Origin of the sequence: Faecalibacterium sp. An192 (assembly GCF_002160175.1) — a bacterium.
GTDB lineage: Bacteria > Bacillota > Clostridia > Oscillospirales > Ruminococcaceae > Faecalibacterium.
Genome location: NZ_NFKB01000013.1, coordinates 1 through 56,349, shown reverse-complemented (window position 1 = coordinate 56,349; position 56,349 = coordinate 1). Strand labels below are relative to the sequence as shown.

Here is a 56,349-nt window from a genome sequence, read left to right as displayed (position 1 = left end):
AAGGAGCCCCTGCCCGACGCCGATTTTGTGATGCCCGCCATGGACATGGCCCGGATGGGCGCACTGCTGTCGGGTGAAGCCCAGCCGTAACACTTTCAGACAAAAAAGCTGCCCGGTGACCTGCATCGGGCAGCTTTTTCTTATGCGTTTTCCAGACGGAGGCAGTCTTTCAGATACTGACCGGTGCGGCTGGCCGGGTTTTGGGCCACCTGTTCGGGTGTGCCGGCAGCCACAATCCGCCCGCCGGCCTTTCCGCCGCCGGGGCCCATATCCACCACGTAGTCGGCGTTCAAAATCATATCCAGGTCGTGTTCAATGACAACCACCGTGGCCCCCGCCTCAATCAGCCGCTGGAACACCCCCAGCAGCACCCGCACATCCAGGGGATGCAGGCCGATGGTGGGTTCATCAAAGACAAACACGGCGTCGCCCTGGGCTTTGCCCATCTCGGCGGCCAGCTTGAGCCGCTGGGCTTCGCCGCCCGACAGGGCCGGCGTCGCTTCTCCCAGGGTCAGGTAGCCCAGGCCCAGATCGTCCAGCACCTGCAGCTTGTCCGTCACCTTTTTGTGGCCCGCCAGTCGTTCCAGGGCCTGCTTCACCGTCATTCCCATCAATTCGGGCAAAGAGACGCCGGGGTCGTCCCCGGCCGCCTTCTTGGGACGGCAGCGGACCGCAGAGGCGGCTTTTCCGTAGCGGCGGCCGCCGCAGTCGGGACAGACGATTTCCACATCCGGCAAAAACTGGACGTCCATGGTGATCTGGCCGGTGCCGTCGCAGCCGGGGCACCGGAGGGAGCCGGTGTTGTAGGAGAAATCCCCAGCCTTGTACCCTCTGGCCTTTGCCTCGGGCGCGGCGGCAAACAGACGGCGCAGATCATCCAGCACCCCGCTGTAGGTGGCCACGGTGGACCGCACATTCACCCCGATGGGGGTGGCGTCGATGAGGTCAATCCGTTGGACACCGGGGGCCTCTACGGCTTCCACATGACCGGGCAGAGGCTGGCCGGCAATCTTTGCTTTCAGGGCGGGGATCAGGCTCTCCAGAATCAGGGTGGTCTTACCCGAGCCGGACACCCCCGTCACCGCAATCAGCCGCCCTTTGGGCAGGTCCAGGTCCAGCGCCTGGACGGTGTGAAGGGGACGGGTGGACAGCCGGATATGCCCCTGATCGAACATTTCTTCCGCAGATGCCCGCACCCGGGCCGTGGATTTCTCCTGCCCGTTCAGAAAACCGGCAATCAGGGACCCCGGCGTGCTTCCCACCTGCTCCACAGTTCCCTGGGCCAGCACCCGGCCGCCGTATTCCCCGGCGCCGGGGCCCATTTCAATGACCCAGTCGGCGGCTTTCAGGACCCGGACGTCGTGGTCCACCAGAACCACCGAGTTTCCGTGGTCGATCAGGTCCTTCACCACCCCCAGCAGCCCGTCCACATTGGAGGGGTGCAGGCCGATGGAGGGCTCATCCAGCACATACAGCACCCCGGTGGTGCGGTTGCGCACCGCACGGGCCAGCTGGACCCGCTGCCGCTCGCCGGTGGACAGGGTGGCGCCCGCCCGGTCCAGGGACAGATACCCCAGCCCCAGCTCCATCAGCCGCTGGGCGGTGTGGAGGAACTGGCGGCAGATGCTCCCCGCCATCTCCTGCATGGACTGGGGCATGGCCGCCGGCACTGCCTCCACCCAGGGGATCAGCTCGTCCAGAGTCATGGCGGTGACCTCGGCCAAATTTTTGCCGCAGAGCAGGCTGGACCGGGCCTGTTCGCTCAGCCGGGTCCCGCCGCAGTCGGGACAGTCGGACTGTTTCAGAAACCGCTCCACCCGCTTCATGCCCTTGTCATCCTTCACCTTGGCCAGGGCGTTTTCCACCGTATAGACCGCGTTGAAATAGGTGAAGTCCAACTCCCCCGCCGATGCGCCGTTCTTGGGCCGGTAGAAGATGTGTTTTTTCTCCGCCGGGCCGTGAAACACAATCTCCCGCTCCTGCGCAGTCAGCTGGGAGAAAGGCACGTCGGTGCGGACCCCCATCTCCCGGCAGACGTCGGTCATCAGGGACCACATGAGGGAATTCCAGGGAGCCACCGCCCCCTCATCGATGGTGAGGGATTCGTCCGGCACCAGGGTGGACTCATCCACCGTACGCACCACGCCGGTTCCCCCGCACCGCTTGCAGGCGCCCTCGCTGTTGAAGGAAAAACTCTCGGCGCTGGGACCGTCAAAGGACACCCCGCACACCGGGCAGACCAGCGGCCGGCCCGCCGCCACATTCAGAGAGGGCGGCACCCGATGGCCGTTTGGGCAGCAATGGCTTCCCAGGCGGGAGAACATCAGCCGCAGCGGGTTGAGCAGCTCGGTGGATGTGCCGAAGGTACTCCGGATGCCCGGCACCGCGGGCCGCTGATGGAGGGCCAGCGCCGCCGGGATGGATTCAATGGAATCGATGTTGGCCTCCGCCGCCTGGACCAGTCTCCGCCGGGTATAGGCCGACAGGGCTTCCAGATAGCGGCGGGATCCCTCCGCATACAAAATCCCCAGCGCCAGCGAGGATTTGCCCGAGCCGGACACCCCCGCAATCCCCACCAGCTTGCCCAGAGGAATGTCCAGGTCGATGTTTTTCAGGTTGTGGACCCGCGCGCCCCGTATCTCAATATGATCTGCCATCTTCCAGCCTCCCTTATCCTGTATCGACCCTATTATAGCAGACTTTGCCCCATAAAAACAACACGGAAACCAGCCCGTGCAAAAGGCTCATTTCCGTGCTGTGCGGTTTTATGAAAGAAGGTTTCTCTGCAAAAATTCAGTCCGGGACCGGCGGGGCGGATCAGATGCCGCTGGTGGCGGCGATCCGGCCTGCCCGGCGGCCAAAGGTCACGGTGCGGCCGCAGGCAGCGCCGGTGGACAGGTTGGGATAGGTGCCCGAGAAGTAGGCGCCCGAGTCATTGCCCACCACGTACAGGCCGGGAATGGGCTGGTTGTTGGTATCCACAGCGTTCATGTTCTGGTCGATCTGGATGCCGTCCATGGTGCAGAGGATGTAGCCGGTGTTCTTTGCGCCGTAGAAGGGAGCCCTGCGGACGGCGCTCAGGCGGAAGGACTCCTTGCCGAAGTCCTCGTCCACGCCCTTGTCGTACAGCTCATTGTAGCGCTCCACGGTGGCTTCCAGGGTATCGGCGGGCAGGCCCAGCTTCTCGGCCAGCTCGGCGATGGTGTCACACTTGAACAGGAAGCCGTCCTCGATCAGGCCGGGCAGCATCCCTTCCACCACCTGATAGGTCATATTGGGGTCTGCGCCGTTGGGGAAGGCAAACATACGGCTGCAGCCGTGGGTCTTGAAGGACTGGATATAGGTTGTCCAGTCGGAGTCAAAAATGGTATAATGGCAGTGATCCTCGTTGAACTCGTCGGCGTGGAGGATGCCCTCATAGGTGCCCGACTCGTTGAAGAACCGCTCACCCTTGGAGTTGACCTTCAGGAAGGGCTGGCTGCCCATCCAGAAGAAGCCGCTCTCGCCGCCCTCGGTCTGGGCGCGGCCGGGCACAGCGTCCGGCTTGAGAGCTGCACGGTCAAACATCATCATGCTGTGGGTCTCGTCGAACTTGCCGCCGGCCCAGATGCAGGCCTTGATGCCGTCGCCGGTGCAGCCGGGAATGGAACCGTTGCGGCCCACAATGGCCAGGTTCTGGGGCTGCAGGGCATCCATCATCTCATAGTTCATGGAGTAGCCGCCGGTGCAGACGATGACGCCCTTGGATGCGTTGATGCGGACGTAGTCCCCGTCCTCATTCTGGGCGATGACGCCGGTGACCCGGCCATCCTCCTTGGTCAGCTTGACCATGGGGGTGTTGTAGCGGAATTCCACGCCCAGGGTCTTGGCGTAGTCGGTCAGGACTTTGGCGCCGTCCAGCTCATTGCCCTCGCCGTCGTCGCTGCCGGCCCAGCGGGGCGAGTGGCCGGTGGCAAAGTGAACGTACCGGGAACCCTCGTCGTCGCCGCCGGCCTCATGCCACAGCTCGACGCCGCGCTCGGCCAGACGGTCGCCGTACCAGTCGATGGCCTCGCCCGACTCCTCGGCCCACAGCTTGACCAGGCGCTGGTCCAGGCGGCCCGCTGCAATCTTGGTCATCTCGGTGATGTAATCAAACTTGTCGATCTTGGTGCCCCATTCCTTCTGGTAGCGGCTGTCGATGGCGCCCAGGTCGTCCCGGACGCCGCCCGAGGTCAGCTTGTCGATGACCAGGGTCTTGGCGCCGTTCTCCCCTGCGCTGCAGGCCGCGAACAGGCCGCCGGTGCCGCCGCCCACCACCAGGACCTCGGTGTCCAGGGTCTCGACGATGTCGCTGTCGGCGATCTCCGGCTCATGGCCCAGCCAGGCGGGAGTGCCGTCGTCCACCACCGGCGTTTCCTCTTCCTCGGTGGCCAGGCCCATGGCCTGCTCGATGCAGCTGGCGGCCGCCTTCTTGACGGCGTTGGAGGTGATGGTGGCGCCCGAGACGGTGTCGATCTCGGAGCTCTGGGCGGCCATCAGGGCCTCCTGGAACTGCTCGGCCGAATCCACCGCCAGCTGGATGGTCTCCTTGGAGGTATCCACCTTTACCTCGGTGATGGCGCTGTCGCTGAAGGTCATGGTCACCGTCACGGCGCTGGTGCCGGTCTCGGTGGCCGAGTAGGTGCCGGGGGTGTAGATGCCGGCATTGCCGGCGGCAGAGGAGGCCGTGCCCTTGTCATTGGTGCAGGCGGCCAGAGCGCCGACGGTGGCTGCGCTCATGGCGGCGGCAGCCGTCGCCCGCAGAAAGCCCTTGCGGGAAATCTTTTCCATAGTTGTTGCTCCTTCGTTTTTTCGTGTTTCCTGTTCGGCCTGTGATCCAGGCCCGGACGGTTTGTTACTTCCTTAACCATCCATTCGCCCATTATTGTACACTTAACAGCAACCCGCAGGTCAAGAGCCTTGTCACCTTTTGCGCGCAGTCAGGAGGAAAACATGCATTCTGAGTCACATTCTCCCAAATACCGGATCGGCGAATTCGCCAAACGGATGGGTGTGTCGCCCCACTTCCTGAAATATTATGAAGAAACCGGCATCTTAAAGCCCGACACCCAGGAAAACCACTACCGCTTTTACAATTTGTGGGACGCCAGCGTCATTCTGGAGTGCAAGCGGATGAAAAACATGGGTTTCTCTGTGAAGGAAAGTCACAAGATCGTCACCGACAGCACCGCCGCTGACCTGGAGCAGATGCTCCAGATCCACCAGCAGGCCCTGACCGACGAGCTGAAGCAAAAGCAGCTGATCCTGGAAGCCCTCCAAAACATGAGGGCAGACCTCAGGTTATGCCAGGCCGGGGAATGGCAGATCCGCACCGTGCCGCCTGTATGGTTTCTGCCCCACACCCTGGAACAGCAATTCGTCAGCGACGCCGGCACATACACCCAGCTGGACCGCTGGGTGGAGGCCATGCCGGTGGTGCATTCGGCTCAGCGGGTCACGCTGGACCAGCAAAATCACTGGCAGCCCGAGTGGGGATTCTCGATCCCGGCGGACAAAGTCGAGGCCGCGGGGCTTATGCCCGAGCCCCCCGCCGTCCTGCTGCCCGCCGGCCGGGTTTTTGAGCAGTATCTTTCCTATCCGGTCCACCGCGAAACGGCCCAGGAGGAGCACAATCAGCAGTACGCCCGGGCTCTGGAGCACATCCGCCGTCTGAACCTGATTCCCGGCCGCACCATCCTCAAGGAAATAGTCAGCTACACTTTGCAGAACCACATCCGCCAGTCCTATTGCATCCTCCGTGTCCCGGTGGAGGAGCCTTGACCTTTTATACAGCAAAACAAACGCCCCTGCGCCTTGTTGTCCAGCGCAGGGGCGATCTTTTTATAGAGATTCAGCTCCCTCAGATCATGGATGGAAAAATCCTGCCGGGACTCCTTCAGGGACTGATGCGCCCCGAGCGGCCTGGCTTAAAATCCCACCAGCGCCGCCGCCAGCTTCAAAACGCCCGCCAACACCATAACCGCAATGGCGTTCATCTTGCCCTTTTGGAGCAGGAAAACGCTGATGCCAAAGATAACCACCAAGACCCAGTTGGTGCTCGCCAGACGGATCACCGCTCCCGAGCCCCAAAAGGCAGAAATCAGAATCGAAATTCCCGCGGCGGCAATCATGGCCACCACCGCCGGGCGCAGAGAGGCCAGCACCCCCTGCAGCAGATCCAGACTGCGATATTTGAGGTACAGCCGGGCAATCAGGGTGACGATGATGCAGGAAGGCAGAATGCAGCCAAAGGTGGCTGCCAGCGCGCCGGGAATCCCGGCGATTTTGATGCCAACAAAGGTGGCCGCATTGATGGCGATGGGGCCGGGGGTCATCTGGGAAATGGTGATGAGGTCGGTGAACTCCGACATGGCCAGCCAGGCGTGCTGGTCCACAATCTGGCTTTGAATCAGCGGAACGGCGGCGTATCCTCCGCCAAAGCTGAAGGCCCCGATTTGCAGAAAGCTCCAAAACAGCTGCAGCAGAATCATTTGGACCCCTCCTTCCGGCTGAGCAACGTCCGCACCACGCCCAGCAGGGCGCAGACCAGAACCACAATCACCACATTCACTTCAAAGAAACAGGTGGCGGCAAAAGCGGCCATCATAATCAGGACGGAGGATGTATTTTTGCTCTTGACCACGTCGGCCCCCATCTCCCATACCACCGAGGCAATCACCGCGCCCACGCCGGCCTGCATTCCTTCCAGCATCTGGCCGATGATGAAATTGGTGCGAAACAGATCATAAAAGACCGACACCGCCGCGATAATGACAAAGGGTGGGATGATGGTGGCCACAATGGCCACCAGAGCTCCCAGCATACCGTCCAGCTTGTAGCCCACCACAATGGCGCCATTCACCGCAATGGGACCCGGGGCCGACTGGGCGATGGCCACCAGATCCAGCATTTCATCTTCCTCGATCCAGTGGTATTCATCCACAAACTTTTTCTTCATCAGGGTGACGATGACATACCCGCCCCCAAAGGTAAATGCGCTCAGGTAGAGGGTGGAAACAAACAGCTTGGTGAGCACTTTGACCCGATCCTTCATGCCGTCCTCCTTTTGACCACAGGTTTGTATTTCAGCAGACCCATTATAATCATCCCGGCCCGGACGGACAACCCCCAAAATGCGACGTTCTTTGCCCCCGGCGTTTTGGGGTGGATCCGTCGGCCGGCCCTTTCGCGTTGGGGCATCGTGCCAATATCCGCCCAAATTCCCACAGCGCCATGCTTTTTGACCCGAACCACCATCACCGGCCCCTCTGCCCCGCCCGGATAAAACAATACGGTTCAGTTCTGTATGTTCTGTATCGCCGCTCCGGGGGTGTGAACCACTCGTCCAGAGCCCCCTCCACCGGCGCCTCGCAGGCGGTGATGCCGGGCCCGGCTCACACCGGCCGGCGGATGGTTTTTTCACGATACCGGAGACTCGCTTTTCTGAACCGTGCGCACAAATTTGCAGCCGTCCCCTTCCCCCGCCCTTGCAGTCTGCTGCCTTCTGGGCTATAATGAAATTTAAGCGAAACCCCGCCCAAAACGTCCTTGTCCGGATTCACTCCGGCCCGGACCGTCTGCGGGCGGTACAGACCCAACGCATCCATCATCAACCAATCGAAAAGAGGGATTTTCTTTGGAATATTACGGCACCATCGGCCCGGCCTGCGCCGATTCCGACACCCTGCAGAATATGGTCGAAGCCGGCATGACCGGCATTCGGATGAACCTCTCCCACGGCTCTCTGGCCGAGCACGCCGACTGGCTGGAACTGATTCACCGGGCAGGCATCCCCGAGCTGCTGATTGATCTCCAGGGCCCTGAGCTGCGAATCGGCCGCCTGACCGAGCCGGTCTTTTTGAAGGCGGACGGTCCCCTTCTGCTGGGGGCGCAGGGAATTCCCTGTCCCGCCGCTCTGGTGGAGGCGGCCGGGCCGGGCCAGGAACTTCTGCTGGACGATGGCCGGCTGCTGGCCCGGGTGGACGCCGTATCCGGCGGCACTCTGCACTGTACCGTCCTGCGGGGCGGGCTGCTGGAAAGCCGCAAGAGCATTGCCGCGCCGGGTTTGGAAATCCACTCCCCCACCCTCACCGCCGAGGACCTCCAGAATCTGGACATGGCTGTCTCCTGCGGGGTGACGGGGGTGATGCTGCCCTTTGTCCGCGGCGCCGAGGATCTGCGCACCCTGCGCCAGGCTTTGAACCAGGCCGGCGGCGAAAAAATCCGCATCTTTGCCAAAATTGAAAACATGGCCGGCGTCCAGGCGCTGCCCGAGCTGCTGCCCCTGGCCGACCACATCGTGATTGCCCGCGGAGATCTGGGCAACGCCATGCCCCTCTGGGAGCTGCCCGCCTGTCAAAAGCAGCTGGCCGCTGCCTGCCGCCAGGCCGGAGTCCCCTTCATGGTGGTGACCCAGCTGCTGGACAGCATGTGCGCCCGGGCGGTGCCCACCCGCGCCGAGGTCTGCGACATCTACAACGCCGTTCTGGACGGGGCGTCCAGCCTGATGCTCACCGGCGAAACCGCAGCAGGCCGCTGCCCGGTGGAGGCCATGCAGTATCTGGTCCGGACCGCCCGCACCGCGCTCTGAGTTTTCCGGCGGACAAGCCGGAGAACACGGTGCGTTTTCTCCTCTGCTCTACAACATCAAACGGCCGGGACCAGAAATCTGTCCCGACCGTTTTTCTTTTGATTTTGACTTGATGCCGGGGCAGAAAGCGGTTTATTCGGCCTGCTCCATCTCCCTTTTCCGCCAAATGACAATCCAGGCCCCCGCATACACCGCCAGATACGCCATCGACAGTCCCATGATGAGGGTATATTTCCGCTGCAGGCCGGCGGTGTAGCTCTCTGCGGTCTGATCGGCTTCCACCGTGATGTAGGCGTCCTCCTCCGGGATGGACAGGACCCGCCGCTCCACCGGTCCCTCCTCATATTTCTGCTCTGCCAGCGTCCGGGCTGTACTGCCCTCCACCTGCCACCGGTAGCCGGAGCCGTCAGTGGTCTTATAGTAAACCATGTAAACAATTTTGGTGGGATGGGTCCGCCCATACCGCCCGGTGGCGTTGTTTTTCACCGAGACGGGGAGGATATCGTAGGGCACAAAGGTATGCACCCCTTCATCCACATAGCTGTCCGCCGGGCGGATGGAACCATAATCCCGGGCTCCGACATAGAGGCTGGCGGCCGCCAGAATCAGCAGCGGAATGCTGACCACTCTCCCAAGGTTTTTCGCCTTCTCCATCCAGGCAGCTGCCCGCTCCGGGCGAGCTGCGGGCACTTTCCCTTTCTCTTTAAGGGCGGCGCTGCGGCGCCGGAACAGCTTCACGCAGAGGAATCCCACTCCTACAACGGCCCACACCACCGCCAGAACCATAGTCAGCGGAACCAGAAAAACCAGGATAAAACCATTGGAGAGCAAAACCGGGAAACAGGCCATCAGCAGTCCCCAGCCCGCCAGTCCGCCCAGCAGGTTCATTCCCAGCCACAAGTGCCAGCAGTTCAGCTGCAGCCGCCGGGAAAACAGATTCCCCGCCAGAACAAAATAGGCCGCTGCCGCCGCAGGAAACCCATAGAGGAACCACCTCATATCGTTCCCTGCTGCGATCAGAAAACTCGCTAGCAGTGCGCCGGCATACAGCACAGCCGACCCCAAAACAGCCGCGGCTTTTTTCATCTTGTGTTCCTCCTTTTGTCCGCACCTTTTGCCCAAAATCTGCGCCCGTCATCCCGTGTCCGCCGGGGCGGACAAAAACCAATCCATGCGAAGCATGCACTACCAGGTCAAATAACTGCTCTTGCAGTTATTATACCATTGCTTTTCTGCATCGTCCATCCTGCGTTCCGTCCCCGGGCATGGGAACTGGCTTTTTCTGTTCTTGCAGGATGGCGCCCCGACCGGTATAATGAACCTGAACACACCGACCCAAGATGGAGGAACCCACTATGACCCCTGCCCGTCAAACCCAAATCGAAGCCTATGCCCAGGCCTGCCGTCAGGAACAGGCCGACCTGCTGCGCACTCTGGGCCGGATTCCTGCCCCCTCCCGCCGGGAGGACCGCCGCACCGCCTTCTGCCGGGACTGGCTGCTGGCCCAGGGCACACAGAATGTCACCATCGATTCGGCCAAAAACGTCATCTGCCGTCTGGGCCCCAGAGACTGCACCGCCTTTGTGGTCTTTGCCGCCCACACCGACATTGTTTTCCCTGACCTGGACCCCCTGCCCATGCAGGAGGAGGGCGGCAAACTCTTTGCCCCCGGCATCGGGGACGACACCGCCAACCTGGTCAATCTCCTGCTGGCCGCCCGGTATCTGATCCAACATCAGGTGCAGCTGCGCCAGGGCGTTCTGATTGTAGCCAACGCCTGCGAGGAAGGGCTGGGCAATCTGGACGGCACCAAAGCCCTGTTCGCCGCCTACGGCGACCGGATTCGGGCGTTCTATTCCTTTGACCTCTACATGCCTTTGTGCTGTGACACAGCCGTGGGTTCCTATCGCTACCGCATCACCTGCAAAACCCAGGGTGGGCATTCCTACGTCGATTTCGGGCGGCCCAGTGCCATTCAGCTGCTGTGCGGCCTGGTGGGAGAACTGTACCAGATTCATCCCCCTGCCCAGGCCAAAACCACCTTCAACGTGGGCCGCATCGAGGGCGGCACCACCGTGAACTCCATTGCACAGGAGGCCTCCATGCTGTACGAGTTCCGCTCCACCGACCAGAGCTGTCTGGACCAGATGGAGCAGAAGTTCCGTCAGGCGGTTGCCCACTGGGAGGGCCGCGGCGGCGACTTCGAGGTGGAATTGCTGGGGGTGCGTCCCGGCAACGGGCCCCTGGACCATGAGGCTCTGGCCCGGTTCACCCGGCAGAGCGACGAGATCATCCGCACTTTCACCGGGCGGGAGCCGGTCCACACCCCCAACTCCACCGACAGCAACGTTCCCCTTTCTCTGGGCATCCCGGCCAACACCATCGGCACCGTGGACGGCGGGCTGCCCCACACCCGCCAGGAATGGGTAAACCTGGACAGTCTGCCCACCGGTCTCAAAATCGTCCTGGCTCTGATGCTGGAATACGCGCAGGAATGAGACTTATCCCGGGCCAGGCGGGCTGTCCCCTTTTGAATCAAAAACGCGGAAGAATCGCGCTGCATCCAAGGGCAGCCGGTTCTTCCGCGCTTTGTTTTGGACGGGACGGCGGCAGACCGTCACCCGTGTTCCGGTTCTTTTTTCTGTTCCAGCAGGGCCGGAATGGTGGTCCGCCGCTCCTGCTCCAGCAGCTGGCTGGTATGCAGTTTCCGGTCCAGATTGGCCTCGTAATCCCGGGCAAAATAGCAGGAAAACAGGACATTCAAAATATAGAGAATCGAGTTTTCAGTGGCAAAGGTGGAAATCTTGCTGTACAGCCGCTCCCGGGAGGAGATGCTGAAGGTATACCGGGCCGCGCTGCGCAGCAGGTTTTCCCCCGCGCTGGTGATGGCGATGATCGGTACCCCAGTCCCCTGCAAGATGGGCAGGATGGCCCCTGTCTCCCGGACACCGCTGTTGCCCGAATAGGAAATGATGATGGCGCAGTCATCCTCCCCCAGCGAGCTGGCCAGCAGGCCAAAGGTTCCCTGGACCGGGATATCCACCACCCGGCCGATGCTCAGCATTTTGCGGGAAAACAACTCCCCCAGCAGGCTGTTGGGACTGATGCCGAACAGGCCGATCCGCCGGGAACGCTTCAACAGGTCCACCGCTTCGTCCAGCGGGGCATGATCCAGCAGGTCGGCTGTGTCCAGGACGCTTTCCACCTGCAAAGAGCAGATCTGGTTGATGATATCCTGGCGGCTCGACTGGGCGGTAAAGGGAAAGTTGGGGTCGATGTCGGTGTAGTGGGATTCCTGGTATTTTTGTTCCTCCACAAAGGCCTTGAGAAAGGCCCGCCAGCCCGAAAACCCCAACTCCTTGGCAAAGCGGACCAGGGCCGCCTTGGAGGTATAGGTGGCGTCCGCGATCTCCTGGATGGAATAGCGGTAGAGATGGGACTTCTCCTTTAAGATAAACTCGCCGATGTTCTTCCGGGTGCCGCCGCCATAGAGGACGGCTGCCTCCTCCACCCGCTGGATCAGATTCACACACAACACCTCCTGGCAGAAAGACCGCCCGTTCCGATACGCCTATTGTATCAGGTCCGGGCGGTCTTGTCGATTGGTTTTTCTCAGGCTTCTCCCAGGTCAGCCCCGTTGGTGGCAATCACCTGCTTGTACCAATAGAAGCTCTTTTTGGGGATGCGGCGCTTGGTGCCGCGGCCTGCGTCGTCCATGTCCACGTAGATAAAGCCATATCGCTTGCTCATCTCGCCGGTGGAGGCGGACACCAGGTCAATGCAGCCCCAGCTGGTATAACCTAGCAGCTCGACGCCGTCCTCATTCACCGCCTTCTCCATGGCCTGGATATGGCGGCGCAGGTAGTCGATCCGATAGTCGTCCTGAACGGTGCCGTCCGGCTCCAGGGTATCCCGAGCGCCCAGACCGTTTTCCACGATGAACAGCGGTTTCTGGTAGCGGTCGTAGAGGTTGTTCAGGACAATCCGCAGGCCGGTGGGGTCGATCTGCCAGCCCCATTCGCTGGACTGCAGATGGGGATTGCGGAGGGTGGTGGCGGCGTTGGTGGTGACGGCGGCCCCTGTCCTGGACAGGTCGGCCGCGGTGCACCGGCTGGAATAATAGCTGAAGGAGACAAAATCCACCGTTCCCGCCGCCAGGGTTTCCAGATCCCCCGGCTCCATCCGGGGCGTCACGCCCAGGCGCTCCATTTTCTTGAGGGCGTAGGGGGCGTACCGGCCCCGGACCTGCACGTCGCTGAAAAAGTAGTTGACGTGGTCCTGCTGGATGGCGGCCAGCACGTCCTCAGGGTCGCAGCTCCAGGGATAGTACGTGCCGCCGGCCAGCATGCAGCCGATCCTGGCCTCAGGGTCGATGGCGTGGCCCAGCTTCACCGCCCGGGCGCTGGCCACCAGTTCATGGTGGGCCACCTGGTATTTGACCCGGTCGGGGTCCTCCCCCGGCCCAAAGCAGACCCCTGCGCCTCCAAAGGGCAGGTGCATCAGCATATTGATCTCGTTGAAGGTGATCCAGTATTTCACCCGGCCCTTGAAGTGCCGGAACAGCACTTCGGCATACCGGACAAAGGCGTCGATGGTCTTGCGGCTGCGCCAGCCGCCGTACTGGTTCAGCAGGTGCACCGGCAGCTCAAAGTGACAGATGGTGATGAGGGGTTCGATGTCGTACTTCCGCAGCTCATCCACCACTTTGTCGTAGAAGGCCAGGCCGGCGGGGTTGGGCTCGGCCTCCTCCCCGGTGGGGAAAAGGCGGGTCCAGCTGATGGAAAAACGGTAGCATTTGAAGCCCATTTCTGCAAAGAGGGCGATGTCCTCTTTCCAGTGGTGATAAAAGTCGATGGCCTCATGGCTGGGGTAATACTGTCCGGCCGGCAGGGTGCGGGGGTCCAGCAGTCCCCTGGAGACGGCGGCGCGGTCCGGTCCCCAGGGCACCAGGTCAATGATGCTGGGACCCCGGCCATCGGCATCGTAGCCGCCCTCGCACTGGTTGGCGGCGGTGGCGCCGCCCCAGAGGAATCCATCCGGGAATCGGTTTGCCATCTCAGTTTTCCTCCGTCTTTTCAAATTTCAGGGACAGGATATAGGTGACAATCGCCGTGACCACCGCAGTGATCACCAGGGCAATGATGATGTTGTAGAAATACATCATGGTATCGTCGCCGATGTACAGCAGAATGGCGGGCAGACCGGAGGAACCGGTGGCGAAGCGGTGGGTGTGGGTCAGACCGGCGTAGAGGCCGCCGCAGGCGCCGCCGATCATAGCGGCGATCAGGGGGTACTTTTTGGGCAGGTTGACGCCGTAAAGCACCGGCTCGGTAATGCCCATCAGGGCGGTGATGCCGCCGGACGTGGCCACCTGGCGCTCCTTGGTGTTTTTGGTGCGCACACTGACCACCAGAGCCGCCACACCCTGGGCAATGTTGGAGCAGACGCAGCCGGGTCCAAAGATGCTGTCGTAGCCCAGCTCCGCCATCTGCATGACGCCCAGCGGGGCGACGCCGTTGTGGAGGCCAAACATGACCATCAGGGGCAGCAGGCCGCCGATCAGGACGGCAGGGGCCCAGCTGGCGTTTTCGGCCAGGAAGTTAAAGACCAGGGCCAGATACTCGCCCACCACGCTGCCGATGGGGCCCAGAACCGCCAGGGCCAGGGTGCCCATCACCAGGAAGGTGAGCATGGGGACAAAGACCAGGTTGACCGACTTGGGAATGATCCGGTTGAGGGCCTTTTCCACATAGGCCTGCACAAACACCACCAGAATGATGGGGATGACGGTGCCGGTGTAGCTCACCAGGTGGAAGGGAATCAGGTCAAAGAACCGCACCGGCTCCCCTGCCGCCACCATGGCACCCCAGTTGGGGTGCATCATGATGCCGGCCACAGCGGCGGCCAGAATCGGGTTGCACTTGAGCTTCTGGGCCTCGGTAAAGGCCAGCAGAATGGGCAGGAAGTAAAAGACCGCGTCGGCAAAGAAATTGAAGATGGCGTAGGTCTGGCTGGTGGAATCCACCAGCTTAAAGACCACCAGAAGAGCCAGCAGGGCTTTCAGCATGCCGGCGCCGGACAGGGCCGGGATGATGGGCTGGAACACCCCCGCCACAAAGTCGATCACCCGTTCAAAGGCGCTCTTTTTCTGGGCGGGGGCCGTGTCCGCCTGGGCAGCGGGCTGGTTGGGCAGCAGCGGCTGGATGGCGTCGAACACTTCGGCCACGTCGGTGCCGATGACCACCTGATAGACACCGCCGTTCAGAATCACCTTTTTGACGGCGTCCAGCTTTTCCAGGCCGTCCTTGTCCGCTTTGGATTCGTCCGCAAGGGTAAAGCGAAGGCGGGTCTGGCAGTGATAGAGATTCTTGATGTTTTCTGCGCCGCCGACGCCGGCCACGACGTCCTGGGCGATCTGCTTGTAATTTTTACTCATATGAAACTCCCTTCACATCTCGGTTGGCGGAAGGGATGCGCTCCGGATCGCTCCCTTGTTCTGGGAATATTATACCAAACAGCGCTTGATTTGAGCAACATTCAGACTTTCAGTCTGTTTCACGCCCTCCCCCGGCAGGCAGAAGGAACGGCGTTCTTTTTGAAACAAAGTTTCATTCCCCTGCAACTGCGCGCCCCGGGCGTTTGCTGTTTGCACCACGGCACAATAAAAGGGCGCGCCCGCCGGAAAACCGGTTGGGGCACGCCCTGTTTTATAAAGGATAGAGATTCAGTGTTTGCTGTCCAGGAAATAGCGGACGGCGCCCACCAGGCCTGCGTCGTTGGCCAGAGCCGCCGGACGGATCTCCAGGCCCTGGGCAAAGGCGGGCATCACCCGCGCCTTTACCTGCCGGGCCAGAGGCTCGATCAGGAGTTCCTGCTGGCTGCTGACGCCGCCGCCAATCAAAATCAGCTGGGGGTTGAACAGATGCACCAGGCCGGCCAGGCCCTCGGCAATCTCGCCAATCCAGTCGTCCAGCAGCTGCTGCACTGCAGCATTTCCCTGCTGTGCCGCCGCAAAGATAGCGCGGCCGCTGTCCAGGGCCGGGTCCATCTTCACCGCCCGGCGCACCAGGGCCGAGGTGGAAGCGTGGCGCTCCCAACAGCCCACTGCGCCGCAGGTGCAGGGTTCGCCGTGGGCCGCATGAATCCGCATATGGCCCAGTTCGCCGCCCAGGCCCCGGGCACCTTCCAGCAGGCGGCCGCCGGTGATGACGCCGCCGCCCAACCCGGTGCCGATGGTGACGCCCAGCACGTCGGTGCAGCCCTTGGCCGCACCCACCCAGGCCTCACCCAGGATCATGCAGTTGGCATCGTTGGCCACCGTCACCGGCAGGCCCAGATCGGCCTCCAGCGCCGCCCGGATGGGGGCGCCGGGCCAGCCGGGCAGGCTCCCGCAGGTGCCTGCCACCACACCCTGGCTGCTGTCAATCTGACCGGTGGCCGAAACACCCACGCCCGCCGGCTCATACCCTTCGGCGCGGCATTCCGCCAGCATCTGGGCGGCAGCTTTCCGCACCGTGTCCAGAATGGGGGTCTGGTAATTGTCAAAGCTGACGCTGGTTTCGGCCCGTTTCAGTACCTGGCCGTCCTCGGTCACCAGGCCCAGCTTGACCGCCGTGCCTCCAATATCGATTCCAAGATAGGTTTTCATGGTCACTTCAAATCCTCGATGGCCGCAGTAAAGCGGGCGGTGATCTCAGCGGGACGGGTGATGGCGCCGCCCACCACCAGAGCGAAGGCGCCGGCTTCCAGCGCCTTGCGGGCCTGCTCGGGGTAGTGGATATGTCCCTCAGCGATGACCTTGGCGGGGCAGTTTTTGGCCAGACGGGCGATGAAATCGAAGTCGGTCTCATTGATGCCCTGGGTCTCGGGGGTGTAGCCCCGCATGGTGGTGCCCACAAAGTCGGCCCCGGCCTCAGCGCAGGCCATGGCCTCCTCATCGGTGGCGATGTCCGCCATCACCAGCTGCTGGGGATACTTTGCCTTGATCTCACGGATGAACTCCGCCGAGGTTTTGCCGTCCGGGCGCAGGGCGCTGGTGCCCTGCACCGCCAGAATATCCACACCGCAGGCCACCAGCTCATCCACCTCTTTCATGGTGACGGTGATGTACATGGGGGTGCCGGGGTAATCCTTCTTGATGATGCCGATGACCGGCAGGTCCACCACCTCTTTGATCTGGGTGATGTCCCGCACCGTATTGGCCCGGATGCCCACGGCGCCGCTCATGGCGGCAGCCTTGGCCATCAGGGGCATGACGCCGCCTTCCTTGGTGTACAGGGGCTCATGCTCCAGCGCCTGGCAGGAAACGATCAGGCCGTGCTGAATCTGCTTCAAAATTGCTTCTTTTTCCATCTGGATTTCCTCCTTCTGTGGGGCGGTTCAGCCGCCCATCCGGATCTTGACAACCGCCTTGCGTACCGAGCGGGACACCGGGCTGATGCAGCTGGGCTTGTGGTATTCTCCCGGCAGGAACAGGGCGAACCGTCCCTCCCCCAGCAGGCCGCTGGACTGTTCGGGGCCGGCGGCAAAACCGCAGTCCGCCTTTTCATCAAAGGCCCCGGTGGGCTCGGCCCGGGTGGTCCAGGCCCAGTACTCGCTGCCGGTCAGGTCAATCTGCAAATCGGCATAGAGGTGATGGACCTCAAAGTCTGCCCCCTCCGCCGGGCGGAGGTCAGCGTCCATCACGTTGATGAACACGGTCTGGCCCTCCACCTCGGTGCGGCCGTTGGGCAGGCTGGCGAGGTCATGCTCCTCCAGCCAGCGGATGGCGATATCCAGCGCGGGGTGCAGGCCGCGGTAATGGCTCAGGCAGCTGAGGCTGTCGGTAATCATGGCGGGTCCTCCCTTTCGTTTCAGGCAGAACGCCCGGCGCTCCGTGCCCTTTGGGGCCGGCAGCCACCGGGCGTCTGGTTATGCAATGAAGGTATGCAGTTTTTACAGGGCAGCAGCCTTGGCGATGGCTTCGCGGATCATCCGCTCGGCCTCCACCACCACAGCCTCATCCTCGGGGATCAGGTTGGGCAGGGGTGCGCGGACACCACCCAGCTCCAGGCCGTACATCCGGCGCAGAATCTCCTTCTGGACGGCGTACAGGTTGCCGTGGGCCTCGCACATCTTATAAATGATGCGGTCGGCCTCATACTGGACTTTGCGGGCGGTGGGGATATCGCCCTTTTCGATCAGCTCGTTCATCTTGAGGAACAGCTCGGGCATAACGGCGTAGGTGCCGCCGATGCCGCCGTCGGCGCCCATGGCGCGGCCGGAGACAAACTGCTCATCGGGACCGTTGAACACCACGAAGCCGCCCTCGCCCCGCGCGGCAATGCCGGCGTCCTTGAACATCTGGATGTCCTGGGTGGGCATGGAGGAGTTCTTGACCGCCACCACGTTGGGGTTCTTCAGCATGGTTTTCAGCAGGCTCATGGTCAGAGCGGTGCCGGCCAGCTGGGGAATGTTGTAAATCACAAACTCGGTGTTGGGGGCCGCGGCGCTCATGGCGTTCCAGTACTCGGCGATGGCGTACTCGGGCAGGTGGAAGTAGATGGGCGGGATGGCGGCGATGGCGTCCACGCCGCACTTTTCAGCGTGTGCAGCCAGCTCCACCGAGTCGGCGGTGTTGTTGCAGGCCACATGGGCGATGACGGTGATCTTGCCGCGGGCCTCGCTCATGACGGCTTCCAGCACGGCCTTGCGCTCATCGGGATGCTGATAGATGCACTCGCCCGAAGAACCGCCCACATACAGGCCTTTGACGCCCTTGTCGATCAGGTGACGGGTCAGGGCCTTGACACCCTCGACCGAGATGGTGCCGTCCTGATTGTAGCAGGCATAAAAAGCCGGGATAACGCCCTGGTATTTGGTACAATCTTTCATGATGAAAACACTCCAATCTCGTAGTGGGAAGCCGCCGGGCTCAGCCCTTGACAGCGCCCATGGTAATGCCCTGGGTGAAGTACTTCTGGAACATGAGGAAGACCGCCACGATGGGCACTGCGGCCAGGGCAGCGCCGGCCATGATGAGGCCGAAGTCCGAGGAGACTTCGCCCTGCAGGCGGGCGATACCGGTGGAAATGGTCAGAACCTCACGGCGCTGCAGCATGATCAACTGCAGGAAGTAGTCGTTCCAGGTGTTGACGAAGGTGAAGATGGCCAGGGCGCCTACGCCGGGTTTGACCATCGGGAACACGATGGAGACAAAGGTGCGCACCTCGCTGGCGCCGTCGATGCGGGCGGCCTCCAGCATTTCGGTGGGTATGGTCTCCGAGAACTGCTTCATCAGGAAGATGCCGAAGGGCCAGCCAACGGTGGGCAGGATAACTGCCAGCAGGTTGTTATTCAGACCCAGGGCACTCATCTCCTGCAGCAGGGGGATGACGATAACCTGTTTGGGCAGAGCCATGGCGCAGACCAGCAGGCTGAACAGCACCGTCTGGCCGAAAAAGCGCTTTTTGGCCAGAGCGTAGCCGGCCAGCGCTGCCGTGATGCAGGTGAGCGCCATGGCGGCCACCGCGATGATGATGGTGTTGAGCAGCCACTGGATGGCGGGCTGCTTGAACAGCCGCACATAGTTGTCCAGGGTGGGGTTCAGGGGGAACCACTGGGGTTTCTGGGCGTTGATGGTGATGGCATCCTTCAGCGAACCGGTCAAAATCCAGTACAGGGGGAAGATGAAGAATACCGCCAGGAGCGCCAGCACGATGATTACAAAAATCTTATAACCGCGGGACTGGCCGTCCAGGCTTGATTTTGTCTTCTTGGACATCCCAATACCTCCCTTTTAACCGTTGTCCGTCTGCGCGACCTTGAACTGGATCGCGGAGAAGATGGCGATGAAGATGGCCAGCACGACGCCCATGGCGTTGGCGTAGCCGAACCGCTGATAGTTGTACGCCATATCGAAGATGTAGTACATCAGGGTGCTGGTGCTGCCCAGAGGGCCGCCGCGGGTCAGCAGCTGGATCAGTGCGAAGCACTGGAAGCTGTTGATGGTGGTGATGACCAGCACGTACAGGGTGGTGGGCATGATCTGGGCCCATTTGATCTTCCAGAAAATCTGCAGCCGGGTGGCGCCGTCGATGGCGGCGGCCTCTTCCAGGGAGCGGTCCACGTTGCCCAGGGCAGCCACGTACAGGACGATGGGCTGGCCGATGGAGGTGGTGAAGAGGATCATAATGATACACCAGATGGCGGTGCGGGTATCGCCCAGCCAGTCAAAGCCGACAGTACCGAAAATCTGGTTCAGCAGGCCGTTGTAGGGGTTGAACATCCACTTCCACACCACGGTGACGGCCACCGAGCCGGTAACCACCGGCAGGTAGAACACGCAGCGGAAGAAGGAGCGCATCTTGGAGCGCATGGGATAGATGGCAGAGCCAACCCACAGAGAGAAGGCGGTGACCAGGGGGACCGACACCACCACGATCAGGACGGTGTTCCAGAGCGAACGGATGAAGGTCTTATCCTGGAACATTTCGATATAGTTGCTCAAGCCGGCGAAGGTTGCGGCCGAGGTGTCGATGCCCATGTCCAAAAAGCTGTAGACCAGGCACATTCCCATCGGCACCAGCACGAATCCCACAAAGAAGATCAGACTGGGAAGCATGAACAGATAGGCGGAAATTGTCTCCCGCCGGGCCAGCACGCGGCTGGCGGGACGTCCCTTGGAACCATTTGCTTTTTGTTCCTTAACGGAAGTCTGAGCCACGTTGATTCCCTCCTTTCACAGTTTGCATAAGAGACGGCGATTCACATAAAACGCGCCTGCCCCTGTGGTGACCAGGCGGCAGGCGCGCCGTTTGTTCCTGTCAGGATCATCCGGCTGTCAGCGGCGCGCCGGGGGCGAGCCCTGTACAAGGCCGGGGATGTCCTTTACGGATTGCTTGCTGCGACGAAGGCGTCAGCGGCTTCCTGTGCGGGAGTGCCATTGACCATGATCTCCTGCAGCATGTTGAACCAGTTCTGGCGCTGAGCCGTCCAGTTGGGAGCCACGTTGTAGTAGTCGCCCAGGTACGGCATCAGAGATGCGAACTCGCCCATCTGCTCAGCCTGGTCGGTGCCCTCGTAGACATCGCCCAGAGACTCGCGGACCGGGAAGAAACCGGTCAGGCGGACGCTCTCAGCAGCCTGGCTGGCGTCGTCACAGACGAACTGGATGAAGGTCTTGGCGGCCTCGATGCGGGCGTCGTCGCCGCTGTTGAAGATGCCGAAGCCCCAGATGCCGCCGCACAGCTCGGGCACACCGTCATCGGAGGGGAATGCCATGGCGTACGGAGTAAAGGTGACCTGAGAGGCATACTGTGCCTTGTTGGAGGCGTTCCAGCAGAAGGTGACGGCGGCGGTGCCGTTGGCGAACTGCTGCAGCTCATCCGATGCCTGGAAGCCGGCGTTGGCGTTCAGGCTGCGGTTGTCCACCATGCTCTTGAGCAGCTCGAGAGCCTTGACGTTCTCGGGGCTGTTGGCGGTGTACTCGGTGTGGTCGGCGTTGGTGTATGTACCGGAGTAGAGGTTGTTCACCAGTGCGCGGGTGCCCTGGTCGCCGCCCTGGCCGCCGCAGTAGATGATGCCGGGCACAGCGGCCAGGCCGGAATCACGGATGGTCTCCATGGCCTTGACGAAATCGTCGGTGGTCCAGGTGCGGGTCTCCTCGTCCAGATACTGGAGAGCGCCGGCCTTCTCAAAGACTTCGTAGTTGATGGCCATGCAGTGGGTGGTCATGCACAGGGGGTACTCATAGTAAGCACCGTTCAGCTGGCAGGCGCTGACCACGGAATCGCTGACTGCGGCGATGTCGTCCTCGGTGTCGGCCCACAGGTCGCTCAGATCCACCATCAGGTTGTTGGCGCCCCAGTTGGAAACCAGACGCTCGGGGCCTTCCATGATGATATCGGGGGTCTCCTTGGCGGTGATGGCCGAAGTGACCAGGTTGTCGCCGTTCTGGTAGTCCAGAGTCTCGTAGGTGACGGTGATCTCAGGATGGACTTTGTTGAAGGCTGCGATGATGTCGTCCAGCTTGGACTCGGTGCCGCCCCAGGAACCGATGGGGTAGGTCCACAGCGAAATCGACACGCCATCGCCGGAAGCGGTGGAAGCAGCGGTGGAGCTGGCGGTGGAAGCAGCAGTGCTGCTGGAATCCGAGCCGCCGCAGGCAGCAAGCAGGCCGGCTGCGCCAACGGCACCCGTGACCTTCAGAAAGTCCCGACGTGAAATTGCTCTCTTCTTCATAGTGTTCTCCTTTTGTCGTGCCGGTTATCAAGCCGGTTGCCCTACCGGTCGGCCAGTGTGCGCCTCCGGTTCTCTTGAGTCCATTTTACAAAGAGAACAAAGAAAAGTCAATACATTTTGTGTATCTTTTTGAAAATTTTTTTCAGACAGATTTTTTTATGATTTATGATTTTCAAACAGAGCTTTCGCTTTCCTTTCAGAGGTGCTTGGCCGCCAGCAGGTCGGCCAGGTTGCTGCGGACGTCCTCCACCGTGTCTTCCTGGCGGCGGCAGACCTCGGTGAACAGGGCATCAATCAGGAACAGCTGGGCCATACGGGCCGGCACCGATCCCAGCTGCAGCGGGCCCTCGTTGGCGCCGCACTGCAGCACCACGTCGGCATAGGCGCAGGCCGGCGACTTGGGGAAATGGGTCACCAGCACCACCGGCACCTTCCGCCGGTGAGCCAGCTCCAGCAGTTCCACCGCCTCCCGGGTGGCGCCGGAGTAGGAGAAAAAGAGGATGGCGTCCTGTTCGGTGAGGGTGGCGGTGTAGACAATCTGGGTGTGGGAATCACTCATGGCAAAAAAACTTTTGCCTGCCGTCGAAAAAATGTGGGCCGCCTCCTCCGCCATAATCATGGAACCGCCCTGGCCCATGCAGAACACCTTGTCGGCCCGGGTCAGCAGATCCGCCGCCCGGCGGATGTTGTCGGGCCGGATGAGGGTCAGGGTCTGGGAGATGGCCTCCACCTCGGCGCCGTACAGCTTATGGCACATTTCCTGAATGTCGTCCTCGGGGGTCACTTCGCCGCTGAGGAAGGGCATCCCCCGGCGGCTGCCCACAACATTGGCCAGGGCCAGTTTGAAGGCATTGTATCCCTTATAGTCCAGCTTGCGGCAAAAGCGGGTGATGGTGGCCTCCGCCACCCCGCAGGCCTCCGCCAGCTCGGAAATGGACAAGTTCTGCGCCTCCTGCTGGTGGTCGTTGACGTAATCCGCCACCTTGCGCTCCGATGCGGTCAACTGGTAATATTCTGCACTGATCCGTTCCATCACGTTTCGCAGATTGGCAGGCATAGTGGTTTCCTCCTATCATCGCGTTAAAAATATCGGGTTCTGAGTGTATAGTATCATGTATAAAAAAAATTTTCAATCTTTGAAAAATCCCTCTGCTGCTTCCAAAAAAGGCCCCCGGCGGGCTGCGGGGGCAGATGACAACCGTCCCCGAATGTGCTATGATAACATCAGCCGAGGCGGACCTGCCCTGTAAGGGCAGACGCCGCCTGTCCGACCGTGTGAAAGGAGCCCTGTGCGATGTTTGGCAGCATATTCAACCCGGAAAACAAGTTCTGGCAGACGCTGGACCATCTGGCCGACCTCTTGATCCTGAGCCTGCTGTGGCTGCTGTGTTCCCTGCCGCTGGTGACGGCGGGCGCCGCCACCACCGCCCTCTACGACGCCGCGGCCCACTGTCTGCGTGGCCCCGAGCCCATGCCCTGGAAGCGGTTTGTGCAGACGTTCCGCCGGGAGCTGCTCCCCGCCAGTCTGGTGACGGTGGTGTGGGGCGCTGTGCTGCTGATGCTGGTGTACGCCCTGCAGATGACCGCCGCTGCGGCTTCCGCGGGGACCTCCGCCGCCTGGGCCGCCCTGATCTTCTGCCTGGTGGTGATGATTCTGCCGGTGGGGGCCGCCTGCTGGATGTTTCCCCTGCTGTCCCGGTTTGCGTTCCGGCCGGTGGACCTGATGCTCACCGCCCTGCGGCTGACGTTGGGCTGTCTGCCCCGCACCATCGGCCTGGTGGCCATTGTGGGGATTTCGGCCCTGCTGGTGCGGGTGCTGCTGATCCCCATTGTCATCCTGCCGGGGGCGGCGGCCTGGCTGTTCACCCTGCTGCTGGAGCCGGTATTCCGCCGCTACCAGCCCGACGACACCCCCGACGAACCCGTCTCCCCGGACGAGGAGGAGTCTGAAACCCAGGAGGAGGAAGTGTAATCCCCTCCCCCCGTATCTTTTATAAATAGGAAGGAGTCTTTCCCTATGGACGAATCGACACAGCTTTACCAGGCCCGCCTGGAGCGGGTCATCCAGCGGATGACCGCCATGGGCCTGACCCAGCTTCTGGTCACAGACCCGGACAGCGTCTGGTATCTGACCGGCTACGACAACGATCCCATCGAGCGGATGCAGGTCTTTTGTGTGCGGCAGGACGGCCGTCACTGCTTTTTCCTGAACCGGCTGTTCCCCGCCCCCGCCGCTCCCTGGGAGCAGGTGTGGTTCACCGACACCGACGACGCCGTGGGCCTTCTGGCCGCCCGGCTGGACCCCGCCGCACCGGTGGGCATCGACAAGACCTGGACCGCCCGCTTCCTGCTGCCCCTGATGGAGCGGCTGCCCGGCGCCCGGCCCGTCCTGGCCTCCGACTGTGTGGACCACTGCCGCGCCTGCAAGGACGAGGCCGAACAGGAACTGATGCGGGCCGCTTCCCGGATCAACGACCAGGTCATGGAGGAAGTGGCCGGCTTCTTCCACGAGGGAGTCACCGAGCGGGAGGCCGCCCGGTTCATTGAGAGCCGGTACACCGCCTTGGGCTGCAGCAGCCCCTCCTTCCCCACCATTGTCTCCTTTGGCGCCCACGGGGCCGACCCGCACCACGAGCCGGACGACACCCCGCTGGCTCCCGGCGACTCCATCGTCATCGACATGGGCTGCCGCAGGGACCGCTACTGTTCCGACATGACCCGCACCTTCTTCTGGCAGGAGGCCAGCGAGGAGGCCCGGGCTGTCCACGATCTGGTGCGGGAGGCCAACGAGCGGGCCGAGGCACTGGTCCGCCCCGGCGTCCCCCTCTGTGAACTGGACAAGGCTGCCCGGGACCACATTGCCGCGGCGGGCTACGGTGAATACTTCACCCACCGCCTGGGCCATTTCATCGGCCAGCGGGACCACGAGCAGGGAGATGTCAGCAGCGCCAACACCGCTCTGGCCGAGCCGGGGATGATTTTCTCCATCGAGCCGGGGGTGTATCTGCCGGGTAAGTTCGGCGTCCGGGTGGAGGACCTGGTGCTGGTGACCGAGGATGGCTGCGAAATCCTCAACCGCGTGGACAAGCACGGACGGATTCTGAAATAACCCTTTGGGCCGGGCCTCTCTGCAGGGGCCCGGCTCTTTCTGCGCCCGGCGGCCCGCGCCGGGGCAAAAGCGGTGGTTATGCGTGGATTTTATCCGGCGATGCCCGGGACAGCCCTTCCCGCAGGGCAGACGCCCCGCGGGGACGCAGGGTCCGCATTTCCATAAAATTTGGCCATTATTGCAATAAAATACAAAAAGTTTTCCAAATTCACTGGCAAAAAATTAGACGTCATGTTATAATAGTGTCAATTCGGGTTTAGGTATTCTGCCCGGTCTGCACCGGGAAATTGCAAATGAAGGAGGGCCCGTCATGGATTATCTTTTACCGCTGGCTGCCGGCGGCCTGACCTTGTTCGACGCCTCGCTGGTGTCCACCAGTCTGGTGCTGGTGTTCGGACTTCTGGTCGCCCTGTGCCTGATTATCACGCTGGAAGGCAAGCTGTTTGACTCGTTCAACGACAAGGACGGCGCCAAAAAGCGTGCCAAAGCAATGGACGAACTCAACAAGAGCGCCCAGAAAAAGCCGGCTGCACCTGCTGCGCGCGCCGCTGTTTCTGCGCCGGCCGCCCCGGCCCCTGTGGTCGAGACCGGCATCCCGGGCGAAGTTGTGGCTGTGATCTCCGCCGCCATCTACTCGATGGAAGGAGGCCACGCTGTGGTCCGTGAGATCCGCCGTATGCCGCAGGCAGGCGGTTCCCGCCGCGGCGCATGGGGCGACGCCGGTGTGGTACAGAGCACCCGGCCCTTTATGTAACTTCATCGGGGAAGGAAGCGTGATACAATGGGCGCAATTATCAACAATCTTCAGGAAATTTTTGCCAATTCCGGCTACGCACAGATTTTCACGGCGGTGGGCGGCTACCGCTATGCGGTCATGCTGCTGGTAGCCTGCATTCTGATTTATCTGGCCATCGTGCATCAGTTTGAACCCCTTCTGCTGCTGCCGATCGGCTTCGGCATGCTGATGGCCAACCTGCCGCTGGATGGCATCATCCACATGGACATCTTCATCAATGAGACCGGCCATATCAACTGGCAGATGCTGGGCAGCTCGGGCGGTCTGGCGGACTATCTGTACTTAGGCGTCAAGCTGGGCATTTATCCGCCGCTGATCTTCCTGGGCATCGGCACCATGACCGACTTTGAGCCGCTGATCGCCCGTCCCTCCAGCCTGCTGCTGGGTGCGGCTGCACAGCTGGGTATTTTCGTAGCTTACATCGGCGCCCGCATCCTGGGCTTCAGCCCCGCGGAAGCCGCTTCCATCGGCATCATCGGCGGCGCCGACGGCCCCACCGCGATTCTGACCACCTCCATCCTGGCTCCGGAACTGCTGGGCTCGGTTGCTGTGGCAGCCTACTGCTACATGGCTCTGGTGCCGGTCATTCAGCCCCCCATCATGCGGCTGCTCACCACTGAGAAAGAGCGCCAGATCATCATGGAGGCTCCCCGCAAGGTCAGCCACACCGAAAAGGTCCTGTTCCCCATCATTGTCACCATCCTGGTCAGCCTGCTGCTGCCGGATGCCGCCATCCTGATCGGCTGCCTGATGATGGGCAACCTGATGAAGGAGTGCGGCGTGGTGGAGCGCATCACCAAGACCGCCGGCAATGAGCTGATGAACATCATCACCATTTTCCTGGGCTTCTCGGTGGGCTGCACCACCAACGCAGAGACCTTCCTGAACATGCGGACCGTCATGGTCATCTTCCTGGGCGTCTTTGCCTTCGCCTTCGGCACCGCCGGCGGCGTCATCCTGGGCAAGATCATGTGCTTCGTCACCAAGGGCAAGATCAATCCTCTGATCGGCTCGGCCGGCGTCTCCGCCGTTCCCATGGCCGCCCGTGTCTCCCAGAAAGTGGGTCAGGAATTCAACCCCCGCAACTATCTGCTGATGCACGCCATGGGCCCCAACGTGGCCGGCGTTATCGGCAGCGCCGTGGCCGCTGGTATCCTCATCAACATGTGCCGCGGCCTGTAATCCCCAGCTTACCATAAAACGGCAGACGGCCGGGCTTTTGAAGCCCGGCCGTCTTTTTGCTTATATCGGGTTGGTTTTTACAGCAGGCCGAAGTGAACAAAGGCGTTGTACAGGCCGTCCTCCTCCACGGCGGTGGTCACATAGCCGGGCCGCCGCAGGGGAGCTTGTTTCTTTCAGTGCAGATTTTCCCGGGGAAATGCAGGGCCGCTCACAGCTCTGCGCTGCGGGCAATCTGCTCCTGTTTTTCGCACTCGTCCTCCAGCTGGGCTTTCAAAGCGGAGTCCATCCGGTCCAGCTTGTCCAGCAGGCGGTGAATCTGACTTTGGGTCTTTTGAACCTGTTCCTGGGCCTGGACGATGTGGTCCCGCACCGCCCAGTCGGTGAAGAAATTGTCGAAGAAGAAGTCCGCAAACCGCAAAAATCCATCCACTGTGACCTGCATCTCCGGGTTGATTTCCACATCCGCCAGCTCGGTCTTGAACCGCCGCAGCTCCATCTGGAGCCGTTCCGCCAGCTCCTGGGCCTGGTCCAGATGCTCATACTTGGCCAGGTCGCTGAGGACGCTCCCGCCCATCAGGTCTATGGTGCTCCATCCCTCGGCGTCGTCCAGGGATTCCTGCATCTGGCGGGCGGTTTCCAGCGCGGTGTGTCCCGCCTGGACCGCCTCCCGGATTTCCTTTTGGCGGAGTTTCATGGCCATGATGCGGGTCTCACTCTCCACCAGCTCCTGGGCGGCAGGGCTGTTGGTGGCCTTGATTTCCTGCATCCGGGCCACCAGCGCCTCCTGATAGCGGCGGTCGCAGCCCGACAGCTCTTTCAGCTGGGCTTCCATACGGCCCAGCTCCCGGTCCAGGGCGGACAGTTCCCGGGCGGCGGCATCGTAGCGGACCCGGGCCGCATAAGCCTCCTGCCGCTCTTTGTCCAGCTTTTCCTCCATCCGGCCCGCCATCTGGTAGAAAAACGCCGCCAGGCCGCCCTTTTCCAGGCGGTCCACATCGGCCTGTTCCTCTGCCTTTGTCTTTTCCAGCTCTTTCAGCCGGGAGGCTACTTCCCCCCGCTGGGACTGCAGCTCATGGTACTTGGCCTGCACAATTTTCTGCTGGGCCACCTGCTGCCAAAGCCTTTTCAATTCCTCCATCTGCGGCTCCTTTCGGCCGGGCTAACCGCCGGCGGTCAATCCATTAGACCATACTTCTTATACCAGGCAAAAATCTGGCTGTAGATCAGCTTGTTGCCAAAATACTGGCGATAAGTGGCGGATTTTTCTTTTCCGGCTGCCTTCAGCTGCTCCATCTGCTGTTTTTCCGCCTCAGCCTGGCGGGTCAGGTCGGCCAGCATGGCCTCGAACGCCTCCAAACGATCCATCTTCACCCCTCCGTCCCGTCACAGATTTCCTTCAGGCGCTGCTTCAAAAGCTGATACCGCAGACGTTTTTCCTCTTTGGCAAAGTGGACCTCCCGGAGCTGCCGGGGATTATCCTCATAACAGAGAGTTTCCCCGCCGAACTGTTCGCTGGTCAGGTCAAACACATGGCCATCCACCACGTTGTAGCAGTGGTAGTTCCCGCGGGGGCGGAGAACGCCATACACCTCCCCGCCGAAGATATCCTGCGCCAGGAACGCCGTGATGGAGCACTGACCCAGGGTCTTGTTTTCGGGGGTCCAGGCGGCCTGCAGCCGCGGCGCACAGGTCTCCCGGCACCACACCTGCGACAGCTTGTCGTACAAATCCAGCGGGGTGCGGATGCCCGGATAGCTTGTCTCCCGGGCCGGGACGTCCGCCTGTTCCCAGCCGTAAAAATGATATTGATCCATGGTGCGCCTCCTTTGTTTCATTGTAGCACACTTGCCCGGGGAAGAAAAGGACCAATCTCGCCCCGAACAAAAAGCGGCGAAGGGTCTCCCCTCGCCGCCGTTGGATTCAGATTTTGCCCTCAGCTGAGGAAATTGAAGGACAGGATAACCACGCCCAGGGTCACCAGAATCACGCCGGTGGCCCGGTTGAGGGTCACGGGGTCCGCCTTGTTGGCAAAGACGGCGGCCACCCGCGCCCACAGGAAGGTAAACACCACGCACAGGGCGAACACCACCCAGTCCGGCTGGCTGCCGATGATAAAGTGAGACACCGCCCCTGTCAGAGCGGTGAAGGTCATGATGAACACACTGGTGCCCACAGCGGTTTTCAGCTCATACCCCAGCATCGAGGTAAGGATCAACAGCATCATCATGCCGCCGCCTGCGCCCATAAAGCCGCAGATAAAACCGATGCCCACCCCGAACACCAGGGACTGCACCGCCCGCTTGCGGGGGGAGACCGAATCCATGGACTCCTTGGTGGTCATCACCGGCATCACGATGAATTTGACGCCCAGCAGAAAGGTCATGATGACCGAGAAGTTCCCCATGGCGGCCGCCGGCATCAGGCTGGACACATAGCTGCCCACCACCGTAAAGGCCAGCACGCTGACCATCATAATCAGGCCGTTGCGGACATCCAGATTTTTGTTTTTCCCGTAGGTGTAGGCCGAGACGGCGCTGGCCAGTACGTCGGAGGACAGGGCGATGCCCACCGCCATATAGGGGTCCACCCCCAGAAAGGTCACCAGCATGGGGGTGATGACGGCGGCGGCGCTCATACCGGCAAAGCCGGTGCCCAGCCCCGCCCCCATGCCGGCAAAAAAGGTCACCAGCAGGATGACAAGTCCATTCATTTTGCAATTCCTTCTTTCGGCATCCGGGCGAGATTCTCCCGGACCTTTTTCATAACCCGGACAAAGACCGCCCGGTCCTCTTCCGGCACGCCCCGGAACAGCTTTTCCAGAAATTCCTGTTGGAACCGGCGGCCCCGCTCGATCACCGGCCGGGCCGACTCGGTACAGACCAGAATGGTCCGCCGCCGGTCCTCCTGATCGGGGCGGCGTTCCAGCAGCCCTTCCCGCACCAGCTTGTCCACGTTGACCGAGACCAGATTGGCTTTCAGGCCGCGCACCGCCACGATATCCCGGGCGGATCGGTAAGCCGGATGATTCGCCAGGAACATCAGGATATCAAACGCCGTCTGGGGCATCTGGATCTCCCTGCACAGGGGCTTGCAGGCCTCGGTGTAGGACTCCAGCAGCGCATGGGCAAAATCCATGCTCATTCGTTCCACTTGGTTTCCCTCCCTGATTCTTCATTCTTGAATTTTACAAATTTGAACTATCTTACCACGCAGCCCCCTGAAAGTCAACCGCCCCGCCGGGGGTTTTCCCTTCCCCGCCCAAACAAAAACGCCAGCCCGAAGGCTGGCATTCAACCGGGCTGACGTCAGGAACAGGTTATGTTTTTGATCCGGTCGGCGGAATATTCCGCCAGAAGGCCGCTGTAGATTTCCCGGCTGCCCGAAAGTTCCAGCAGCTCCATGGGCTTGACAATCTCCCCGAAGCTGTCGGGCCGGGTGACATCGTAGCGCACCAGCACGTCCTTCACAAATTCCGAGCAGTAGTAGCAGTTTTTCCGGCGATAGGCCAGATTGAAAAAGGCCAGCACCAGCCCCAGATAATTGTAGTGGTAGCGCTGGCGGTCCTGATACATGTACTCCAGATGGCGCTTGATCTGCTCATACTGAGCCTGGGTCACCGGAACCCGCAGCACCTTGGCCCGGGTGCGGACAAACCGTCCGAAGGTCCCCGAGACGGGGCTTTCCTGGACAAAGCCGCCCCACACCGGGTTATAGGGGTGAAGCCGCCCAAAGGAATACAGGGTCTGGAGCGAAGCATCCACGCTGATGGATGCGTGATTATAGGCATCACCGGTCACCATGCGAAGAATCTGGGAGAGAATGGTGCCGGTCTGGGTAATGACAATAAAAACAGCTGGTCCGTTTTGGACAGTACGGGTCATGAGGGATGTTCCTTTCCTTCTTTGGGGTGAAGCCGCCCTCCGGCTGGCTCCGGAGGCCGCCCGGACTGGCGGGTAGGCCCCTGTCTTTTATACGAATCAGCGGGACCTTTCATCGCAAGGGAATCCCTGGCTGTGGGACGTTTCTTTTCCTCCGGGGGAGCTTTTTCCCATCCCCGCCGGCCGCCGGAGGCGCCCCCAGGGCGCCGCACACCCTGACCGGCTCCTCACAGAACCATGTCTTTCCACACATTTTTCCTCCTTCGCGCTGTTGGTAAACTCGATCTATTGTACCATGTTTCAGGTGTCAAAACTGTGACAGATTCGGGAAAGTTTGGCCCCGAAATCAGGCCGGAACGGGATTTCCGGGCAGAAAAACAGCAGGGCCCCCAAGAGGGAGCCCTGCTTTCGGCGGGATTCACTTCAGCTGATTGAGGCCGGCGCGGCGGATGATGGCGGGATAATCCTTATAGGCAATATCCAGATCCACATTGCCGTTGATCCCCGGAACGCTGCCGGTGCTGCTGTACTGCCACATCCCATAGGGCAGCGGCAGCTTGCCCGGCGTCTTGGTGTAGGACGTGATCCAGAGATCGTAGGCTTTCAGCTGGCTGCTGTCCAGGTTGTTGGTCAGCCAGTTGCGGCTGCAGTACAGCCCGGTGTAATATCCGGCCTTTTCCAGCGCCTCACAGAAGGTTTTGACGACATTGGTTCGCTGCTGGACGGTCATATTTTTGGTGGCGGGGTTATATTCCTGGTCAAACCAGACGGGATACTCCAGCTTCTTGCCCCGGATTGCCGCCAGGCAGGCCCGGGCCTCGGCCTGGGCCGAAGCCGTATCGGAGGCGTAGCTGTACCAGTAGGCTCCCACCGGCAGGCCCACCGACTGGCATCCGGCGTAATTGGTCCCGAAGGTGGGGTCCACCACGTCGCCGGAACGGCCCAGCCCTGCCCGCAGAATCACAAAGGACACCTGTCCTGAGGCTTTCACCTGCTGCCAGTTCACCCTCCCCTGCCATTTTGACACATCACAGCCCTTTTTGTTTGCCATAGGGCTCACCTCCTGATGGATTGGTGACGCAGTCTGCCCGGCAGACCGCACTTCTTTGCCCCATCCTATTCCGCCGGGCTGCCCCGCGCCACACAAAAAGCCCCGGCCTGCTCCATACAGGCCGGGAAAAAGATGCCGTCTTCGAATATGTCGTTTGTCCGCCGGTTTTCGGCGGGCGGATCTGCCGGAGCGCGGCGCGTCTTACGGCGCTTTATGGTTGTGGAAGGCGGAGCAGATGGCTTTCACGCATTCTTCCTCCCCCAGGGTGCCGCTGTTGAGGCACAAATCGTAGTTTTCGGCATCGCCGAAGCGCTTGCCGGTATAGTGTTTGTAGTAGGTACAGCGGTTTTTCTCCCGTTTTTCCAGGTCGCCGCCCGGCTCATGGTAGGTTCCCTCCACCCGCTTTCTGCGGGAATCGGCGTCGGCGTAGATATACACCCGGAGGGTCTGGTGATGGCCGTACAGGATGGCATCGGCACAGCGCCCCACCATCACGCAGCTGCCCTTGGCCGCCAGTTCCTCGATGATGCCCGCCTGCTGCAAAAACACCTTGTCCATGACAGGCTGGGCAAACTGCACCCCTGCGGTCAGGTCGCTGAGCAGGCCGGGAACATCCTTGGTCTCGCTGTTCTCAAACAAACGGATATCCATGGAGCTGTTTTGGGCCGCTCTCTCGATGATTTCCCGGTCGTAGAAGGGCAGGCCCAGCTGCTGGGCAACCTTTTTGCCGATTTCCCGGCCGCCGCTGCCATACTGCCGGCTGATGGTGACCACCAGCTGTTCCTGCTGCTCACCGGGCGCTTTGCCGCCGGAACCATTCATCTCGCCGGCCCACTCAAAGCCCTTTTTCGCCGCCAGGACTGCAATCAGCTCATTGATGACCGCGGCCGCCGCAATGGTGCCCTGGACAATCCGGGCGCATTCCGGCGCCGGTTTTGTCAGCACCGACACCGCAATTCCGGTGAACACCAGGGACACGCCCGAGTGGGGCAAAAGGGTCAGGCCCAGGTACTTTCTCACCGTTTCAGGGGATTTTGTGATGGCCGCACCCAGATAGGCGCCGCCGTATTTTCCGGCGGCACAGGCCAGGATATAGACGGCGGTGAACAGGCCGGCCCCCAGAATCAGGTGGTAATCCAGCGGCGCGCCCAGATTCAGGATCGTCACAATCATGGCCCCGCCCAGAAGGGGGCTGAAGCTCCCCATGATCTGTTCCAGCCGGGTTTCGGAGATCATATTGGAGAAGGTGGCCGAAAAGGACATGCCGATCAGCATAAAGTTCAAAACCGGCCGGGGCAGCATGGCATTGAACACAAAGCCCCCTGCGGCGGCCACCAGAATCATCCCGATCAAAAGCGCCAGGGTCTGGGGTTTGTCCCGCTCTTTTTTCAGCACCACGCCGGCCACCAGGCCGACGGCCACGCCGATCAGGATGGGGAGAACAATCACCAGGGCAATCATGGAGGCGGGCAGAGACCCGGCTGAGAGATTGCCCGCCACCAGGGCCATGACGATAAAGAACACCACGCAGCCCACAATATCGTCCAGGGCGGCCATGGGAATCAGGGTCTGGGTCACCGGTCCGCTGGTCTTGAACTCCCGGACGATGGACAGCGCCGGCGCTGGCGCTGTGGCCAGGGCGATGCCGCCGAACACCAGAGCCAGATACACCGGCACATCCGTGAACCAGAACACCACGCCGAACACCAGCGAAACCACCGCAAAGGTGCCCAGCGACTGGGTGAGGGTGGTGATGATGATGGCTTTGCCCGAGCGCTTGATTTTATTCCAGACCAGCTCGGTGCCAATCATCAGGCCCACGCTGCACTCCAAAACATGGACCAGCGTCTCATACCATGCAGCGTCCAGCATCTCCTGGCTGACCAGGGACAGGGCGTGGGGGCCCAGAATCATGCCGGTGAGCAGCCAGCCCAGAATGGCCGGCAGTTTGATCCGGGCCACCAGCTTGCCCATAAAATAGGCGGTTCCTATGGTAAGTCCAAACCGCAGCAGCGTTAAAATCATTGCATTTCACCTGACCTTATAAGGCAGCCTCCAGGGGCTGTACCGACATTTTTCGCGGGGAATCCGGGGCTTTTCAGGTGCGGCGGCCTCCCGGCGGCTCCTTTGCAATGCCGTAGAGCATGATATCGAATATGGACGACAGTCTGCCCTCATGGTCCTGGATCAGCTCGCGGAAATCTCCGCCCTGCTCGGCCTTTTTCTGAAAATAGCCGTTGAACATTTCGCTGGTCATCAGGAAATATTCCAGCGCGGCCTCTTTGGTGATGCCGTCCCGCAGGGTCAGGCAGTCCAGCACGTCCAGGCAGCACTGGCTGAAGTAATCGTCCAGCCCTTTGCGCATCTGGGCCAGCTCCCGCACCAGGTGCCGGGGAGGCTGGATGACGGTATTGAAAAAGATATTGGCGTAACAGGGATTCTCGGCCAGAAATTTCTGCCGCGCCATCAGAATCTGCTGCATCCCCTCTTTGGCGTCCTGAAATGCCAGGGCCTGGCTTTTCAGGGAATCGGTCATGGCGTCGTAACAGATTTTCACGCAGTTCAGGTACAGGTCGTCCTTGCCCTTGAAATTGTGGTAGAGCAGGCCTTTGGGGATCTGCCCGGCCTCGCAGATGCTGTTGACCGAGGCGGCATCGTAGCTCTTGCTGCCAAATTCCGCCAGGGCCGCGTGAAGAATCCGCTCCCGTGTCTTTTGGGTTTTCTCCTGCTGTTTCATGGTCCAGCCTCCTTAATATAGACTGTTTGGTCTATTATACGAAAAGTAGACCAATCAGTCAACAATAAAGTGTAAACTTTTTCTGAACAAGGCCGGGCCCTTCCGGCACAAAAAAGACCCCCTGCGGCAGAGCCTTCGCTCTGCTGCGGGAGGTCGGTGGAAGATTTGTTTTTGTGGGAACGGCTTTACCAGATGCCGATGACCTGCTGCATTCCCAGGCTGACCACGGCAATGGCCACCCAGCAGCACAGGCCCATCAGAATGGGCTTGCCGCCGGTGCGGACCAGCTTGACCAGGTCGGTATTGAGGCCGATGGCCCCCATGGCCATGATGATGAAGAACTTGGACAGCTCCTTAAAGGGCTGGAACACCGAGGCATCCACCCCGGCAGTGGTGGCGACGGTGGTAATCACCGAGGCCAGCACAAAGAACAGGATGAAGAAGGGGAACACCTTTTTCAGGGAGAAGCTGCTGCCCTGATTGCCGCCGGCCCGCTTGGCCTTGGCGGTGCGCCAGACGGCCAGCGCCAGGGTGATGGGGATGATGGCCAGGGTGCGGGTCAGTTTGACGATGGTGGCCTGGTCCAGGGTGTTGGCGCCGGGATGCATTCCGTCCCAGGCGGCGGCGGTGGCGGTGACCGACGAGGTATCGTTGACGGCGGTGCCGGCAAACAGGCCGAATCCCTCGTTGGACAGGCCCAGCACGCTGCCCAAAGTGGGGAAGGTCAGGGCCGCAATGATATTGAACAGGAAAATCACCGAGATGGCCTGGGCGATTTCATCGTCGTCGGCGTCGATGACGGGGGCGGTGGCAGCGATGGCCGAGCCGCCGCAGATGGAGGAGCCCACGCCCACCAGGGTGGAGATATTGGTGGGAATGTGCATCAGTTTGTGCAGGACAAACGAGACAATCAGGGAGGTGGAGATGGTAGCCAGGATGACGGGCAGCGAGGTGGCGCCCACCCGGGCAATCTCGGACAGGTTCAGGCCGAAGCCCAGCAAAATCACCGCATACTGCAAAATTTTCTTGGATGTATAGGCAATGCCCGCCTGAGTGGCCGCCTTGTTGCGGTAAAACAGGGCGATGACCATGCCCAGCAGGATGGCGAACACCGAGCCGCCCACCACCGGGAACGCTTTGCCCAGCAGCCAGCAGGGCACCGCCAGGGCCAGGCAGAGAAGTACGCCGGGGGCTAGTTCTTTCGTTTTTGTCATAAGATTCCTTCCTTTCCAATCAATCACACAACAGCACCAATATACTCCCAATTTAGCATTATGTAAAATGATGCTTCTTTATTTTTCGATAACATTTTGTTATAATTGATTCAAAGGAGGCTGTACCATGCTGGATTTCCGCGTCGAGACCTTTCTGACGGTCTGCGAAACCATGAACTTCACCCGGGCCGCCCAGCTGCTCCACATCACCCAGCCGGCGGTATCCCAACACATCCACGCCCTGGAAACGCAGTACGGCACCCGGCTGTTTCTCTACGAGGGCAAGCAGCTGCGGCTGACCGAGGCGGGACAGCTGTTTTTGCAGACCGCCGCCACCATGCGCCACGATGTCCGCCGCCTGCAGGAAGCCCTGCACCAGATGGATTCCCGGCGGCATCTGCGGTTCGGGGCCACCCTCAGCATCGGGGAATACCTGCTGCCCTCTCCCCTGCTGCGGCTGCTGACCGACGATCCCACCCTGCAGCTGCGGATGATTACCGCCAACACCCAGGAACTGCTCCGGCTGATGGACCAGGGCGAGCTGGATTTCGCCATTGTGGAGGGCAGCTTTGACCAGCAGGTCTACGAGGGCCTGGTTTACTGCGCCCAGCGGTTCATCCCGGTGGCGGCGCCGGACTATCCGTTCCCGGGGCCGGTGCGCCGGATGGCCGATCTGCTGGACGCCCGGCTTCTGGTGCGGGAGCCAGGCTCCGGCACCCGCGGCGTCCTGGAACAGGCTCTGGAAGCCCGCAACCTCACGGTGCACAGCTTCCGCTATCTCACCGAGCTGGGCAGCCTCAATCTCATCAAATCCCTGGTCTGCGCCGGGGCAGGCATCTCCTTCTTTTACCAGCCGGTGGTCCAGGCCGAGCTGGACCGGGGCGATCTGGTGGAAATCCCCCTGGAGGACGGGGAAATCCGCCACGACTTCACCTTTCTGTGGCGGCGGGGCAGCGCCTTCGCCCCCTATTACCGGGAGGTATTCCGTCTGCTGCACCAGGACTGAAACAAAACAATCCCCCATCTCTGCCAAGCGCAGGGACGGGGGATTTTTTTCAGGATCTATCAGCCCAGCAGCCGGACCTGAATTTTGCCGTTGTCCACCGAGAAATCAATGGATTTCTGGGCAGTGGTGTTGCCGTTGGTCTTTAAGTTGGTGTATTCATCCCGGGCAGACACTTTGATGTTGTACTCGTCGTTCCGCCCAATCAAAACGCCCTCTATGGAGCCATTGTGCAGATCGCACGCATAGGCGCTGGCCTGGGTCTGGTCAAAGTGCACCACGCTGTTGTCGGCTTCAATTTCAATCTTTTTCGCCGTCATTTTGGACAGCTCGATGGCCGCATTGTCTGCGTTGACCGACAGCTCACCCGCGGTGCTCTCCTCCATTTTCAGGCTGAGGTTTTTGGCCTCCACCTCCAGGTTGCGGACGTCCAGGTCCTCCAGGGTGAGGCCCGCATTATCTGCGTTGATCTCAATGTTCTCATAGGCTCTGGCCGGCAGGGTGATGACGGTGGCAGGCGTGGAACTCATATTCTCCAGCCTGCCCAGTTTCCGAATCTTCAGGGTAGAGCCATGCACCTCAAAGGCATAGAGGGTTTGCGCCGACGGTTCGATATAGGTCACACGGACTTCATCGGTGTCTGCGGTTTTGATGGTCAGGTTGGCGCCCACCTCCTCGATTTCCACCTTGGTGATATTCTGGCTGGTGGTATAGGTCCGGCGGGTCAGGTCGGAGGTCTGAACCTCCTGGACTGCCTGGGCGGAGGCTGCCTCCAGCTCCTGCTCGAGGGCATCTGCCAGGTCGCTCTCATCCAGCACCTTGCTGGCAATCTGGAAGGGCGCGCAGCTGCACAGCAGCGCCGCCGCCAAAGCCGCCGAGACGACCGACAACAGGATTTGTTTCATAGGAATTCCCCTCCTTTTCATCAGCTGAGATTGAGGCGGTGTTCGAGGAAATAGACGGTGATGCCATAATAGATGGCTCCCACCACGGCGGTGCAGCCCGAAATCACCCAGAGGGCCAGATGAAAGGTCGCCACCCAGTTGCGGTGGAACTCCACCTCGGGAACAGGCATGGCCTCGGTCAAAACGGTGGTGGCCATGCTGAGGAGCACAAAGCAAACCACCGACAGGGCCATCTTATGGCTGCTGAAGCTGTGGCCCGCGGCCAGGGCGGCGTAAAACTGGAGGCAGAGGGTGCAGCCCGCCACAAACCCCAGCACGGCCAGTTCCAGCAGGAACAGTCCATTGTCCGGGAAGGACACCGCCACCCCGTGGACACTCACCAGATGAAACCCCACCTGGATTCCACCGGCCCCGATGGTAAAGTCGGTGCTGTCCGCCAGAATGCACAGGGATACCAGGCTCATGGCCAGGGTCCCGGCGAACCATGCCACCGCCGCCACCAGCTTGGCCCACAGGTGCTGATGCACCGTCACCGGCAGGGTGAGCATCAGGTAGCCCTCGTCTCCCAGCAGGTTCTGCTTGAACCGCAAAATCATGGCCGCCACATTCACCAGGATGCAGGCCACCACCGCCAGGGCGCACAGGGCTGTCAGCAGGTCGCCCAGGTCGCCCAGGTCATCGAAGAAAAACCGGGCTCCCACGGCCAGGGCCAGCATCACCAGATACATGGGAATCATCATCCGGGCGGTGGCCCGGAACTCCTGTTTCATCAGTTTGATCAGCATTTGAACACCTCCCGGAACAGCCCGTCCACGCTCATGCCATGTTCTTCCCGCAGCTGGTCCACCTCCGACTGGAGGGCCACCTGTCCGTTTTTCAGAAAAATCACCTGATCCAGCAGTTTCTCCACGTCGGCGATGAGGTGGGTGGAGATAATCACCGCCGCCTCGGGGTTATAGTTGCCGATGATGGTGGAGAGGATGTAGTCCCGGGTGGCGGGGTCCACCCCGCCGATGGGCTCGTCCAGCAGATACAGCATGGCCGCCCGGCTCATCACCAGAATCAGCTGGACTTTTTCCCGGTTGCCCTTGCTCATCTCCCGCACCCGCAGGGCCGGGTCAATGTGCAGGTCGGACAGCATCTGCAGGGCGGCATCCTGGCGGAAGTCTGCATAAAAGTCCTGATAAAACTGCAGAAGATCCCGCACCGACATCCAGGCCGGCACCGCCATCCGCTCGGGCAGATAACTGATCTGGGCATGGCTGGCAGGCTGGCCCGGCTTCAGCCCGCAGGTCTGAATTTCCCCCGAGGTGGGGGTCAGCAGGCCGCAGGCCAGCTTGATGAGGGTGGTTTTGCCGCTGCCGTTGGGCCCCAAAAGCCCCACAATCCGCCCCGGCTCCACCGTCAGGCTGACATCCTCCAGGGCCACCACCCCGCCGTATCGTTTGGTCACATTGGTACACTCCAAAACAGCCATTCAGCTCTCTCCTTTCGTTTCCTGCTCCACCAGCCGGAGGATTTCCTCCCGGCTGTAGCCCAGCTGCTCCATCCCCTCCACAAAGGTCTGGATCTGCCGCCGGGCGCATTGATGGCGCGCCTGTTCGATCCGGGCGCGGTCCTCGGTCACAAACCGACCCGCCGTCCGCTGACTGTACACCAGGCCCTCCCGCTCCAGCTCGGTCATGGCCCGCTGCATGGTATTGGGGTTGACCCCGGCCTCGGCGGCCAGGTCCCGCACCGAGGGCAATCGCTCCCCCGGCGGCAGGCCCCCCGACACAATCGACGTCTGAATCTGCGCGATCAGCTGCGCATAAATCGGCGCGTCACTGGAAAACTGCCATTTCATATGCCGCCTCCCTTTCGCTTCGTGTTGTTGTATTAATATAATAATACAGTTTTCGTCCTTTGTCAACAGGCAAAACAGGCTTTTTTCACCCCGCGAAAAGCAGCTTGCATACGTGGTTTTTGCATCCATTGCAGGCAGGCTATGCGGCCGGCGGCTTTTCCGGGTGTATGCGCCGGATCATACAGACCGCACACCTCATACAGGAGTGATACGCTGTTTGCCGGGCCGGCCGGTTTGGGCTGTGCCCTTGATTTTTCCCGCCCGATGGCCTATCATGGGAGCAAACCGGCGGGCGCTGCCCCCACACCACAGAAAAGAGGTACCTGCACATGGAATACCGCAAATTCGACAACACCTATTTTCTCCGCATCGACCGCGGGGAGGAAATTCTGGCCAGCCTGGCCGCCCTCTGCGAAAAGGAACAGATCACCCTGGGCACCATCACCGGCATCGGTGCGGTGGGCGAGGTGACCCTGGGGGTCTTTGACCGCCAGCAGTTCGCCTATCAGTCCCAGACCTACACCGGCGACTTTGAAATCGCCTCCTGCACCGGCACCGTCACCACCATGGAGGGCAAACCTTATTTCCACCTCCACATGGTGGTGGGCAACCCCACCCTGGACGTCTGCCACGGCGGCCATCTGAACCGGGGCGTCATCAGCCTCACGGGAGAATTCGTCCTGACGGCTCTGTCCGGCCAGGTGGAGCGGAAATACAGCCCTGAAGTGGGCCTGAATCTGTTCCAGTTCGTGGACTGAGGCCCCTGCCTTCCCCATCACCGCCGCCGGCTTCTTCCGCCGGGCGGCGGCTTTTTTCGTCTGGACCCAAAAAGAGGGCGGCAGCCTTTCCGGCTGCCGCCCTGCGCTCCCTCCAGACCCGCTGGTTCTCAATACAGCATTTTCAGCACCTCTACACAGGCATCGATCCCCAGCAGGCCGCTGTCCAGCGAAATCTGATCGTTTTTTGCATAGCCCCATTTCATATCGGTATAAAAGCGGTGATAGGCAGCCCGTCGCTTGTCTTTATCCCGGATACGCTGCTCCGGGGAGTCCTCCCGCTCTCCATAGACCTGCACAATCCGCTGGGCCCGAAACGCCAGGTCAGCGTGGATAAAAACAGTCAGGCAGTCTGCCTGATCCCGCAGAATGAAGTCCGCACACCGCCCCACAATCACGCAGGGGCCCTGCTCGGCCAATTCCAGAATGACCTTGCGCTGAATATTCCAGAGATAGTCCTCGTTGGTCTGGCCAAACGTCCGGTTGGAAAATGCCGAGGCCAGAAACCCTCCCGGAGCGGTCTCATCCAGCGATTTAATATATCCCTCGGCAAAGCCGCTTTTCCCGGCGATTTTCTGGATCAGCTCCCGGTCATAGCAGGGGATGCCCAGCTGTTCGGCGGTCCGTTTGCCCACAGTTCGGCCCCCGCTTCCAAATTCGCGGCTGATGGTAATGATACGATTTTTCATGCTTGAAGCCTTCCTTTCTCATTCAGCTCCCTGTACGTGCGGCGGATCAGCACCAGCGCGACAAGGAAGGTCAGCAGATCCGACACAGGCATGGACAACAGAACGCCGTCCAGCCCAAAAAACACCGGCAGCAGCAGGGCAAATCCCACGCCAAACACCACCTCACGGATCATGGACAGCACCGTAGATGCCACCGCCTTGCCCATCGCCTGCAAAAAGATAAAACACGCTTTATTGATACAGGCCAATACAATCAGGCACAGATACACCCGGAAAGCCCTGAGGGCAAAGTCGGTATAATAGGCGCTCTCGTTGGCTGCACCAAAAATGCAGATCAGCGGGCGGGGAAAGAATTCTGCCAAAACAAAGCCCACGGCCCCCACCATGGCTTCCCCTGCCAGGAGCTTTGTGAACAGGGCGCGGACCCGATCGTTTTTCTGGGCGCCGATGTTGAATCCCACCACGGGAATGCAGCCGGCAGCCATGCCCACCACCACCGAAATGACAATCTGGAAAAAGTGTCCTGATCCGCCCGGATTCCCCCGCTTGTCCCCTTCCGGCTTTCCCTCCGGCTGCGGTGTTCCAAATCAAAACGACGCTGTCATGCCGCAAAAACAGGCGCCGTCCCATTTTGTCCATTTCTGAATCATTCCGCCCCTCATTTCGTTTGACTTTTCGCGGGTTTCATTGTACCATATTCACTGACGTTTCCGTGGCGCAAAGCAGCCGCTGCGCGCCGGATGAAGGCCCCGTATTCCTTTGGGATACGGCGCCACGACCAAGCACATTGCGAGGCCCGCCGGGCCGGAAAGAGAGAGTTGGTATTCCCATGATCTACGCCCTGATCCTATTCGCCGTCACCTATGCGCTGATGCTGATGTTCAGCGCATACCGGCCCTATATTGCCGTGGGGTCGGCCGTCATTTTCATCGCCACCGGCATGCTGCCCTTCAATGAGATTGTGGGCGCCATCGACTTCAATGTCCTGCTGATGATCGCCGGCACCATGGGCCTGGTGCAGCTGTTCATTGACAGCAAGATGCCCGCCCTGCTGGCCGACCTCATTATGGAAAAGGTCCCCAACGTCCAGATGGCTGCCGTGGCGCTGGCTCTGTTCGCCGGCGTTATCTCGGCCTTTGTGGACAACGTGGCCACCGTCCTGATGGTGGCCCCCATCGCCATGGAGATCTGCAAGAAGCTCAAGACCAATCCCGTCCCCTTCATCATCGGCGTGGCGGTGTCCTCCAACCTGCAGGGTGCGGCCACCCTGGTGGGCGACACCACAGCCATCATGCTGGGCTCCTACGCCAACATGAACTTCCTGGACTTTTTCTTCTACCGCGGCCGTCCCAGCATCTTCTGGTCCGTGGAGCTGGGCGCCCTGGCCTCTGCCCTGATTCTGGCCTGGCTGTTCCGCAAGGAAAAGAACCCCATCCCCAAGGCTCCCACCCGCACCAAGGTCACCGACTTTGTCCCCACCTATCTGCTGGTGATCATGCTGGCTCTGCTGATCTCGGCCTCCTTCATCCCCAACAAGCCCGACATCACCAACGGCCTGATCTGCACCTCCCTGCTGGTGGTGGGCATGATCTACACCCTGTTCAAGACCCGGGACTTCTCGGTGGCCATCAGCCCCGTCAAGGCCATCGACTTTGAGACCATCGGCCTGCTGTTCGGCCTGTTCCTGGTCATCGGCGGCATCACCCACATGGGCGTGGTGGACGCTGTGGCCAACCTGCTGGCCCAGATGGGCGGCGGCAGCCTGTTCGTCATCTACACCGTCATTGTCTGGGCGTCGGTGCTGTTCTCGGCTTTCATCGACAACATCCCCTATGTGGCCACCATGCTGCCGGTGGTCACCGGCCTGGCCGCTGCCCTGAACGTGGACCCCACCGTCCTCTACTTCGGCCTGCTGTCGGGCGCTACGCTGGGCGGCAACTGCACCCCCATCGGCGCTTCCGCCAACATCACCGGCATCGGCATCCTGCGCCGCGCCGGCTACGAGGTCAAGAGCAGCGACTTCTTCCGCATCGGCATCCCCTTCACCCTGGCCGCTGTCATCCCCGCCTACATCTACATCTGGGTGATGTTCCACTGATTCATAGCCCAACGGCACAAAGAGCGCAGACCTTTTCAGGGCCTGCGCTCTTTTCTTATGCGTTGATTCGCCGGGACGCCCGGCCCCTTCCGGGGCGGGCCCATGGATGCTGTGCGCGTGCCGGCGGGCCCCGGCCGGAGGCGTCTGCACCCGGGCGGCCCCAGGCCATCCAGACCCCACAGAGGGGATCGCATCACCCGGCGGGCGCTTTTCCTCCGCTGGCACCCGGCAAAAAAGCGCAGGCCCCGCAAAAGGCCTGCGCTCTGGAAATACTCTTTAGTCCTCGGGGGTGTCGTCCTTGGGAATGATGATGTTCAGCACGAACACAATCAGGAAGGACACCACCAGGCTGCTGCCGAAGATGTTGCGCAGCAGCTGGGGCACAAACTGGAGGATATCGGGGGCGGCGTCAATGCCCAGACCCAGGGCCAGGGCGATGCCCACGATCATCCGGTTGCGGTAGTTCAGGGGCTGCTCATTCAGCAGCTGGATGCCCGACATGGTGATGGCGGCAAAGACGGTGACGGTGGCGCCGCCCAGAACCGGCTGGGGAATGGTAGCCATCAGGCCGCTGAACTTGGGGAAGATGCCGGCGGCCAGCATGATGACGCCGACCATGGCAAAGACCCGGCGGGCCACCACCTTGGTGGTGCAGATCAGGCCCACGTTCTGGCTGTACGGGTCGGTGGGCAGACCGCCGATGCAGGCGCCGATCATGCCGCAGATGCCCTGGCCTTTGATGGCGCCGCCCAGCTCCTGGTCGGTGCACTGACGGCCAAAGCCGCCGATGGCGGTGGAGGACACGTCGCCGATGGTCTGGACCGCCTGGACCATGTACATCAGAATCATCATGATGATGGCGTCCACGTGGAACTCCAGGCCAAAGTAGAAGGGACGGGGCAGTGCAAACCAGGATGCGGTCTGCAGGTCGGTGAAGCTGACCACGCCGCCCATGGCCAGAGCCGCAATGTAGCCCACCACAATGCCGATCAGCATGCCGGAAGCCTTGATGAGGCCCTTGCCGAAGAAGTTGCAGGCCAGGGTCACCACCAGAGTCAGGAGGGCCAGGAACCAGAACTTGCCCGAGCCGAAGGTGCCGTTGGCCTGGGCCGCGCTGCCGCCGCCAATGTAGCTGATGGCGGTCTTATACAGGGACAGGCCGATGCTCATAACCACCGTGCCGCTGACGATGGGCGGGAAGAAGCGCCGGATTTTGCCGATGAACGCGCCCACAAAGATGGACACGAAACCTGCCACCAGCTGGGAGCCGAAGATGGCCGCAATGCCGTACTGCTGGCCGATGATGGTCAGGATGGGCATATAGGCGAAGGCCACGCCCATGACGTTGGGCATCTTCATGCCGAAGCCGAACACCGGGAACAGCTGCAGCAGGGTGGTGATACCGCCGATGATCATGGCGGCCTGGGTCAGCATAATCTTCTCCTCGGCGGACAGCCCGCAGGTCCCTGCAATCAGCATGGGCGGGGTGATGTTGCCGATCAGCATGGCCAGCACATGCTGCATGGCCTGCGGGAACGCCGCACCCCAGGAGGGTTTGCCGTCGAATTTCATCAGTTCGGCGTTGGTTTGAGTGGAACTGCTCATTTGATATCCTCACTTTCCAAAGTTACTCCAAAAATACCAACAGTGGACAGTATATCCGAAAATACGCAGGAAAGCAAGGCCAAAATAGGTCATACCTATGAGTCATACTTTTCCAGATCCTGCCAATTCCCGCCTGCCGGGCCGGTTTTCCCCGGGGCGGCGGGGCCGGGATGTATCCCAGATTTTTTCAAAAAAGCCCCGTCCACAGGCCGGCACGGAAAAAACACGCTGCAAAATCAATTCCCTTCCGGCTGGGTTTTCAGCCAAAAAAATCCGCCCGTTCCGGCCGGAGACGGCACAGACAGGCGGACTCGTTTCAGATTGGGTCGGGTTCGGGGCGGCCCTTCCCCAAGGCCCGGAGCACCTCCAGATCCTCGGGACGGTCCACGTCGGCCAGTTCCTGCGGGCTGCGGGCCGGAACGGGCCGCACACGGTCAGGATACCTCTGGATCACCGCTCCGCCCCCCTTGCCCTGAGGCAGGTGCATCAGGTCCTCGAAGGCCCAGGCCGGGAACAAAACCGGAGCCCCTGGTTTCTCCTGCCAGGCGGCCCGCCAGATGGGGCCGGGGGCGCAGGCCCCGCAAAGGGCCAGGGAGAGCACCGTTTCCCGGGTGAGAAGGGGCTGGTCTCCCGGGCAGAACAGGCAGCCGTCCAGGCCGGAACCGGCGTTCAGGGCTTCCAGACCCAGGCGCACCGTGTCGCTGCGGTGGGGCTGGCTGTGCAGAACCACCGGGACCCCCTGGGCCCGGCAGAGGTCTGCCACATCGGCGTGGCGGGTCACCACCACCCGCCGGGCAAAGAGGCCGCCGGTGACGTCCAGGGCGTACTGGACCAGAGGTTTGCCCTCCAGATCGGCCAGCAGCTTGTTGCCGCCGAACCGCCGGCCCAATCCCGACGCCATGACCACGCAGCCCAGCTGCCCCAGAGGCTGGTCCAGGTCCAGGCAGAACACATCCGGCCGGCGGCAGAGCTCCTGCAGCAGGGGCAGATCCTGCCGGCGAACCACCGCCAGCACCCGCTTTTGATCCAGCAGAGCCCGCAGGGCGTCACAGTAGGCGGGGGACCCGGTTTCCAGATACCCCACCTCGTCCACCGAGACCCATTCCCCCGGCGCCTGTCCGGCCCGGGCCAGAGCCGCCGCCCCAAAGCCATTCAGAGCGTCCAGGTCAGGGCGCATCCCCTCCGGGGCAACGCGCCCGATCTGCACCGTTTCACCGGCGGCGTTTTCCTTTAAAAATACCCCCTGTCCCCGCTGGACCCAGGTGGTCACCCCCGGCAGCCCCTCCGGGGCCAGGGCGTGCAGCAGGGTGGTTTTGCCGATGCCCCGGCTGCCGGTGAGGATCAGGTGGCGTTTACCGCTGCTGCGGAAAGAATTCCAGATACAGCTGGCGGTTTGCACGGATGCAGGCATCCCGATACGCTTCATACTGGGTCAGCCACTCCTTTCCTTCGGGGGTCAGGCAGCTGCCGCCGCCTGCCCGGCCGCCCGCCGTCCGGGCCGTCAGGGCAAAACCCAAGGCCTTCTCGGCGTGCTGGATCAGTTTCAGGGCCTTGGTGTAGGCCATCCCCATGGACTGGGCCGCACCCCGCAGAGACCCCGTCTCCTCCACCGCGTGGAGCAGGCGGCAGGGCCCTTCCCCAAAGAATTTCTCTCCGTCCTCATCCAGAAACAGAATCCGCGTCACCGCTCGCATGGCTGCCTCCCTTTCGCCGGCCCGCCGCCCCAAAAAGCACCGCACAGGGTCAAAATCACCCCCGGGCCGCCGGCTTTGCCGGGGGATCGCCCTCCCTGCGGGAAGGGCGCAGGCCCCGCGCCGTTGTTGTTTCAAAACTACAGCGAAATTATAACAATATCCCTTTCCAAAAGCAAGGCTTACTGTTATAATAAATGAGTATGATCGCTGAAAAACGGCTGTTTTGTCGAAAAATCGTCAGCCGTCCGTGAAAGATAAGGGAAACTGCATCATGATGAACATTCAAAACTACGTCCAGGCCCAAAGCCTGGAGGAGGCCTATCAGCTCAACCAGAAGCGGAACGCCCGCATTCTGGGCGGGATGCTCTGGACCAAGATGGAGACCGGCAATGTGGGCACCGCCATCGACCTGTGCGGTCTGGGGCTGGATGCCATCCAGGAGACCGGGGACCAGTTTTCCATCGGGGCCATGGTCACCCTGCGGCAGATCGAGCAGCACCCCGGCCTGAACGCCTACACCCACGGCATGGCCGCCCGGGCTGTTCAGGACATTGTGGGGGTCCAGTTCCGCAATATGGCCACGGTGGGCGGCAGCGTCTGGGGCCGGTTCGGCTTTTCGGACGTGCTGACTTTGCTGCTGGCCATGGACACCTCGGTGGAGCTGTACAAGGGGGGCGTCGTCCCGCTGGAAACCTTTGCCGCCATGCCCTATGACCGGGATCTGCTGGTGCGGGTCATCATCCGGAAAGCGCCGCTGGCCCTGTCGTATCAGGCCATGCGGATACAGCGCACCGACCTGCCCGTTTTGAACTGCGCTGTGGCAAACGTGAACGGAGCATACCGGGCCGTCATCGGGGCCCGCCCCGGCAAGGCCATGGTCCTGCGGGATGAAACCGGTCTGCTGGCCGGGGGCATCACTGAGGACAGCGCCCGGGCCTTTGGGGCATGGGCCGCCGAACAGGTCCCCACCGGCAGCAATGCCCGGGGCAGCGCGGCCTATCGGACCCATCTTGTCAACGTATTGGTCCGGCGCGGGGCGCTGGAGCTGGGAGGTATGTAAGGCATGGAAATCAAACTGACCCTGAACGGCCGGCCCGTCACCGGCTCCATCGACCCCGACTGCCTGCTGATCGATTTTCTGCGGGATCACGGCTGTCTGAGCGTCAAGCGGGGGTGCGACACCTCCAACTGCGGCCTGTGCACCGTCCTGATGGACGGCAAGCCCATCCTCTCCTGCTCGATGCTGGCGGCCCGGGCCGCCGGCCACAGCGTCCAGACCCTGGAGGGCCTGCAGGAGGAGGCCGCCGATTTTGTGGGCTTCATCGCCGACCAGGGCGCCGACCAGTGCGGCTTTTGCAACCCGGGCCTGGTGATGAACACCATCGCCCTGCTGCGGGAAAACCCCGACCCCACCGACGACGAGATCCGCGCCTTTCTGGCCGGCAATCTCTGCCGCTGCTCCGGCTACGACGGGCAGCTGCGGGGCATCCGCAGTTATCTGGACAGCCGCAGGGAAAAAGGAGACAGCCGCCATGGAGCATAAAGAATATCATTCCATCCACCAGCCCGTCCGCAAAAAGGACGCCATGCAGCTTTTGCTGGGCAAGCCGGTCTACACCGACGACGTCACCCCCCGGGACGCCCTGGTGGTGAAAATCCTCCGCTCGCCCCACGCCAACGCCATCGTTCAGGAGATCGACACCGCCGCCGCCCTGAAAGTGCCCGGCGTGGTGGCCATCTACACCTGGCAGGATGTGCCCCACAACCGCTTTACCATCGCGGGCCAGACCTATCCCGAGCCCTCCCCCTATGACCGCCTGATTCTGGACCGGCACGTCCGGTTCGTAGGGGATGCGGTGGCCATCGTGGCCGCCGAGACCGAGAAGGCCGCCCTGCGGGCCATGAAGATCATCAAGGTGCAGTATGAGGTCCTGGAGGCGGTGCTGGACCCCCACACCGCCCTGGACAACCCCGTCCTGGTTCACCCCGAGGAGGACTGGGTGGCCCCCTGTCCGGTGGGCGGCGACAACCGCCGCAACCTGATCGCCAGCGACACCAACAGCTCGGGCGACATCGACGCGGTGCTGGCCGGCTGCGACATCGTGCTGGACCGCACCTATCACACCAAGGCCTACAGCCAGGCCATGATGGAGACCTTCCGCACCTACACCGAGATGGACGCCTACGGGCGGCTCCACGTGGTTTCCTCCACCCAGATCGTGTTCCATGTGCGCCGGATTCTCTCCCGGGCACTGGGCCTGCCCAAGAGCCGCATCCGGGTGGAAAAGCCCCGCATCGGCGGCGGCTTCGGCGCCAAGCAGACCGCCGTCTGTGAGGTCTACCCTGCCTTTGTCACCCTCAAGACCGGCCGGCCCGCCAAGCTGATCTATACCCGTGAGGAAGCCCAGATCGCCGGCAGCCCCCGGCACGAAATGGAGATCCACGTCCGGCTGGGCGCCGACAAGGACGGCCGCATCCGCGGCATCGACCTGTATACCCTGTCCAACTCAGGCGCCTACGGCGAGCACGGCCCCACCACCGTGGGCCTGTCGGGCCACAAGTCCATCCCCCTCTACACCGGCAGCCTGGAGGCCTACCGCTTCAGCTACGACGTGGTCTACACCAACCTGCAGGCCGCGGGCGCTTACCGCGGCTACGGCGCAACCCAGGGCATCTACGCCCTGGAAACCACCGTCAACGAGCTGGCCGAGCGGCTGGGCATCGACCCCACCGTCCTGCGGGACCGGAACATGGTGCGGGAAGGGATGCAGATGCCCGCCTACTACAACGAGACCGCCAGCGCCTGCGCCCTGGACCGCTGCATGGAGCATTGCCGCCAGATCTTCCACTGGGACGAAAAGTACCCGGTGCGGGATATGGGCAACGGCAAAGTCCGGGCGGCGGGCGTCGCCATGGCCATGCAGGGCTCCTGCATCTCCAACGTGGACGTGGGTTCCGCCACCCTCAAGCTGAGCGAGGACGGCACCTATAACCTGATCATCGGCGCGGCCGACATGGGCACCGGCTGCGACACCATTCTGGCCCAGATGGCCGCTGAGTGCATGGACTGCAGCGTGGACGACATCGCCGTCTTTGGCGCCGACACCGACGCATCCCCCTATGACTCGGGCTCCTACGCCTCCTCCACCACCTACATCACCGGCAAGGCCGTGGAACAGGCCTGCGCCCAGCTCAAAACCAAAATTTGCGCCATCGCCGCCGAAATGATGGGCTGCGACGCCGGCGAGATCGTCTTTGAGGGCAAACAGGTGCGCCGCCTCTCCACCGGCCAGACCCTGACTCTGGAGGAAATCGGCTATAAGTCCCAGGTGTTCAACACCCAGGCCGCCGAGGTCACCGCCACCCATTCCTCCCCCGTCTCGCCCCCACCCTATATGGTGGGCATGGTGGAGATCGAGCTGGACAAGGAGACCGGCCAGGTCACCATCCTGGACTACATGGCGGTGGTGGACTGCGGCATCCCCATCAACCCGGCCCTGGCCCGCATCCAGACCGAGGGCGGCATCGTCCAGAGCATCGGCCACACCCTGATGGAGGACGTCCAGTACGACCACAACGGCCGGCCCATCGGCTCCTCCTTCCTGCAGTACAAGGTGCCCACCCGTCTGGACATGGGCCATCTGCGGGTGGAGTTTGAGCACAGCTATGAGCCCACCGGCCCCTTCGGCGCCAAGTCCATCGGCGAAATCGTCATCAACACCCCCGCCCCTGCTCTGACCCACGCCATCTACCGGGCCACCGGGGTCTGGCACCGGGAAATCCCCATCAGCCCCGAGAAAATCGCTCTCGGACTGGAATAACCCACCCTCAGGCCGGAAGCCGGACGACGGTTTCCGGCCTTTCTGCGTCTGTTTTTTGTTTCTCCACTTTTTTCAAAAAAGTGCTTGACAAATCACCCCCATCTCTGCTATAATAACTGACGTCGCCGGTGCACAGCACCCAAGACCGTCAAGAATATGGGGGTATAGCTCAGCTGGGAGAGCGCTTGAATGGCATTCAAGAGGTCAGCGGTTCGATCCCGCTTATCTCCACCAAAAGAAATCCGTTTCCGAAAGGAAGCGGATTTTTTCTTTTACGCGGCTACTTCTATCATATCCAGCCCCAGATCAAACTGGGTGAAGTCGATGTTGAAATCAACATGCAGTTTGTAGCCCCGATAGACTTCGATCCGACGGATCAGGCAGTTGACAATCATTTTCTTTGTTTCCAGGTCAGCTGTGTCATATAGCTCCGCCCAGGAGATCACGTTGTTGTACTGATTTTCCAAAGATCGAAGAAGGCTCTGCCCTTCTTCATAAGCAGCCTGAGCATCCTCAAACTGTTTTTGCAGCTTGGCGCATTTTGCTTCAGACTCAGAGATCATTGTTCCCAGCAATTCTTTTGGAAAGGCGCTTTCTCCCCGCAGAGCCTTGATGATCTCTGCTTTCAGCATATCCAGCTCATTGGCGGCCTTGGTGTAATCCGCCCGGACACTTTGGAGCAAGTTTTTCCGCTCTGCCATCTTTTCCTGGTAACGAATGCCGACGATCTCGCTTCTGGGGATCTCCTTCATCTTTGCAAAGATCTGACGCACCAGTTTATCGATGATTCCGTCCAGAATGTGGGCCGTGTAGCCTGTCTGGCCATTGCAGTCCGTTTGCTTGCGGGTTTTGCCGTAACAGATATACCGTACCCTTTTGACCACACGGTGGGGATCTTCCTTACAGGGATAAGATTTACCGTTGGTGGTCAGGGACAGCCTTGCCCCACAGTGTCCACAGAATACATTGCCGGATAGAAGGGACTGTCCCCCGATGTTACGGGGAACGGTACGCTCTGCTTCATTGGCACGGTTGGTACGAATCCGTTGGGCGGCTTCAAACAGTTCCGGCTCAATGATTTGCAAATGGGGCAGCTCCTGGGAACGGCTTTCGCCGCACCGCAGGACCCCCGTATAAGTCAGATTACAGACGATGCCGCGGATACTGGCGTGGTGCCACATCTTCCCTGTTCTGGCCCGATAACCCAGATTGTTCAGGTAAGTAGCGATACGCTGTGCTCCATAGCCCGAATGGACATATTTGTCAAAGACAATCCGAACCACAGCGGCCTCGGCCTCATTGACCACCAGTTCGTACAGTTCATGCTTGCGCTTGTTGAAGTGGCCGCTTTTTACCAGGTCATAACCATACGGGGCAAGCCCGCCCTTGAATCCGCCCGCCTCGACGAGCTGTCCCAGGGCGGTCTTGGTACGGATCGAGGTCTTTTCGCTCTCTCCGTCCGCCTGCCAGAACCGTATGTAATTGGTAAGTTTATCTGTATGGCTGTCAAAGCGCTGCTCCCCTTCCTGGGTACTCCACACTTTGATTCCATTCTTGACGAACCATTCCACCACGAATGGTGTCTCATCTGCAATACGGCCAATCCGGTCAAACATGAAGACCAGCAGGATATCAAACTTCTTCTGCTTGGCCAGATTCTTGATGATTTGCAGCTTGTCCCGGTTTTCCGCCCGGACTTTGTGGCTAGAGACACCTTCCTCCTGCTCCTCATGAACGATTACCCAGCCCATCCTTTCACAGAAAGCATGGCAGGCTTTCCGCTGCATGGGAATGTCAGCCTGGTTTTTATCGTTGTGGTCCACCTGCTTATCGGTGGATACGCGATACAATGTGCAAACTCTGTTTTCCATGATCTTTCTTCCTTTCATTTGTTATACGGTCAAAAGGAAGATACATCAATACAAATCCTATGCAGTTTTCAAGGTGCACAGTGATAATCACCGTCTTGATTGTATCGCCGTTTTGAGACCGTTGCAAGGATGTCGCCAGAGGCAGTTCTGGAAGTGTTATTCACAAAGGACGCCATCAGAATCTGCTTCAGGTGATGGGTGATAGTTCTATTTGGTGTATCCGCAAAGGTGGCCAGGACTTCATATCCATCCACCCGAAGGGAAAGAGACTTTCCAGACATTTTCTCTGCACTCAAAATGGCTCTGTTTCCCAAATCATACCGAAAATCGGGAGACCATGCAAGCTATATCACATTTTTCTTATATCCTTATCATCGAATTCTGCTCGTGTGCCTATTCTACCGGAGATTTTCTTGAAGGGATCATTAGGAAATAGTATAATAAAACCATATTTACATCTGGTTTCTTATTTCCTATTAGGAGATGACACGATGACAGACGAAAAGAACGCCGTTTCCTCCCCACGCGGCTCATCCGATCTGGTGAGCGAAAAAATCCGTTTTATTCTTCGCCATTATAAAGATCATTTTGCTGAGCTTGATTTACAGGAACATTATAAATGGAAAGCCATTGACTGGTACCGGAAAAAATGGGATCTTAGCGTCCCTCTGTCCGAATTTCCAACAATGGTTGAAACTGCGCTGGGCGAATCCGGCAACCTGCTGGCAGCGCGGATGTACTATGCTTATCCCATGGCAACCGAATTTGCCCGAGACATGACAGAGAAGGCCCGCGAAGCCTTTCTGGTGTTGTACGATGAGAGCCGGCCTCTTGCTGAACGGTATGAAATTTTTCGCAGAGGATTCGACAGCTATGTAAAACCCCTAGGGAAAAACCACTACCAGGATCTTCATGCCATCTCCGTCTATCTTACATTTGAATATCCAAACCGGTATTTCTTTTACAAATACAGCGTTTACACTGCATTCTGCGCCCGGGTTGGCTATCATGAAGAAAAGCCGAAGCGCAGTTCTTCCGTCTGGAGACTGGAAGTAAACAACCGCCTTCACCAGCGCATTTTGGAAGAGGTTCAAAAAGACCCGGAACTCCTTGCGCTCAACCAGAAACGCGCCGCAGAATTTCATACCTACAACGATCCCGACCTGCACATTCTTGCCGCTGATATCGCATTTTATGGGGCGAACTATATGCAGGAGAGCGACTTTGCCTTATTTGCTGCTTCCGATGAATCGGAAGAACTTGCAGCTGCAGCTGTGCCTGAGAATTCTTTCGATGATACGTCCACATCCGGGACGGATATTCCCCTAAATACCATTCTGTACGGGCCGCCGGGTACCGGAAAAACCTATTATACAGTCATTTATGCTGTCGCAATCATTGAGGACAAGGAACTGGATACAGTTCGCTCCGAGCCTTACAGCGAGGTTATCAAGCGCTACAACCGCTACAAAGAAAATCATCAAATCGCCTTTACAACCTTCCATCAGTCCTATGGATATGAGGAATTTATCGAGGGAATCAAACCCGATGTTCTTGATGATGATTCCGATGGCAGCTCGTCAGAAATCCGCTACAAAGTGTCCTCCGGTATCTTTAAATCGTTTTGTGAGCGCGCCCGTCAGGCAACCGCCGCTTCAGCCGTCCAGGTGAAAGATTTTGGAATGAATTCCCTCCCCAACATCTGGAAGGTTTCGCTCGAAGGAACCGGGGATAACCCCACCCGAACCGAGTGTCTGAAAAATGGGCACATCCGAATCGGATGGGATGAGTATAAAGAAAAAATCACAGACCAAACCGACTTTTCCGCATATGGCGGAAAAAATCCTCTGAATGCCTTTATCAACCGAATGCAGATCGGCGACGTAGTTCTCTCTTGCTACAGCGCCTCTACCATTGACGCCATCGGCGTTATAACGGGCGACTATGAATGGCACAATGAATACAAACAATACAAGCGGCTGCGAAAGGTGAACTGGATCGTGAAAAACATCCAGGAAAACATTCTAGAGAGCAACGGCGGGGTATCCATGACCCTGTCCACCGTCTACCGTATGTCCAACATCACGCTGGCAGACGTATATCGGATGATTGAAAAATATTCTCCCAAGGCCGTCCATTCGGGCGGAACTTCCCACGCCTCGCCCGATGAAACCCGTTATGTGTTCATTATTGATGAAATCAACCGCGGAAATATTTCCAAGATTTTCGGCGAGTTGATCACCCTCATCGAGCCTTCCAAACGGGAGGGACAGCCAGAGGGCATCCTCGCTCTTCTTCCTTATTCTCAGAAACCTTTCGGCGTACCCAAAAATGTTTATTTGATCGGCACCATGAACACCGCAGATCGGTCTGTAACTGCTTTAGACACGGCGCTGCGCCGCCGTTTTTCCTTCCGGGAGATGCTTCCTGACCCAAAACTTCTTTCTGGTATCAGCGTAGAGGGAATGTCCATTCAGGAAATGCTGGCCACCATGAACCAGCGAATCGCCGTTCTGTACGACCGCGAGCACACCATCGGTCATTCCTATTTTATTCCTCTCAAAGACGACCCCAGTATGGATACCCTGGGGCGCATCTTTGAAGACAAAGTCTTTCCTCTACTGCAGGAATATTTCTTTGATGACTACCAAAAAATACGCCTGATTTTGGGCGACAACCGCAAGCCGGATTCTGCAAAACAATTTATCCAGGCCGAGCCTGTCAACTACACGGCCTTGTTTGGCAATGCGGAGATTGGCGCAGAAGAGGATTGCCTCTACCGCATCAATTCGGCCGCCTTCTACGACCCAGAAGCCTACCTCTCTATCTGTCTGTCCCAAGGGCAATCTGAGGACGAGCCATGAAAACAAGGGTTTATCAAATCTGTGAATTTGAATCTTTCTTCTCAGAAGGCTCCGGCAGAGAAATGCCCGGATACCATGCCCTGCCCCCTGCTGTGTTTTCTCAGCTTGAACATTTTCTTTTGGAGCGCAGCTCTTCCGGGTCAGAGGAAACTTTTTGGATGACCTTATCCATTCGCCGAGGGTTCGGCAAAGTCATTACGGTCCAGAATTACGTCGGCGTCATCTTAATGGAGGATGGCACTTTGATAGAGATCCTTCCCAAAATCCACTCGGCCATGGACTGTGACCCGGACGGGGCTCAGACCAAAAAACTCCTGATTGAGATGCTGAAGACTCTACGGGAGGCTCCCTTCAAGAATTTTCAAATTTCCTCTGTTGGCTCCGCCCAAATGAATCTCTTCGAGATTTTTGTGCGGATGTTCCTAGATGAAGTGTTTCCGCTGGTCAAACGGGGGCTCCCCTGTGGATATGAGGTTGCAGAGGAAAACTCCGCATTTTTTCGAGGAAAGCTAATGGTTTCCCAGCACATTCGACTCAATTTCGCCCATCAGGAGCGCAGTTACGTCCAGCATGACCAGTTCACCGCCAATCGCCCAGAAAACCGTATTCTCAAGGCCACCCTTTTGTATTTATATCGCTATTCCCGCTCTCTAAAAAATCGCGCCGATATCAAAGTTCTTCTTCAGTCCTTTCTGAACGTGTCCCCCTCCACTGATTTTATCTCCGACTTCGCCCTATGCAGTTCTGACCGGGCAGCTCGTGAATATCAAAATTCTCTGTTGTGGAGCCGCGTTTTTCTGGAGGGCAAGAGTTTTACTTTTTATTCGGGGTCTCACTTGGCATTAGCCCTTCTCTTCCCGATGGAAAAGCTTTTTGAAAGCTATATCGCCGTGCTTCTTCAGAAGCAACTCGCTGGAAAACCCTATTCCCTTTCCATACAAGACACGACCCACCATCTCTTTGACAGCCCCCAAAAAGCATTCCAATTACGGCCGGACCTTGTGATCCGAAGAAAAACGGACAATACCGTTTTTGTAGCAGATACCAAGTGGAAGCTGCTGGATGTAAGAAAACCGCACTATGGCGTCTCACAGTCCGATCTCTACCAGATGGCTGTCTATCAGTATAAGTACCACGCCCAAAATGTTACCCTTCTTTATCCAAGATCCAGTTCTGTTGACTTATCTAAGCCCGTCTCCTTCACGTCTAAGGATGGGCTGACCGTCCACCTGAGGTGGATTGATCTATTGGATGCGAAGCAGAGCATCGGTAAGCGCCTCACAAAACAGTGTACTTGACAATAGAAAAAGGACCAGCTAAAGCTGGTCCTTTTTTGTTATTCAAAACAACTGCGCATGTAGTCGCTCCAGGGCATCAG

The 56,349-nt window shown here is 60.2% G+C and carries 51 protein-coding genes, 1 tRNA gene and 2 pseudogenes (1 of these 54 only partly in view); 17 read left to right on the top strand and 37 right to left on the bottom strand.

Going from position 1 to position 56,349, the window contains the following annotated elements; all coding sequences use genetic code 11:
* Positions 1 to 90: the final stretch of an HAD family hydrolase gene (locus B5F27_RS06160; protein WP_087365482.1), read on the top strand. 666 nt of this gene lie to the left of the window's left edge; the window shows 90 of its 756 coding nt (coding positions 667–756); its start codon lies off the left edge, out of view; its stop codon occupies positions 88 to 90.
* Between the two features lie 50 nt (positions 91 to 140).
* On the opposite strand, the gene B5F27_RS06155 is transcribed toward B5F27_RS06160, so the two are convergent.
* Positions 141 to 2,657: an excinuclease ABC subunit UvrA gene (locus tag B5F27_RS06155; RefSeq protein ID WP_087365480.1), complete on the bottom strand. Its 2,517-nt coding sequence runs from the start codon at positions 2,655 to 2,657 to the stop codon at positions 141 to 143.
* Positions 2,658 to 2,817: 160 nt separating this feature from the next.
* A complete protein-coding gene (locus B5F27_RS06150; protein ID WP_087365478.1) occupies positions 2,818 to 4,812 on the bottom strand; it encodes an FAD-dependent oxidoreductase in 1,995 nt (664 codons plus the stop codon).
* A 162-nt stretch (positions 4,813 to 4,974) separates the two neighbouring features.
* On the opposite strand from B5F27_RS06150, the gene B5F27_RS06145 reads away from it, so the two are divergent.
* The gene (locus B5F27_RS06145) at positions 4,975 to 5,802 is read left to right on the top strand and encodes a MerR family transcriptional regulator (protein ID WP_087365476.1); all 828 of its coding nucleotides are present in this window, start codon (positions 4,975 to 4,977) and stop codon (positions 5,800 to 5,802) included.
* Positions 5,803 to 5,948: 146 nt separating this feature from the next.
* Here B5F27_RS06145 and B5F27_RS06140 read toward each other — a convergent pair whose 3' ends face one another.
* Positions 5,949 to 6,512 carry a chromate transporter gene (locus B5F27_RS06140; protein WP_087365475.1) on the bottom strand — a complete coding sequence of 188 codons (564 nt, stop codon included), beginning with the start codon at positions 6,510 to 6,512 and terminating at the stop codon, positions 5,949 to 5,951.
* Positions 6,509 to 7,075: a chromate transporter gene (locus B5F27_RS06135; protein ID WP_087365473.1), complete on the bottom strand. Its 567-nt coding sequence runs from the start codon at positions 7,073 to 7,075 to the stop codon at positions 6,509 to 6,511. Before B5F27_RS06135 ends, B5F27_RS06140 begins: the two co-directional genes overlap by 4 nt.
* Positions 7,076 to 7,657: 582 nt before the next feature.
* Between B5F27_RS06135 and B5F27_RS06125 the strand changes: the two genes are divergently transcribed.
* Positions 7,658 to 8,611 (top strand): pyruvate kinase, encoded by a 954-nt coding sequence (locus B5F27_RS06125; protein WP_087365469.1) that lies wholly within the window; start codon positions 7,658 to 7,660, stop codon positions 8,609 to 8,611.
* Between the two features lie 132 nt (positions 8,612 to 8,743).
* Here B5F27_RS06125 and B5F27_RS06120 read toward each other — a convergent pair whose 3' ends face one another.
* Positions 8,744 to 9,697 carry a hypothetical protein gene (locus tag B5F27_RS06120; protein ID WP_087365467.1) on the bottom strand — a complete coding sequence of 318 codons (954 nt, stop codon included), beginning with the start codon at positions 9,695 to 9,697 and terminating at the stop codon, positions 8,744 to 8,746.
* Positions 9,698 to 9,966: 269 nt separating this feature from the next.
* On the opposite strand from B5F27_RS06120, the gene B5F27_RS06115 reads away from it, so the two are divergent.
* Positions 9,967 to 11,109 (top strand): M20/M25/M40 family metallo-hydrolase, encoded by a 1,143-nt coding sequence (locus B5F27_RS06115; RefSeq protein WP_087365464.1) that lies wholly within the window; start codon positions 9,967 to 9,969, stop codon positions 11,107 to 11,109.
* 119 nt (positions 11,110 to 11,228) lie between these two features.
* Here B5F27_RS06115 and B5F27_RS06110 read toward each other — a convergent pair whose 3' ends face one another.
* The 11 genes from B5F27_RS06110 to B5F27_RS06060 form a co-directional block, all read right to left on the bottom strand.
* Entirely contained in the window at positions 11,229 to 12,140 is a 912-nt protein-coding gene (locus tag B5F27_RS06110; protein WP_087365461.1) for a MurR/RpiR family transcriptional regulator, read from the bottom strand.
* Between the two features lie 83 nt (positions 12,141 to 12,223).
* Complete coding sequence (locus B5F27_RS06105; RefSeq protein ID WP_087365459.1) at positions 12,224 to 13,666, bottom strand: 6-phospho-beta-glucosidase; 1,443 nt, start codon at positions 13,664 to 13,666, stop codon at positions 12,224 to 12,226.
* Between the two features lies 1 nt (position 13,667).
* Positions 13,668 to 15,047: a PTS transporter subunit EIIC gene (locus B5F27_RS06100; protein ID WP_087365456.1), complete on the bottom strand. Its 1,380-nt coding sequence runs from the start codon at positions 15,045 to 15,047 to the stop codon at positions 13,668 to 13,670.
* Between the two features lie 288 nt (positions 15,048 to 15,335).
* On the bottom strand, positions 15,336 to 16,259 hold the full coding sequence (locus B5F27_RS06095) for an ROK family protein (protein ID WP_087365454.1): 924 nt from the start codon (positions 16,257 to 16,259) through the stop codon (positions 15,336 to 15,338).
* A 2-nt stretch (positions 16,260 to 16,261) separates the two neighbouring features.
* Complete coding sequence (locus B5F27_RS06090) at positions 16,262 to 16,963, bottom strand: N-acetylmannosamine-6-phosphate 2-epimerase (RefSeq protein ID WP_087246864.1); 702 nt, start codon at positions 16,961 to 16,963, stop codon at positions 16,262 to 16,264.
* A 27-nt stretch (positions 16,964 to 16,990) separates the two neighbouring features.
* Positions 16,991 to 17,443 carry a YhcH/YjgK/YiaL family protein gene (locus tag B5F27_RS06085; RefSeq protein WP_087246866.1) on the bottom strand — a complete coding sequence of 151 codons (453 nt, stop codon included), beginning with the start codon at positions 17,441 to 17,443 and terminating at the stop codon, positions 16,991 to 16,993.
* Positions 17,444 to 17,545: 102 nt separating this feature from the next.
* Positions 17,546 to 18,484: a dihydrodipicolinate synthase family protein gene (locus B5F27_RS06080; RefSeq protein ID WP_087365451.1), complete on the bottom strand. Its 939-nt coding sequence runs from the start codon at positions 18,482 to 18,484 to the stop codon at positions 17,546 to 17,548.
* A 40-nt stretch (positions 18,485 to 18,524) separates the two neighbouring features.
* Positions 18,525 to 19,373 (bottom strand): carbohydrate ABC transporter permease, encoded by an 849-nt coding sequence (locus B5F27_RS06075; protein ID WP_087246870.1) that lies wholly within the window; start codon positions 19,371 to 19,373, stop codon positions 18,525 to 18,527.
* Between the two features lie 15 nt (positions 19,374 to 19,388).
* The gene (locus tag B5F27_RS06070; RefSeq protein WP_242962107.1) at positions 19,389 to 20,315 is read right to left on the bottom strand and encodes a sugar ABC transporter permease; all 927 of its coding nucleotides are present in this window, start codon (positions 20,313 to 20,315) and stop codon (positions 19,389 to 19,391) included.
* A gap of 164 nt (positions 20,316 to 20,479) precedes the next feature.
* Entirely contained in the window at positions 20,480 to 21,832 is a 1,353-nt protein-coding gene (locus tag B5F27_RS06065; RefSeq protein WP_087246872.1) for an extracellular solute-binding protein, read from the bottom strand.
* Positions 21,833 to 22,028: 196 nt separating this feature from the next.
* Complete coding sequence (locus B5F27_RS06060; RefSeq protein WP_087246874.1) at positions 22,029 to 22,889, bottom strand: MurR/RpiR family transcriptional regulator; 861 nt, start codon at positions 22,887 to 22,889, stop codon at positions 22,029 to 22,031.
* 237 nt (positions 22,890 to 23,126) lie between these two features.
* Here B5F27_RS06060 and B5F27_RS06055 point away from each other — a divergent pair, with 237 nt between their 5' ends.
* The 4 genes from B5F27_RS06055 to B5F27_RS06040 all read left to right on the top strand — a co-directional run bounded on the left by B5F27_RS06055 (position 23,127) and on the right by B5F27_RS06040 (position 26,919).
* On the top strand, positions 23,127 to 23,804 hold the full coding sequence (locus B5F27_RS06055) for a DUF624 domain-containing protein (protein WP_087365449.1): 678 nt from the start codon (positions 23,127 to 23,129) through the stop codon (positions 23,802 to 23,804).
* Positions 23,805 to 23,849: 45 nt separating this feature from the next.
* Positions 23,850 to 24,941, top strand: a complete 1,092-nt coding sequence (locus B5F27_RS06050; protein WP_087365447.1) for a Xaa-Pro peptidase family protein — start codon at positions 23,850 to 23,852, stop codon at positions 24,939 to 24,941.
* Between the two features lie 310 nt (positions 24,942 to 25,251).
* Positions 25,252 to 25,695 carry an OadG family transporter subunit gene (locus B5F27_RS06045; RefSeq protein WP_087365445.1) on the top strand — a complete coding sequence of 148 codons (444 nt, stop codon included), beginning with the start codon at positions 25,252 to 25,254 and terminating at the stop codon, positions 25,693 to 25,695.
* Positions 25,696 to 25,722: 27 nt separating this feature from the next.
* Positions 25,723 to 26,919, top strand: a complete 1,197-nt coding sequence (locus tag B5F27_RS06040) for a sodium ion-translocating decarboxylase subunit beta (RefSeq protein WP_087246882.1) — start codon at positions 25,723 to 25,725, stop codon at positions 26,917 to 26,919.
* A gap of 208 nt (positions 26,920 to 27,127) precedes the next feature.
* Here B5F27_RS06040 and B5F27_RS06035 read toward each other — a convergent pair whose 3' ends face one another.
* The 11 genes and pseudogenes from B5F27_RS06035 to B5F27_RS05990 form a co-directional block, all read right to left on the bottom strand.
* On the bottom strand, positions 27,128 to 28,057 hold the full coding sequence (locus tag B5F27_RS06035) for a hypothetical protein (RefSeq protein WP_087365443.1): 930 nt from the start codon (positions 28,055 to 28,057) through the stop codon (positions 27,128 to 27,130).
* A 35-nt stretch (positions 28,058 to 28,092) separates the two neighbouring features.
* Positions 28,093 to 28,284, bottom strand: coding sequence for a hypothetical protein (locus B5F27_RS06030; RefSeq protein WP_087246888.1), 192 nt, complete (start codon positions 28,282 to 28,284; stop codon positions 28,093 to 28,095).
* Positions 28,285 to 28,286: 2 nt separating this feature from the next.
* Positions 28,287 to 28,733, bottom strand: coding sequence for a hypothetical protein (locus B5F27_RS06025; protein WP_242962104.1), 447 nt, complete (start codon positions 28,731 to 28,733; stop codon positions 28,287 to 28,289).
* 119 nt (positions 28,734 to 28,852) lie between these two features.
* Entirely contained in the window at positions 28,853 to 29,629 is a 777-nt protein-coding gene (locus B5F27_RS06020) for a sulfite exporter TauE/SafE family protein (protein WP_087365439.1), read from the bottom strand.
* Positions 29,626 to 30,060 (bottom strand): MarR family winged helix-turn-helix transcriptional regulator, encoded by a 435-nt coding sequence (locus B5F27_RS06015; RefSeq protein WP_087365437.1) that lies wholly within the window; start codon positions 30,058 to 30,060, stop codon positions 29,626 to 29,628. Before B5F27_RS06015 ends, B5F27_RS06020 begins: the two co-directional genes overlap by 4 nt.
* 164 nt (positions 30,061 to 30,224) lie before the next feature.
* Positions 30,225 to 30,800, bottom strand: coding sequence for a hypothetical protein (locus B5F27_RS06010; protein ID WP_087246896.1), 576 nt, complete (start codon positions 30,798 to 30,800; stop codon positions 30,225 to 30,227).
* 415 nt (positions 30,801 to 31,215) lie between these two features.
* Entirely contained in the window at positions 31,216 to 31,848 is a 633-nt protein-coding gene (locus B5F27_RS06005) for a glycoside hydrolase family 25 protein (RefSeq protein ID WP_087365435.1), read from the bottom strand.
* 201 nt (positions 31,849 to 32,049) lie between these two features.
* A complete protein-coding gene (locus B5F27_RS17165) occupies positions 32,050 to 32,670 on the bottom strand; it encodes a cytidylate kinase-like family protein (protein WP_242962109.1) in 621 nt (206 codons plus the stop codon).
* Positions 32,671 to 33,873: pseudogene (locus tag B5F27_RS06000) on the bottom strand (cation:proton antiporter); the annotation flags it as partial.
* 73 nt (positions 33,874 to 33,946) lie between these two features.
* On the bottom strand, positions 33,947 to 34,585 hold the full coding sequence (locus tag B5F27_RS05995) for a TetR/AcrR family transcriptional regulator (RefSeq protein ID WP_087246902.1): 639 nt from the start codon (positions 34,583 to 34,585) through the stop codon (positions 33,947 to 33,949).
* A gap of 185 nt (positions 34,586 to 34,770) precedes the next feature.
* Complete coding sequence (locus tag B5F27_RS05990) at positions 34,771 to 35,799, bottom strand: YeiH family protein (RefSeq protein WP_087246904.1); 1,029 nt, start codon at positions 35,797 to 35,799, stop codon at positions 34,771 to 34,773.
* 127 nt (positions 35,800 to 35,926) lie between these two features.
* On the opposite strand from B5F27_RS05990, the gene B5F27_RS05985 reads away from it, so the two are divergent.
* On the top strand, positions 35,927 to 36,805 hold the full coding sequence (locus B5F27_RS05985) for a LysR family transcriptional regulator (protein WP_087246906.1): 879 nt from the start codon (positions 35,927 to 35,929) through the stop codon (positions 36,803 to 36,805).
* A gap of 59 nt (positions 36,806 to 36,864) precedes the next feature.
* On the opposite strand, the gene B5F27_RS05980 is transcribed toward B5F27_RS05985, so the two are convergent.
* From B5F27_RS05980 to B5F27_RS05965, 4 genes are read right to left on the bottom strand one after another with little or no spacing between them, the layout of a single operon-like run.
* The gene (locus B5F27_RS05980) at positions 36,865 to 37,707 is read right to left on the bottom strand and encodes a DUF4097 family beta strand repeat-containing protein (RefSeq protein ID WP_158098202.1); all 843 of its coding nucleotides are present in this window, start codon (positions 37,705 to 37,707) and stop codon (positions 36,865 to 36,867) included.
* A 20-nt stretch (positions 37,708 to 37,727) separates the two neighbouring features.
* Positions 37,728 to 38,492 (bottom strand): hypothetical protein, encoded by a 765-nt coding sequence (locus tag B5F27_RS05975; RefSeq protein WP_087365429.1) that lies wholly within the window; start codon positions 38,490 to 38,492, stop codon positions 37,728 to 37,730.
* A complete protein-coding gene (locus B5F27_RS05970; RefSeq protein ID WP_087246911.1) occupies positions 38,486 to 39,184 on the bottom strand; it encodes an ABC transporter ATP-binding protein in 699 nt (232 codons plus the stop codon). The genes B5F27_RS05975 and B5F27_RS05970 overlap by 7 nt, the downstream gene beginning before the upstream one ends.
* Entirely contained in the window at positions 39,185 to 39,553 is a 369-nt protein-coding gene (locus B5F27_RS05965; protein ID WP_087246913.1) for a GntR family transcriptional regulator, read from the bottom strand. It lies immediately after the preceding gene.
* 329 nt (positions 39,554 to 39,882) lie between these two features.
* On the opposite strand from B5F27_RS05965, the gene B5F27_RS05960 reads away from it, so the two are divergent.
* Positions 39,883 to 40,311 carry a PPC domain-containing DNA-binding protein gene (locus B5F27_RS05960; RefSeq protein ID WP_087246915.1) on the top strand — a complete coding sequence of 143 codons (429 nt, stop codon included), beginning with the start codon at positions 39,883 to 39,885 and terminating at the stop codon, positions 40,309 to 40,311.
* 128 nt (positions 40,312 to 40,439) lie between these two features.
* Here B5F27_RS05960 and B5F27_RS05955 read toward each other — a convergent pair whose 3' ends face one another.
* Positions 40,440 to 41,018, bottom strand: a complete 579-nt coding sequence (locus tag B5F27_RS05955) for a cytidylate kinase-like family protein (RefSeq protein WP_087365427.1) — start codon at positions 41,016 to 41,018, stop codon at positions 40,440 to 40,442.
* Positions 41,015 to 41,536, bottom strand: a pseudogene (locus B5F27_RS05950) (MATE family efflux transporter); the annotation flags it as partial. The pseudogene B5F27_RS05950 and the gene B5F27_RS05955, both read right to left, overlap by 4 nt.
* Positions 41,537 to 41,847: 311 nt before the next feature.
* On the opposite strand from B5F27_RS05950, the gene B5F27_RS05945 reads away from it, so the two are divergent.
* On the top strand, positions 41,848 to 43,116 hold the full coding sequence (locus tag B5F27_RS05945) for an SLC13 family permease (protein WP_087365425.1): 1,269 nt from the start codon (positions 41,848 to 41,850) through the stop codon (positions 43,114 to 43,116).
* A gap of 276 nt (positions 43,117 to 43,392) precedes the next feature.
* Here the strand turns inward: B5F27_RS05945 and B5F27_RS05940 are convergent, their stop codons facing one another.
* The 3 genes from B5F27_RS05940 to B5F27_RS05930 form a co-directional block, all read right to left on the bottom strand.
* The gene (locus tag B5F27_RS05940; protein WP_087246920.1) at positions 43,393 to 44,721 is read right to left on the bottom strand and encodes a solute carrier family 23 protein; all 1,329 of its coding nucleotides are present in this window, start codon (positions 44,719 to 44,721) and stop codon (positions 43,393 to 43,395) included.
* 316 nt (positions 44,722 to 45,037) lie between these two features.
* The gene (locus tag B5F27_RS05935) at positions 45,038 to 46,132 is read right to left on the bottom strand and encodes an NTP transferase domain-containing protein (protein ID WP_158098201.1); all 1,095 of its coding nucleotides are present in this window, start codon (positions 46,130 to 46,132) and stop codon (positions 45,038 to 45,040) included.
* Complete coding sequence (locus B5F27_RS05930) at positions 46,074 to 46,415, bottom strand: LysR family transcriptional regulator (RefSeq protein ID WP_087246924.1); 342 nt, start codon at positions 46,413 to 46,415, stop codon at positions 46,074 to 46,076. The genes B5F27_RS05935 and B5F27_RS05930 overlap by 59 nt, the downstream gene beginning before the upstream one ends.
* A gap of 271 nt (positions 46,416 to 46,686) precedes the next feature.
* Between B5F27_RS05930 and B5F27_RS05925 the strand changes: the two genes are divergently transcribed.
* The 4 genes from B5F27_RS05925 to B5F27_RS05910 all read left to right on the top strand — a co-directional run bounded on the left by B5F27_RS05925 (position 46,687) and on the right by B5F27_RS05910 (position 50,470).
* Positions 46,687 to 47,475 (top strand): FAD binding domain-containing protein, encoded by a 789-nt coding sequence (locus tag B5F27_RS05925; protein WP_087246926.1) that lies wholly within the window; start codon positions 46,687 to 46,689, stop codon positions 47,473 to 47,475.
* 3 nt (positions 47,476 to 47,478) lie between these two features.
* A complete protein-coding gene (locus B5F27_RS05920) occupies positions 47,479 to 47,958 on the top strand; it encodes a (2Fe-2S)-binding protein (RefSeq protein WP_087246928.1) in 480 nt (159 codons plus the stop codon).
* Positions 47,948 to 50,236 carry a molybdopterin cofactor-binding domain-containing protein gene (locus B5F27_RS05915; protein ID WP_087246930.1) on the top strand — a complete coding sequence of 763 codons (2,289 nt, stop codon included), beginning with the start codon at positions 47,948 to 47,950 and terminating at the stop codon, positions 50,234 to 50,236. Before B5F27_RS05920 ends, B5F27_RS05915 begins: the two co-directional genes overlap by 11 nt.
* 158 nt (positions 50,237 to 50,394) lie before the next feature.
* Positions 50,395 to 50,470, top strand: a tRNA-Ala gene (locus B5F27_RS05910).
* Between the two features lie 38 nt (positions 50,471 to 50,508).
* Here B5F27_RS05910 and B5F27_RS05905 read toward each other — a convergent pair.
* Positions 50,509 to 52,107: a recombinase family protein gene (locus B5F27_RS05905; RefSeq protein WP_087365422.1), complete on the bottom strand. Its 1,599-nt coding sequence runs from the start codon at positions 52,105 to 52,107 to the stop codon at positions 50,509 to 50,511.
* 491 nt (positions 52,108 to 52,598) lie between these two features.
* On the opposite strand from B5F27_RS05905, the gene B5F27_RS05895 reads away from it, so the two are divergent.
* Both B5F27_RS05895 and B5F27_RS05890 read left to right on the top strand, forming a co-directional pair.
* Entirely contained in the window at positions 52,599 to 54,971 is a 2,373-nt protein-coding gene (locus tag B5F27_RS05895; RefSeq protein WP_206422993.1) for an AAA family ATPase, read from the top strand.
* Entirely contained in the window at positions 54,968 to 56,269 is a 1,302-nt protein-coding gene (locus B5F27_RS05890) for an McrC family protein (protein WP_087365421.1), read from the top strand. Before B5F27_RS05895 ends, B5F27_RS05890 begins: the two co-directional genes overlap by 4 nt.
* Positions 56,270 to 56,349 lie beyond the last annotated feature (80 nt).

Coding starts and splice junctions, on each gene's coding strand:
- B5F27_RS06085 (WP_087246866.1), bottom strand. CDS start 17,443: ATGATTACCGACAGCCTCAGCTGCCTGAGCCATTACCGCGGCCTGCAC.
- B5F27_RS05965 (WP_087246913.1), bottom strand. CDS start 39,553: ATGAAATGGCAGTTTTCCAGTGACGCGCCGATTTATGCGCAGCTGATC.
- B5F27_RS05925 (WP_087246926.1), top strand. CDS start 46,687: ATGATGAACATTCAAAACTACGTCCAGGCCCAAAGCCTGGAGGAGGCC.
- B5F27_RS06005 (WP_087365435.1), bottom strand. CDS start 31,848: ATGGCAAACAAAAAGGGCTGTGATGTGTCAAAATGGCAGGGGAGGGTG.
- B5F27_RS05995 (WP_087246902.1), bottom strand. CDS start 34,585: ATGAAACAGCAGGAGAAAACCCAAAAGACACGGGAGCGGATTCTTCAC.
- B5F27_RS06120 (WP_087365467.1), bottom strand. CDS start 9,697: ATGAAAAAAGCCGCGGCTGTTTTGGGGTCGGCTGTGCTGTATGCCGGC.
- B5F27_RS05890 (WP_087365421.1), top strand. CDS start 54,968: ATGAAAACAAGGGTTTATCAAATCTGTGAATTTGAATCTTTCTTCTCA.
- B5F27_RS05945 (WP_087365425.1), top strand. CDS start 41,848: ATGATCTACGCCCTGATCCTATTCGCCGTCACCTATGCGCTGATGCTG.
- B5F27_RS05960 (WP_087246915.1), top strand. CDS start 39,883: ATGGAATACCGCAAATTCGACAACACCTATTTTCTCCGCATCGACCGC.
- B5F27_RS06050 (WP_087365447.1), top strand. CDS start 23,850: ATGGACGAATCGACACAGCTTTACCAGGCCCGCCTGGAGCGGGTCATC.
- B5F27_RS17165 (WP_242962109.1), bottom strand. CDS start 32,670: ATGAATGGTTCCGGCGGCAAAGCGCCCGGTGAGCAGCAGGAACAGCTG.
- B5F27_RS06080 (WP_087365451.1), bottom strand. CDS start 18,484: ATGAAAGATTGTACCAAATACCAGGGCGTTATCCCGGCTTTTTATGCC.
- B5F27_RS06100 (WP_087365456.1), bottom strand. CDS start 15,047: ATGAGTAAAAATTACAAGCAGATCGCCCAGGACGTCGTGGCCGGCGTC.
- B5F27_RS05990 (WP_087246904.1), bottom strand. CDS start 35,799: ATGACAAAAACGAAAGAACTAGCCCCCGGCGTACTTCTCTGCCTGGCC.
- B5F27_RS06095 (WP_087365454.1), bottom strand. CDS start 16,259: ATGAAAACCTATCTTGGAATCGATATTGGAGGCACGGCGGTCAAGCTG.
- B5F27_RS06010 (WP_087246896.1), bottom strand. CDS start 30,800: ATGACCCGTACTGTCCAAAACGGACCAGCTGTTTTTATTGTCATTACC.
- B5F27_RS06035 (WP_087365443.1), bottom strand. CDS start 28,057: ATGGAGGAATTGAAAAGGCTTTGGCAGCAGGTGGCCCAGCAGAAAATT.
- B5F27_RS06105 (WP_087365459.1), bottom strand. CDS start 13,666: ATGGCAAACCGATTCCCGGATGGATTCCTCTGGGGCGGCGCCACCGCC.
- B5F27_RS06090 (WP_087246864.1), bottom strand. CDS start 16,963: ATGGAAAAAGAAGCAATTTTGAAGCAGATTCAGCACGGCCTGATCGTT.
- B5F27_RS05975 (WP_087365429.1), bottom strand. CDS start 38,492: ATGCTGATCAAACTGATGAAACAGGAGTTCCGGGCCACCGCCCGGATG.
- B5F27_RS06145 (WP_087365476.1), top strand. CDS start 4,975: ATGCATTCTGAGTCACATTCTCCCAAATACCGGATCGGCGAATTCGCC.
- B5F27_RS05955 (WP_087365427.1), bottom strand. CDS start 41,018: ATGAAAAATCGTATCATTACCATCAGCCGCGAATTTGGAAGCGGGGGC.
- B5F27_RS06055 (WP_087365449.1), top strand. CDS start 23,127: ATGTTTGGCAGCATATTCAACCCGGAAAACAAGTTCTGGCAGACGCTG.
- B5F27_RS05980 (WP_158098202.1), bottom strand. CDS start 37,707: ATGAAACAAATCCTGTTGTCGGTCGTCTCGGCGGCTTTGGCGGCGGCG.
- B5F27_RS06025 (WP_242962104.1), bottom strand. CDS start 28,733: ATGGATCAATATCATTTTTACGGCTGGGAACAGGCGGACGTCCCGGCC.
- B5F27_RS06155 (WP_087365480.1), bottom strand. CDS start 2,657: ATGGCAGATCATATTGAGATACGGGGCGCGCGGGTCCACAACCTGAAA.
- B5F27_RS06020 (WP_087365439.1), bottom strand. CDS start 29,629: ATGAATGGACTTGTCATCCTGCTGGTGACCTTTTTTGCCGGCATGGGG.
- B5F27_RS05905 (WP_087365422.1), bottom strand. CDS start 52,107: ATGGAAAACAGAGTTTGCACATTGTATCGCGTATCCACCGATAAGCAG.
- B5F27_RS06030 (WP_087246888.1), bottom strand. CDS start 28,284: ATGGATCGTTTGGAGGCGTTCGAGGCCATGCTGGCCGACCTGACCCGC.
- B5F27_RS05935 (WP_158098201.1), bottom strand. CDS start 46,132: ATGCCTGCATCCGTGCAAACCGCCAGCTGTATCTGGAATTCTTTCCGC.
- B5F27_RS06135 (WP_087365473.1), bottom strand. CDS start 7,075: ATGAAGGATCGGGTCAAAGTGCTCACCAAGCTGTTTGTTTCCACCCTC.
- B5F27_RS05895 (WP_206422993.1), top strand. CDS start 52,599: ATGACAGACGAAAAGAACGCCGTTTCCTCCCCACGCGGCTCATCCGAT.
- B5F27_RS05915 (WP_087246930.1), top strand. CDS start 47,948: ATGGAGCATAAAGAATATCATTCCATCCACCAGCCCGTCCGCAAAAAG.
- B5F27_RS06040 (WP_087246882.1), top strand. CDS start 25,723: ATGGGCGCAATTATCAACAATCTTCAGGAAATTTTTGCCAATTCCGGC.
- B5F27_RS05970 (WP_087246911.1), bottom strand. CDS start 39,184: ATGGCTGTTTTGGAGTGTACCAATGTGACCAAACGATACGGCGGGGTG.
- B5F27_RS05985 (WP_087246906.1), top strand. CDS start 35,927: ATGCTGGATTTCCGCGTCGAGACCTTTCTGACGGTCTGCGAAACCATG.
- B5F27_RS06075 (WP_087246870.1), bottom strand. CDS start 19,373: ATGTCCAAGAAGACAAAATCAAGCCTGGACGGCCAGTCCCGCGGTTAT.
- B5F27_RS06150 (WP_087365478.1), bottom strand. CDS start 4,812: ATGGAAAAGATTTCCCGCAAGGGCTTTCTGCGGGCGACGGCTGCCGCC.
- B5F27_RS06065 (WP_087246872.1), bottom strand. CDS start 21,832: ATGAAGAAGAGAGCAATTTCACGTCGGGACTTTCTGAAGGTCACGGGT.
- B5F27_RS06115 (WP_087365464.1), top strand. CDS start 9,967: ATGACCCCTGCCCGTCAAACCCAAATCGAAGCCTATGCCCAGGCCTGC.
- B5F27_RS06045 (WP_087365445.1), top strand. CDS start 25,252: ATGGATTATCTTTTACCGCTGGCTGCCGGCGGCCTGACCTTGTTCGAC.
- B5F27_RS05930 (WP_087246924.1), bottom strand. CDS start 46,415: ATGCGAGCGGTGACGCGGATTCTGTTTCTGGATGAGGACGGAGAGAAA.
- B5F27_RS05940 (WP_087246920.1), bottom strand. CDS start 44,721: ATGAGCAGTTCCACTCAAACCAACGCCGAACTGATGAAATTCGACGGC.
- B5F27_RS05920 (WP_087246928.1), top strand. CDS start 47,479: ATGGAAATCAAACTGACCCTGAACGGCCGGCCCGTCACCGGCTCCATC.
- B5F27_RS06140 (WP_087365475.1), bottom strand. CDS start 6,512: ATGATTCTGCTGCAGCTGTTTTGGAGCTTTCTGCAAATCGGGGCCTTC.
- B5F27_RS06060 (WP_087246874.1), bottom strand. CDS start 22,889: ATGCCTGCCAATCTGCGAAACGTGATGGAACGGATCAGTGCAGAATAT.
- B5F27_RS06015 (WP_087365437.1), bottom strand. CDS start 30,060: ATGAGCATGGATTTTGCCCATGCGCTGCTGGAGTCCTACACCGAGGCC.